This window comes from Lysobacter sp. Soil_C_59, from assembly GCF_057656415.1.
Map to the genome: position 1 here is coordinate 1 of NZ_JBDGKK010000014.1, position 56,715 is coordinate 56,715.

Sequence of the window (56,715 nt, forward strand, 5' to 3'; positions counted from 1 at the left end):
CGCCGCGACTGTCTCGCAAATTCAGTCTGGCACCCACCGGGTGCCAAGGTGAGGAGGAGTCCATCCCATTGCTATCGCCGAGAAGCGGACCTTAGCACTGGCTGCTAATCGGCCGACACGACCTTACCGGCACGGTCAACGTAGATCGTGAACCAGCGCACCCGAGAATCCATGGGTTGATTCGGGTCGGACAAGTCAAACGTTCGCAGAAGAATGATCGTGCGATCACCCTCACAGCCAACGTCAAGCTGCTCAATGTTCCTACCCTTGATCCCGTCAGCGATCCGCGGATCGTCCTGCAGATAGTTTCCATTGACCCAAAGCTTCAACTCAGACGTCTGCTTGGACCCGAAGTCCTTCATGTAGCTAACGTGGCCGCTTGCCCCAGATGGACACGTAAACGAGTACGTGAGTTGAGAGTGCGTCGGCGCCTTCATCCCTGTTGCCTGGGCAGAACCAGTGGCGGCTAAGAATGCAATAGCGACGACAGTTCTACTTGCGGGCATATCGGCTCTCCATGCTGATGGTCAGAACGAGGTTTCCCAGCGTCCGCTTTGGGTCGAAAGCGGACGTTAACATTGGCCGCGGCGCCAAGAACGAGTTCTGGGAGTAACTGGCCTGCACGTGCCAGCCGCGCTTTGGCACCAGATCGTCCGCCTAGACTGCAGCCTTCGGCGGATGCAATGAAGGGCGTCCCGCCTCGCTGCGCTGGGTCAGGACGAGTACGGCAGGCTCCCACGCACAGCCGTTCTGAGCCTGAATGCGGACCCCACATCCTTGCCAGAATTTCCCTTGGTATAGTCCCGGTTGCGGCAACACGTCGCATGCCCACATCTGCGGACGACCATGGATCCTATTTCGCTCGAAGACCTCGCATTATTGGAGGTGTTAACAAGGATCTCCCAGCACTCCGCTCTGACCGATGATGACTCCGTCGTTCGAGACCGAATGATCGAGAGTGGGTTGGTGGTTGAGGACGAAGAAGGACTGGCATTGACTTCGGCCGGGATTGAGATGTGCAAGTCCCTGCAGCATCGGGCTGCCGCCGACGCACAGGTGGCCAAGATTCTCCAGCAGCGCCAGAACAGCGACGAAGCGTCGGCGGGTTAGAGGTGCTTTGGCCGACTTGATGCGGCCTGGAAGCGCAGGATCTCGCGCAGTGCCTGAATCGTTGCCGGTTTGACCAGGTGATGGTCGAATCCAGCCTCCAGGGCGCGGTTGCGATCCTCTTCCTGGCCGTATCCGGTCAACGCGATCAGCAACGGCCTGCGACTTGCGCCGGTGCGTAGACGACGCGCGACTTCGTAACCATCCATGCCGGGCATCGCGATGTCGATGAAAGCGATCTCTGGCTCGAAGGCATCGTACGCTTCCAACGCTGCTGCGCCGTCGTAGGCGACATGCGGGCGCTGTCCAAGCGATTCGAGCATCAGCGCGAGGGTGTCGGCGGACGATGTCAGATCGTCGACGACCAGGATGCGATGCGACGGGAGCAGAAGTGCTCCTGCAAGCGGCTGCGCCACTGCAGCATGCGATGTCTCGCTGGGAATCGCGGGCAGGCGCACCTCGAACTCGCTGCCGTGGCCCAGGCCCTCACTGCGCGCCTCTATGCTGCCGCCGTGCAGTTCGACGAGACTCTTTGCCAGCGTCAGGCCGATACCCATCCCACCATGCGCACGCCCCAGTGACTGATCCACCTGCGCGAACATCTCGAACACTTCCGTGAGCATGCCCACCGGAATGCCCAATCCGTTGTCGCGGATCATCACGATTGCCGCATCGCGTTCCTGCCTTGCGACAATGCGGATCTCTCCACCCGGCGCGGTGTACTTGGCCGCGTTGTGCAGCAGGTTTCCGAAGACTTGTACAAGGCGGCCGATGTCAGCCTGGATGTACACCGACTCCTCGGGCAGTTCGACGACGAGTCGGTGTGCATTGGAATCGATGAAGGGTTTGAGTGCCTCGACGGCCTCCTGGACCGCAAGCGACAGGTCAAGGCGCGATCGCCGCAAGTCGATGCGACCGCGTGTGATACGCGATACATCAAGCAGGTCGTCGATGAGCCGCGCCATCTGCCGAACCTGCCGTTCCATCACCCCGCGCAGCCGGCTGGATTCCTCGGGTTTGCCTTCGATGTGCGGCCAAACCTGCAGTGCATTGGAAATCGGCGTCAGCGGATTGCGCAGCTCATGCGCGAGAGTCGCGAGGAACTGGTCCTTGCGACGGCTGGCTTCTTCGACTGCCTCTTCCGCGCGGCGGCGCGCGTCGATATCGAACACCACGCCCACCATGCCCGCGTACTCACCGGTTTCGGAGTACCACGGACGGCCCAGGTCAACCGCCCATCGATAGGACCCATCTGCGGTTCGGAGGCGGTACTCGGTCTGGAACCGCTGGCGCTTTTCGTTCGCATCAAGGAACGCGTTGCGCACCTGCTCCTGATCGTCCGGATGCGTCGCAGTGGTCCACCCCAGGCCAAGCGCCTGGGCTTCCGTCTGACCGGTCAGCTCATACCACTGGCTGGACAGGAAGGTGCAGTAACCGTCGGGATCAGTCAGCCAGAGCGCGGCCGGCGAGGCGTTCGCCATCAGCCGGAAGCGCGCCTCGTCCTCGCGCAGAACTTCCTCCGCCATGCGTCGCTCGGTGATGTCGGCGACGGTGCCAGCGTAACTAGTCAACACGCGGGATGCGCCGCTGCCCTCGAAATTCGGAATGCCGCGCGCCTCCAGCCAACGGGTGGCACCGTCGGGACGATGGATGCGGTACTCGATCGCATAAGGTTCCGGTTTGGACGGCTTGATCACGGCCTCGGCTGCGGCCCGTAGTCGGGGGGCATCTTCCTCGTACACAAGGCGACGGATCTCATCGACGTGGCGCGGCGACGATCCGCCCAGTCCGTAGATCTGCCCATAACGCTCGTCGTGCGTGACCGTGCCGGTCGCGGTGTCGTACTGCCACCATCCCAGCTGGGCGGCGTCGAGCGCAAGCTGGCGCTGCTCGGCCAGGGATGCGAGCCGCTGCGTCTGCGCTTCGCGCGCGGCCTCCAGCAGCACACCGGGCGTGGTCTCGGTGCATACGCAGTACATGCCCGCGATCCGGCCTTCGTCGCCGGTGACGGGCGAATAGGAGAACGTGAACCAGGTCTGCTCGTCGTAGCCCTTGCGACTCATCAGCAACGGCATGTTCTCGACGTAGCTGGCCTCGCCCTGGAGCGCACGGTGCGCCAATGGCCCCACCTCGCTCCAGATCTCGGACCAGATCTCCTCGAACGGCCGCCCCAGTGAGGACGGATGCTTCGCGCCGAGGATCTCCGCGTAAGGGTCGTTGTACACGAAGCCCAGCTGCGGTCCCCAGGCGACGAACATCGGGAACTTTGACCACAGCAAAAGGCTCACGACACTTCGCAGCGATTGCGGCCACTGTGCCGGCGGGCCCAAAGGCGAGCCGCTCCAGTCATGGCTGCGCATCATCGCAGCGACCTTTCCCGGTGCGTCAAGGAACTCAAGGTTGGCGCTCGCTGGCATGGTCGGGCACGGCATGAGGGCAGGCGGCGAGTATCGCAGAAGATCCGCAGGCACCGCGACAGCGTCAGTTCCTTCTTCGGCGGTGGCAGCGACGCATCGGCATCCCGGCCTGCGTAGTTCTACTGATCCGCCTTCAGTGCTGCGACGCAGGCGCGCGATGCCAACAATGCGGTTCCATCTTCACGTCCTGGAATGGAGCACGGACATGCGAAACCTCGCCTTGCTGGCCGCTCATGCCGTCGCGCCGATCTGCGGCGCATCGCGATTCCAGAGCCACCCGCATTGCCACGGGCACGATACGCTCGCTATCCCCAGGCGTCGTCTTGCTTGTCCGCCTGCGACGCGATGCCGGCCACACGCGCAATGACACGGGTTCCACCGTGCAGGCCGCTGACCAGTCGAAGCTCGCCGCCGATCTCGCGCGCCCGTTCGCGCATGCTGAGCAGGCCCAGTCCGCGCGGTGCATCGTGCCGATGATCGTCGAGGCCGATGCCGTCGTCCCCGATCTCCAGCTGGATGTCGGCGCCCACGCGGTTGAGACGCACGACGACCTGACTGGCGTTGGCGTGCTTCTCGACGTTGCGCAGCGATTCCTGCGCGATGCGGTACAGCGCGGTGGCGACGTTGAGCGGAAGCTCGGGCAACTCCTCCAGTTCCGCGTGCACGTGGAGGCTGTCGGGCTGCGCCTGGCAGAGCGAACGCAGTGCCATCGTCAGGCCCGTGTAGTGCAGAAGGCTGGGGTGCAGCTCGTGCGAGAGCCTGCGCACGTCCTCGGACACATCGGTCACGGCAGCCTGCAGTTCGCCAAGCAACTCGCGTTCGGCCCCCTGCGCATGCTGCCTGGCGATGCTCAGGCGGATTGCGATCGAGGCGATGGATTGGTTGATGCCGTCGTGCAGGTCGCGCGCGATGCGGCTGCGTTCGTCCTCCTGCGCACGCATCAGTTGCACGGTCATCGTCTGCAATCGTTGGTGTGCGTGTTGCAGCGCCTGCGTGCGCGTGGCGCGTTGCTCGACGACCACCGTCATGTAGAGCAGAGCCACGGTGAGCGAGGCGGTCCACAGCTGTACGGCGATGGTCGTCGTCGCCAGGTCGTCGCGGATGAATGGCCCCACGCCGGCGATGCTGAAATGCATCGCGAGCAACCCTGTGGCCAGCATCGCCAGCGAGGCGCCGACGGCGCGGAAGCTCACCATTGCCCAGATCAGGAACGGCACCGGTGCGACCACCAGGGCGGGCTGGAGGCGTTGCATCGGCAGGTGCCAGGTCCACAACAGGCACAAGGTCACCAGCAATCCGACGCCGACGGCAATGCTGGCGACATCTGTTTCCAGCGGCACTGCGTTGCGTCGACGCATCGCCGTCCATACGACGGCCGGCACCAGCATCAGGTTGCCCAGGCTCTGCGCGAGCGCGACGTTGGGCCAGTCCGACAGATACGGTTCCAGCACGGTGCCACGGATCGCGAAGGCGATCCAGGCGGCACTAAGCATGGGAAGCGCCAGTCCCCCCAGTACCACGAAGGCGGTGAGCAGGCGGAAGTCCTCCAGAGGCGATTGCAGGCGGCTGCGCAGCGACTCCAGCGCCATCGCGACCGCCGGCGTGAGCACCAGCGACCCCAGCATTGCGACCGTGACCGGCAGCGGCGGAACGCCGAGGACGCCGAATGCGGCGGCCTCGCCGACGGCGGTGCCGAGCATGCAGGCCCACCAGTGCCGGCGTGGCTGCAACAGCAGCGCGCCCAGCAGAACTGCGCCGGGGAACCACACCATGTGGCTGCGCGGGTTCGGCATCCACAGCAGCATCGACGCCCACTGCGAACACGCCACCGACACCGCCACGATGCTGGCAACCGCAAGCGGATGGCCCATCGCGCGGCGCGTGTTCATGAAATCCTCCTGCGACAGACCTGCCTGGGGGTGGTGGAGTACCCTCGTAACGGAGCCACCCTGCTCCGCCGCCCTATACCACGGTAACGATGATGCCTGAGATCCCCGCCGATCGACCACGCGTCGTGCTCGCCGACGACCACCGCCTGGTGGCCGAAGGCTTGCAGCGCCTGCTGGAGGACGAATGCGAACTGGTGGCGTGCGTGTCCAGCGGAACCGCGCTGCTCGAGGCCGTAAGGCAGTACGAGCCCGACCTCGTCGTGACCGACCTGAGCATGCCCGATCGCAACGGCCTGAGCGTCATGCGCGAGCTGCGCGCGGCCGGCGTGCAGGTTCCATTCCTCTTCCTGACCATGCATGCCGACCCCGCGCTCGCCGAGCAGGCGCTGCGCGCCGGAGCATCGGCGTACGTGCTGAAGAGCTCCGCTGGCGAGGAGCTGCTCAGGGCGATCCATGTGGTCCGCGGCGGCCGCACGTACATCACGCCCACGCTGGGCGCGCGCGTCATCGCCGCGCCCGGCCGTGGGCAGAAGCAGGAGCTCACCGACAAGCAGATGCAGGTGCTCAAACTGGTGTCGGCAGGCCTTAGGTCGAAGCAGATCGCCGCCGAACTGGGGGTGTCCGTGCGCACGGTCGAGTCGCACAAGTACGCGATCATGCAGGCGCTCAACGTGCACAGCACGCTGGAACTGGTGCGCAAGGCCGATGAGTACGGCCTCACGCCCGGGCTTCACGTGATCCCCCCAGTGCCCTAGAAGTCCCACCGCAACGCCAGCGTTACCGGGACGGAAATGCGCCGGCCCGTGTCGTTGATCCGCGACAGACCCAGCGGCCCGATCGCGCTGTCGTCGCCTTCCAGGTCGTCGACATAACGCACGCCGGTCTCGGCGACGAAACTGGCGCGTTCGGACAGCGGCACGTTCACGCCCACGTCCAGACCCGCGCTGAGCGCCCATTTCTTCTCGTAGAACGGCGCGTTGGGGATGAGGATGTCGGCGTCGGGGATCCCGAAGGTCGCGTCTATGTCGTCCGTCTCCGTACCTCCGAGGCGCGCGGCCACGTACGGACGGGCAAAGCCGGGCTCCATGAAGTACCAGCGCACACCCACTTCCGCGCTCCACGCCTCATAGGGCGAGAACCGACCATACACCGGTAGCGCGACATCGAGCGCGGGCACGTAGGCCTCGCCGACCTGCACACTCCCCGCCGAGGCGTGCGTCTCCCGGAGTTCGCCGAATACCTCCATGCGGTCGCTCATGCCCCACGCCATGCGCAGCCCGTACGTGGAGGCCATGTCGTAGACGCGGTCGTGGGTGCGTGAACCGATGCGCAGCTGCGCACCGACGCCGGCCAGCGCCGGGTTGAGCGGCCCAAGATCAGGAACGTCGACCGTCGCGCTGTCGTGCACGTCGCCGTTGACGGGAACATCGCCACCGCCCAGCAGGGTCAGTGAGAGCCGCCCGGGTTCGGGCCCTGCGGCGTGCGCCGACGTGCAGGCCAGGAACGCGATAGTCGCGATCGTCATCGCTTTCATGAGCATCTCCATCGAGGGAAGGAATGGTCGTGGGCGCAGCGCGCCCGCAGAGCACGCATCGCTGCGCGAACTCGACGTTAGCGCCGCTGCGATCGCTTGCCTTCGGTACAACTACGCAACTTCGTGCGACGTGCGCCGGCATTTCCCGAAAGGACCGCCGGTCTACGCAAATCTACGGATGTGGCGGCTGGACACTGCATGCCATAACACGTCCTGGATCCTTCCTCCCGACCCAATGTCCGCTCCTGCCCCCCTACCCTCGCGCTTGCACGCGCTCGCCTCGGTCCGTCGGTGGTTCGACGCCGGCGCCACCCACGCGCCCGGCGATATCGACCACGGCGACAGACTCGACCTCGTCCGCGTCGTGCCCTTCGTCGCGATGCACCTGGCGTGCCTCGGCGTGTTGTGGGTCGGCGTGTCGGCCACGGCGATCGTGGTCGCCGCGGCCCTCTACGCGGTGCGATTGTTTGCGATCACCGCGTTCTACCATCGCTATTTCTCGCATCGCACGTTCCGCGCGTCGCGCCAGGTGCAGTTCGCCTTCGCCTTGATCGGCGCCTCTTGCGTGCAGCGGGGGCCGCTGTGGTGGGCGGCGCATCATCGCCACCACCACGCGAACGCCGATTCGCCATTGGACCTCCACTCACCCGGCGTCCACGGATTCTGGCGCAGCCACATCGGCTGGTTCCTCACGCGCCGCGCCTTCGACACTGACCTGTCGCGCGTGCCGGATCTCGCGCGGTACCCGGAACTTCGCTGGCTGGACCGGTACGACATCGCCGTTCCCGTCGCGCTGGCCCTGGCGCTGTACGGCCTGGGCGCCTTCCTGCAACACGTCGAACCCTCGCTTGGAACCAGCGGAATGCAACTGGTCGTCTGGGGATTCTTCGTTTCCACCATCGTGCTGTTCCACGTCACGGTGACGATCAACTCGCTGGCGCATCGCTTCGGCAGCCGGCGCTTCGAGACGCGCGACGACAGCCGCAACAATGCCCTGCTCGCCCTGCTCACCTTCGGCGAGGGCTGGCACAACAACCATCACTTCTTCCCGGGAACGGCGCGCCAGGGCTTCCGCTGGTGGGAGATCGACCTGACCTGGTACGGCCTGAAGTTGCTGGCGTCCGTCGGTCTCGTGCGCGACCTCAAGCCCGTGCCGGCCTGGGTCCTGGCGCGGGCGAGGCACTGACAGATGCGCATCGCGATCATCGGCTCGGGCATCGCGGGGCTTGGCGCCGCGTGGCTGCTGTCGCGCCAACACGAAGTCGTGCTGTTCGAGGCCAACGACTACCTCGGCGGGCACACCCACACGCATGAGGTGAGCGTGGATGGTGTCACCCTCGCCGTCGACACCGGCTTCATCGTCCACAACCCCGTCCACTATCCCCTGCTCACGCAGCTGTTCGGCGAACTGGGCGTGACCACCCAGGACACTACGATGAGTTTCTCGGTGCACAACGAACGTACCGGGCTGGAGTACAACGCGACCTCGCTCGGGGCGCTGTTCTGCCAGCGGCGGAACCTGCTGTCGCCGCGCTTTCTTCGCATGGTTGCCGACCTGCTGCGCTTCTACCGCATCGCGCCACGACTGCTCGCAGGCAGCGAGCCCGGCCCGGCGCTGGGCGATTACCTGCGGGAACAAGGCTTCGGGGCCGCGTTTCGAGACGATCACCTGGTCCCGATGGCCTCCGCCCTGTGGTCCGCGCCACCCGATCGGATCCTGCACTTTCCTGCCCGGCACCTGGTGCAGTTCATGGCCAACCATCAGATGCTGCAGCTCGCCGGGCGATCCCAGTGGAAGGTCGTGCGCGGGGGCTCGTGGCGCTACGTGGAAGCGCTTCGGCAACGGTGCTCGGCGTCCCTGCGCCTCTCCACGCCGGTGCATGCCGTCCGAAGGCTGGAGCAAGGCGTCGCACTGACGACCGCCGACGGGGAGGAAACCTTCGACCAGGTCGTGCTGGCCTGCCACAGCGACCAGGCGCTTTCCCTCCTGTCCGACGCGGACGATCGCGAACGCGACGTGCTCGGTGCGATCACCTACCAGCCCAATGACGTCGTCCTCCACACCGACGGCCGTCTGCTGCCGCGCAACCGCAAGGCGTGGGCGGCCTGGAACGCGCACATCGGCGCCGATGCGGCGCAGGCGTGCACGGTGAGTTACTGCATGAACCTGCTGCAAGGACTGCCGGTCTCGACGCCAGTCGTGGTAACGCTCAATCGCAGCGACGCGATCGATCCGGTCCACATCCTCAAGCGCGTGCGCTACCACCATCCGGTATTCACGCGCGAGGCGGTCGCCGCGCAGGCGCGCCGGCACGAGATACAAGGCCGTCGCGGAACCTGGTTCGCAGGCGCGTACTGGGGCTGGGGATTCCACGAGGACGGGCTTCGCAGCGCCGTCGAGGTCGCACGATCGTTCGGGGTCGCGTGGCCCGGGATCGCGCCGGAGCCGCGCGCAGTGGATGAGGCTGCGCCCGGAGAACTCGCATGGGGCCGCGCATGAGTGACGGCGGCGAACGCATGCGACCACGCAGCAGCGCACTGTACGAAGGCACGGTGCGGCACCGCCGCTTCGCGCCGCGTCGACACGCCTTCGACTACCGGATGGCGCAGCTGTTCCTCGACCTGGACGAAGTGGATGCGATCCTTGACGGGCATCCGCTCTGGTCAACGCGCAGCCGCAATCTTGGCGAGTTCCGCCGCAGCGATTACCTGGGCCCGCCCGATGTGCCCTTGGCACAGGCCGTGCGTCAGCGGATCGCGACGGCCACCGGTGCCAGGTCCATCGGGCCCATCCGCCTGCTCACGCACGCCCGCTACTTCGGCTACGTGTTCAATCCGGTGACCTTCTACTACTGCTACGGGCCCGACCACAGCACGCTCGAGCACGTCGTGGCCGAGATCACGAACACGCCATGGGGCGAACGGCACGCGTACGTGTTGCCGGTCGCGGACGCGGAACCACGCGGACGCGCGTTCCACTGGCAGTTCGACAAGGCCTTCCATGTCTCGCCGTTCATGCCGATGCAACGCCGCTACGCATGGACGTTCACGCCACCCGGCGACACATTGCACGTGCACATGAGCGTTTGCGACGACCAGCGGCGCGAGTTCGACGCCACGCTTTCGCTCCAGCGCCGCCCGCTCGACGCGTCGGCGCTGTCGCGCGTGCTGTGGCGATATCCCGCGATGACGCTGCAGGTCGTCGGCGGCATCCACTGGCAGGCACTCCAGCTGTGGCTCAAGCGCACGCCGGTCCATGACCATCCCGCGAAGGGTTCCGCACCATGAGCAACACCGCACAGCGCACCCTCCCGCTGCCTTGCGCCAGTGCCATCGATCGGCTCCTGCGCGATCGGGTGGTCGCACAGCTTCGCGCGTTGCGGTCCGGCGCCGTCACGCTGCACGACCCGTGGGAGTCGATCACGCTGGGCGAGACCACCGGCCACGTCCCGGTACCGACATTGCGCGTGGACGACGCCCGCTTCTATCGCGCCATAGCGCTTGGGGGCAGCGTCGGGGCCGCCGAGGCGTACATGGACGGCGCCTGGACGTGCGATGACCTGGTCGGGCTGGTGCGACTGCTCGTGCGCAACCGCGACCTGCTGGACGACGTCGAGCGCGGTCCGGCGCGCGTGGCCGGCTGGGCACTCTGGCTGGCCCATGCGCTGCGCAGGAACACTGCCTCTGGCGCTCGCCGCAACATCGCGGCGCACTACGACCTGGGCAATACCTTCTTCCGGCTGTTCCTCTCCGAAGACCTGATGTACTCGTCGGCGTTGTTTGAACGCGAAGACGACACGCTGGAGGCGGCCTCCACGCGCAAGCTCGAGGCGATCTGCCGCAAGCTGCAACTGCGCGAAGGCGATCGCGTGCTGGAGATCGGCACGGGCTGGGGTGGGTTCGCGCTGCACGTCGCCCGCGAGCACCGGTGCCATGTCACCACCACCACGCTTTCGCGCGAGCAGTACGAACTCGCGCGAGAACGCGTCGCCCAGGCCGGATTGCAGGACCGCGTCACCGTCCTCATGCGCGACTTCCGCGAGCTCGACGGCACTTACGACAAGCTCGCCTCGATCGAGATGGTGGAAGCCATCGGGCCAGAGAACCTTCGCCGCTACTTCGCCTGCATCGGCGAGCGGCTCACGCCGCAGGGGCTGGCGCTGGTCCAGGCCATCACCATCGAGGACCACCGCTACGAGCAGGCAGTGCGATCGGTCGATTTCATCAAGCGTCACGTGTTTCCAGGCTCGTTCATTCCGTCCATCGCGGCGATGATCTCGGCGAAGACCGCGGCCAGCGATCTTTCGCTGCTGGACCTGGAAGACATGGGGCTCTCGTACGCGCGGACATTGCAGGCGTGGCGGGAGCGCTTCCTGGACCGCCTGCCGCAGGTGCGGGCACTGGGTTTCGACGAACGGTTCATCCGCATGTGGGAGTTCTACCTCGCCTACTGCGAAGGCGGCTTTCGCGAGCGTTCGATCGGTGTCGCACAGATGCTCTTCGCGCGGCCGGGGTACCGACCGAACGCGCAGACTGCAGGGACTCCGGAGGCATGATGCACTCGTTGGCGAACTTCGCCGGTTTCCAGATCGCGTGGTGGGCGTGCGTGCTCGGTGCGGCCCATGGCGCGCCGTGGCTGGGTGTCGTCGCGTGCCTGGCGTTCGTCGCGCTGCAGTGGCTCGCCTCGTCGTGCCGACGGGTGGACGCGTGGCTGGTGGTCTGTGCAGCATTGACGGGCCTGGCGCTCGACGGGCTTCTCGCGCAACTTGGCTGGATCGAATACCGCGGCAGCGCCAGCGCTCTTCCCGCGCCCGCGTGGATCGTCGCGCTGTGGGCCGCGTTCGCGATGACGATCAACCACTCGCTCAGATGGCTGCGTCCTGGGATGGCAATCGTGCTTGGTGCCGTGGGCGGACCGATGGCCTATCTCGGTGCCGAACGGCTGGGGGCCGTTGAGTTGATCGCCTCCGCGCAGGCGACGATCGCACTTGCTATCGGGTGGGCGATCGCGACGTGCGCGCTCACGCTCGTCGCGCGACATGGGCGTGGCGGTGGCGTGCCCCGCCCCCTCTCCATAGGTGGCTCGCAATGAGCACCGGCAGTTCGCTGCTGCTCGTCTGGGGGCTCGCGGCGCTCGCGCAGACACTTGCGTGGTGGTGGCAGCAACGCCACCGCAACGCGGGGCTGGTCGATGTTGTGTGGGCGGGCGGCGTCGCAGCGGCAGCCGTGTTGCTGGCGGCGCTCGGAGATGGCGCCACGACGCCGCGCCTGCTGCTCGCGTTGCTCGGCGGACTCTGGGGCCTTCGCCTCGCGTGGCACCTCTGGCGGCGCGTGGGCGGCGAACACGAGGATGGCCGCTACGCTGCCTTGCGCGGAGGCTGGGGCGATGCACCGCTGCTATGGTTTGCGCTTTTCCAGGCGCAGGCGCTGCTGGTGGTGCTTTTTGCGCTGCCCTTTGCGGCGGTGGCTCGCAATCCGATGGAATCCACCGGATTCCAGTGGGCCGCCGTGCTTGTGTGGACGCTGTGCGTCACGGGCGAATCGGTCGCCGACGCGCAGCTCGCCCGCTTCCGCTCACGTCCCGACAGCCGCGGCAGGACGATGCGCACCGGCCTGTGGCGCTACAGCCGGCATCCCAACTACTTCTTCGAGTGGCTGCACTGGCTCGCCTACGTTCTGCTCGCCGTGGGATCGCCGATCGCCTGGCTGGCCTGGTCCGGCCCACTGACGATGTACGTGTTCCTCCGCTGGCTCAGCGGCGTTCCGCATACCGAGCGCCAGGCGCTGCGCACGCGCGGCGACGACTACCGCCGTTACCAGCGATCCACCCCGATGCTGTTCCCCTGGTTTCCGAAGGAAGATCGATGAGCACCGTGATGCGTGCGGCCCCTGACCTGACCAACTCCGATCTGCCCAGCCCTGGCCTGCTCGGCCTGGCCGAGCGCGGTTTGCTGCCCGATGCAGTCGTCCGTTTCGGCATCCGCCGCCTGTGCGCGCACCGTCTGCAGGAAGAGCGTGCCGGTGGGACCGAGGTACAGTCGCAACGCACGACGCAGCGGTTGTCGATGCTGCGCCACAGCCCGCTCGCACTGCATACCGATGCGGCGAACCGCCAGCACTACGAGCTGCCGGCTGCTTTCTTCCAGGCCTGCCTGGGCGCACGGCTCAAGTACTCGTGCTGTTATTACCCGACCGGCCGCGAGACGCTCGATGAAGCCGAAGAGGCCATGCTCGAGCTCTACTGCGAGCGCGCGCGACTGGCCGACGGCCTGGACATCCTCGAACTCGGGTGCGGCTGGGGTTCGCTCACGCTGTGGATGGCGCAGAGGTACCGTCGCTCGCGCATCACGGCCGTGTCGAACTCGCATGGGCAGCGCGAGCACATCCTGGCCCGATGCCGCGAGCTGGGCCTGGACAACGTTCGTGTCATCACCTGCGACGTCAATCAGCTCGAGCTCGACCGCACCTCGTTCGATCGCTGCGTGTCCGTGGAGATGTTCGAGCACATGCGCAACTACGACGTGCTGATGCGGCGTATCTCACAGTGGTTGCGTCCCGGCGGCAGCCTGTTCGTCCACGTCTTCTGCCACCGGACCCTGCTCTACCCGTTCGAGGTCGACGGCAAGGACGACTGGATGAGCCGCCATTTCTTCACCGGCGGGCTCATGCCCGCCGCCGACACGCTGCTGCATTTCCAGCAGTCGTTGCGGCTGGACGAACGCTGGATGATGGGCGGCGAGCACTATGCACGCACCGCCAACCACTGGCTGGCCAACCACGATGCGCGACGCGATGCGATCATGGTCCATCTGCGCCAGGCGTATGGCGATGCCGCGGGACTGTGGAACCAGCGCTGGCGCATGTTCTGGATGGCCTGTGCGGAATTGTTCGGTTACCGCGACGGCGAAGAATGGCAGGTAGCACACTACCGTTTCCTGCGTGAGGATTGACATGAAACTTCCATCCGCAGTCGTCGCCGGCGTGCTCGCATTGTGCGGTTGCGCCCATACGGCGCCGACCGTGCCCACGGCCACGGAGGTCGACATCCGGCGCTTCATGGGCGACTGGTACGTGATCGCCCACATCCCTTCGTTCCCCGAGCGCGAGGCATACAACGCAATCGAGTCGTACTCGATGCGCGAAGACGGCCGCATACAGACGCATTTCCGCTACCGGCGTGGAAGCTTCGATGCGCCGGTACGCACGATGGAACCCATCGGCACCGTCCGCGCGGGCACGGGCAACGCGGTATGGGGCATGCAGTTCGTCTGGCCAATCCAGGCCGAGTATGTCATCTCCCACCTGGACCCGGATTACATGCTCACCATCGTCGCCCGCAGCAAGCGCGATTACGCCTGGATCATGGCGCGCACACCCACGATCTCCGATGCGGCGTACACCGATGCCGTACAGCGATTGCGTGACATGGGCTACCGGATTGACGAACTGCGCAAGGTGCCGCAACGCTGGCCGGAATCCACCGGCGGCGGCGACATCGGACAATGATCCGTGCGTGCAGATCCTCACTTGGCTGGTGAAAATGAACGACTCAGTGGCAGGCCACGAACGCACCCCTGGCCAGCCGCCAACACCCCGTTGCAGCCGGCCGCGACCGTGTATGACGCATGCTTGCTCACGATCCTGCTGTTGGCCAGCGGCCAGGCCGGCGGAGCCACCATCGAACGGTCGACAGGGCGCGCGACGGACCTGCGCACCGGCCACCTGCTGTACGAGGAGCATCATTGGATCCGGACCAGCGGGAGCGAACGCAGTCGCCTGGTCGTGTACAGATGCCCCGATGGACGCGCGTTCGCGCGCAAGCGCGTGATCGACACCGCGTTACCGGGCGCGCCGGTCTTTCAGTTCGACGATGCCCGCGACGGCTACCGGGAAGGCGTGGAAGGCGCGTCGGGCACGCGTCGCGCGTACTGGCGTGCGTCGGCGTTCTCGCCCCTGCGCGAGCGGACAGTGGTCGTCGGACCCGACACGGTGATCGACGCGGGCTTCGACGATTGGGTGCGCGAGCGCTGGAACGCACTCGCAGGTGGTTCGACGTCGCGAGCGCAGTTTGTCGTACCCAGCCGCGGCGCGCCGGTGCCCATACGCGTGCAGCGCGTGGATGCACCTTCGGCCGGCCTCGTACGTTTCCGGCTCAGCCTCGATAGCTGGCTCGACTTCGTCGCGCCCAGCATGCAGATCACCTACGACGCCAGCACGCGACGCCTCCGCACGTTTGAGGGCATCGGGACGATACGGGGACCCAACGGCGCTCCGCTGAAGGTGCGTATAGATTTCCCGAAAGCCCCGCAACTCGCTGATTCGTCCACGAGCGCCTACGAAGTAGCGTTGAAGATGCCTCTGGCGGCGCAGTGCGAATGATGGCAACCCGAGCTAGACCACACGCGTCGCCGCATCGGTGATTGCACTGACATACCCATCGACCGACGTCGAACCGCTGAGCACGAGATGCCCATTCACGAGGTAGCTCGGCACGCCGCTGATGTCCAGGGCGCGCGAGTTGCTCTCCAGCCGAGACACTTCGGCCGCGTACGATCGGGCCCGTGCGACGGCGCCAGGCGGCATGCCGGCGTCGACGGCGACGCGCTCGAGCAGCTCGCTGTCGCCGATGTCTTCGCCGTGGGTGAAATAGGCGGTGAAAAGCAGATCGACGAGGCGATCCTGGAGCGAAGCCCCTCCTTCGTGCCACGCCAGCCGGGACAGGCTATGAGCCACAAAGGTGTTCGGAGTCCGCGATTGGCGATCATAGCGGAACTCCGCGCCAACTCGACCGCCGGCCTCTACGGCGCGGGCGTCCATCGCCAGGGCGTTTTCCCAGCCGAAGCGTTGGGTACGGAACTGCTTGCGGTCCATGCCGCCCGGCGGCATGGAGGGATTGAGCTGGTAGGGCAGCCATTCGACCTCAACCGCGATACCGTCCCTCGCAAGCACCGCGAGCGCGCGATCCAGGCCGCGCTTGCCAATGAAGCACCACGGACAGATCAGGTCAGCGACGACTTGCACGTGCAGGTGTTTATCCAATTGCGTGTTCATGGGTAACCTTTGAGTGTGTCGTTTTTGCGAAACGCCCGTACCCAATGGCAGTGCTGACACAGTGGGTCGGTGATTCGCAGGTGGACTCAATCTAGGAGCGCAAAGCCGGTTTGCGAATCCCTACGCTCCGGCAGACACTCTTCCGCCCTGTGCAACAATGCTGCCTTGCGCCCGACCGACCTCTTCGATGCGCGCCTCGCCTTCGCGCAATGCCGCGTCCGTGGTGTGCACCGAGTAATTACCCAACACCAGTCGATGCGGGTGCGGAACAGCCGATCCGAGCACGAACTCGACGTCTGACTTGGCAACGAACCCGATGTCCTCATTTCCAGGCGCAAACACGATCATTTCGCCTGCCCGCGCTGTCACGGGCAGCTCGAGTTCTCCTGCGCTGACGGCGGCCCATGCGACCGTGTGGCCTGAGGGTGGCGTGTACGTCCAGCGCTCGCCCGCACGCAGGCGGACTGAGAGGTAATTGATCGGTGACGGCGGGATGATCACGCTCCTGCCAGCTCCTTGCTGGCCCAGCAGGACGGTCACCGGCCCTGACGTCGGGATCTCATGCGGCGCCAGGTAAGTGCTGATCGCCTCCGACAGCTCCAGTTCCGGTGGCAGCGCGATCCACAGCTGGAAGCCGCGGACCCGGCCATCGCCGTCGCCGAAGTTGCCCCCATGCCACGCGCCACCCCCCGCCCGCATCCATTCGACGTGTCCGCCCGAGATCTGCCCGCGCCGACCAGTGGTGTCCTGGTAGTTCACATCGCCTTCGTAGAGCCACGTCAGCGTCGCGATACCGGAGTGTGGATGCAAGCCGTAATCGCTCGCGCGTGGCTTGGGCTGGTCCCGGGTGTCGATGAAGTCCAGGAACACGAATGGCTTCAATAGCTCACCCAGGTCGCCGGGGCTCATCAGCCGCACGATCGGTCCGCCGCCCCGGCCGCGCGTTGTGTGTATCACGCGACGCGTGAGAACGTCCGCGGTAGCGCGGACAGGTTGAGTCTGAGCATTCATGGGGCATCCTCCAATTCGGTCACCGAGTGATTGGGCTCGAATCTAAGGGCAAGGACGCGCAACGATTAGCCGAGCCTGCTAGATTTCATTCGTCCACAATTCGAAGCAATAGCCCTGTGATGGCCGACTTGAACGACATATCCCTGTTCGTGCAGGTGGTGCGCGCCGGCAGCTTTGCTGCTGCCGGTCGCCGGCTGGGGATGCCGCCGAATACCGTCAGCCGCCGGATTCAAACGCTTGAGGCGCAGATCGGCGTGCGCTTGCTACAGCGCAGTACCCGCCAGCTCACGTTGACACCAGCCGGCACGACGCTGTTTCAGGGGAGTGCCGAGCAGATCGACGCGGTCGAAGCGGTCGCGCGCGAAACCGCGGACGGCGGCGAACACGCCGTCGGCAAGGTGCGGGTGGCCGCTGCTGCGGATTTTTTCCGCTGGTTCGACGTGGCCTGGGTTGGCGACTTCCTGGCCGCACACCCCAGAGTTCGCCTGGAATTCGTGCTCGGCGACGAGAAGGTGGACATCATCGAACAGGGCATCGACGTGGCGATCCGCAGTGGCGTCGATCGCGACTCGAGCCTGGTCGCCAGGCAGGTCGGGACCACCCGCGCGACCTTGGTTGCAAGCCCAGCCTATATTGCATCACACGGCCGACCCGACTCCCTGCTGGCGTTGGCAGGCCACGATTGCATTGCCGCGCCCACCCCGTCCGGCCATACCGAGTGGCGTCTCATCGGTCCCGACGGCACTGTGGCAGTGACAGTGGCCGGACGCTTCCATGCCAACGCGCTTCGTGTGCAGCTGGATGCGGCACTTGCAGGGCTCGGCATTGCCCTGCTCCCCACCCTTGTGACCGCCGAGCACTTGCGTGCAGGGCAATTGCTCGAAGTATTGCCGCACCACGGCACTCCTGGCGTCGGGGTCTACGTGGTCTATGCCAGTCGCCGTCAATCCCCCAAAGCCGTGACAGCCTTCATCGATTTCGTGATGACCCGGATGGTCGAGGCAAGGCTGTTGGATCCGCTGCCCACGGCAGGCGATGGCGCCTGACGCGATGCCGTTTGCGGGTCCATGTTTACAGGACCTCGTGGACGTCATAACGCGGTCCATCGGGAAGACGCTGCCCGGTTCCCACGGCGACAATACGGTTGAGCCATTCGTAGCGCGGGTCCGAGGTGGCGAAGATGGGCGCGATGCGGAAGTAGTAGCTTCCAATGTCGACATGCTCGCCACGCGTGAGTCGCGCCATCACGTCAGGTGGTCCATGACGAATCCCGGTATAGGTCACCGCGATCAGCACGTCATCATGGGTCTTCAACACCACTCGTGCGTCAAGCAGCACTGCACCATCACCACGAAGCGTCTGCCAATCGGATCCCTCGGAAAGTACGACTCCGCGCATCCGTTCGCCGTCAAACGTGCCGCCGGAAACGTTGGCGATCCGACGGGCGCCTCCCTGCGGGCCACCGACATTCAGGAATGCACCGACCGCAAGCTCCATGGTGAACAGCGGTCGAGAACGCAGGGGCATCACGCCGGTCATGCCTGAGCCTCCGCAAGCTCCCGTGCCAGCGTCTGCACCAAACCCGCGGTGGGGAGCGACCGCGCGAGTGGCGCCCCCTGCCCTGCCCATTGCGCGCCGAACCCATGGATCCCGCGTGCCTTGGCGGCAGCGTTGAGCGCCTTCCCCAAGTCATACGCGACCGGGTAATCCGGGACCGCCTCGTCGGGGATGTGCGAACCCATCGCTGTGAATCGATTGGCCAGGCACCGCGCAGGTCGCCCCGAGATGACGCGCGTCATCACCGTACCGGCAGGCGCGAAGAGCGCTTCTCGATACCCGCCGTCTGCAAGACTCTCGTCGCAGCCGACGAAGGCCGTGCCCAGTTGCGCAGCGACGGCTCCCAGTTTGAGGGCTGCGGCGATACCGGCGCCGTCCATGATGCCGCCGGCAGCTATGATCGGTAAGCGTGTCTTCTGTGCGAGTAGTCGAGTGAGCGCCATGGTGCCGAGTGCTTCGTCGGGAGCTTCCGGGTCGAAGCAGCCGCGATGCCCGCCCGCCTCCCATCCCTGGGCGACGATTGCGTCGAGCTCGATCGCTTCAATCGCGCGAGCCTCGGCCAGATTGGTCGCTGTGGCGATCAGCGTGATACCAGCCTCCCTGAGCGCGCGGATGGAAGCAAGCGAGGGCAAGCCGAAATGGAAGCTCACGACGGGCGGCCGTTCTTCGAGCAGCATTGAAAGCATGTCTTCATCGACGACGAAGCTTCGGTAGATCTCGGTCAGGCGCTCGGGCGCCTTCGCGCCAAGGGCAGCAAACTCTGGCTGCAGCCGATGGACCCACTCGCGCTCCGCATCCGGCCTGGACCGGGCCGGCGTGTGGCAGAACAGGTTGACGTTGAACGAGGCAGAGGTCGCCGCACGCACCGCTTCAACCATCGTGCGCGCACCCCGCGCGTCGAGCGCACCGACGCCAATTGAACCCAGCGCACCGGCATTGCTTGCCGCCGCCGCCATCGAGGGCGACGAGACGCCGGCCATCGGTGCCTGCACAATGGGCAGTTCGATGCCAAGCAAGTCGAGTAGCCTGGAGCGCTGCATGATAGTGCCGTCGGGCTACCGTGCTACCAGTCCGGAGCTCACGGGTTCGACAATGGGATCATCGACCGCGCGCCCGCCACACCGCCCTCGTCCGGCGCAACCTCCCGAACCACAACCCGAGTCCGACACGTAGCGGTCCTTCGATCGGGATGCGCCGCGGTACGCACCTGCCCCGGCGCCCTTGCTGTTGAGTTGGACAGTGCGAGACATGGCGCTTCTCCTCCGGTTCGGGTGCCCGCTACCACGCAAGGTGCTGGCCTGCTCGCAGGATGCCCTATCGCACCAGCCCAGCGGAATCAGACGATGGTGTCTAACCCGGTGCTACGGCCCGTGCTTGACTACCAACACCAATGGTCAATGGCGTGGCGCATCGGACGAATCCAGACTTGTGGCTGCGCTATTCCTGTGCACGATTCGAGGAGACCGAAGTGGACGCCCTGCTCCAGAACGTTCTGAATGCACATGGTGGCATCGACCGTTGGCGCAGTCTGAAGCGGGTCGATGCCACGATCGTCAGTGGGGGCGGCTTCTTTGGACTGAAGGGCATCATCCAGGACGCGGACCCGAGGCAAGTGACGGCCTGGCTTCATGAACAGGATATGTCGCTGCTACCTTACGGCGCCCCTGACCAGCGCTCGGTATTCACGGCAGACCGTGTGGCGGTCGAAAGGCTGGACGGCAGCGTCCTCGCAGAGCGACTTGCACCCAGGGATTCTTTCGCCGGGCATCAGATGAACACGCCCTGGGACCCGCTGCACCGCGCCTACTTCAATGGCGAAGCGCTATGGACATACCTCGCGACTCCGTTCCTGCTTGCCATGCAGGGAGTGACGGTCGAGGAGATCGAACCATGGCAAGAGGGCGAGGAGCACTGGCGCGTACTGCGCGCGCGCTTCCCCGGCTCGATCGAGACCCACAGCTCTACCCAGGACTTCTTCTTCGATGAGTCATTGATGCTGCGTCGCCACGACTACCAGGTGAACATCGCCGGCGGCTTTGCGGCCGCACAGCTGACCTCGGGGCACGTAAGTCGCGATGGAATCTCACTGCCGACGCGACGTCGCGCCTACACGCGCGGACCGGATGGTCGCCCGAACCTTGACATGTTGATGGTCTGGATTGACCTGAGCGATATCAGCTACTCCTGAGAAGCCATCGCGGATACTCCCAGGTGCTCAGCGAAGCTAAGTTCCGCTCCGCGCTGCGCGGGCGTCCTTTAGGGCGAGCGTCCACCAGAGCAGCTCGTCCAGCATGGTCACCGCGTTCTGCTCGATATAGGGAATGTCGGATAGCGGCTTGCCATCGCGAAGCGCCTCGAAGAAGTCGCGCCCCTGGATGTGCACTCCGCTTCGCGTCGGCGCCATCTGCAACTCGATGCAGTTCAACCGCAGCTGCTCAATCGCGCGGGCGCCGCCGACGCTGCCATAGCCGACGCACGCGCACGGCTTCCGGTTCCATTCGGGATAGGCATAGTCGAGTGCATTCTTGAGAACGGCCGGGATACCACGGTTGTACTCGGCCGTGACGAAAATGTAGCCATCGAAGCTGGCCACCCTGCTCTGCCAGATCTGCGCCATGCCGTTGCTGGACGGCACCCAGGCATTGGATGCCGGCTCGTCGAAGAACGGCATCGGGAAATCGCGCAGATCGACCAGCTCGACCTCCATGTCGCCGCGAGCGAGGGCCAGCCCTGAGATCCAGGCGGCAGGTACATCGGCGAACCGCGAGGCGCGCGTCGTGCTCATGACGACAGCAATTCTGGGTATGGACATGATCTCAAACTCCTTCGGGGTTACCAACTTGTCGTGCCGCCATCCACCGGAATGTTCGCGCCAGTGATGTACGAGGCCCGGTCGGAGGCAAGGAACGCGGCGACCTCTACGATCTCGGCGGGGTTGCCCCAGCGTTTGAGGAGAGTGCGATTGGCAATGGCCTCCCGCTGAGCAGGGTCAAGGTCTGCTTCGCGCGTCACGATCGCGCCTGGGCTGATGTTGACCACACGGATGCCGACCGGCGCGCCCTCGACGGCCAGTTGGCGCGTCAAGCCGATCAACCCAGCGTTTGCGGCAGCGTGCGCCGCCATCGGCGGGGCAGCAAATCCGATCATGCCTGCCATGGACGCAACGTTGATGATTGCACCACCACCACGCGCAACGAGATGCGGCCAGGCATAACGAGTAACGAAATAGGTCGAGTCGAGTTCGCCAGCGATCGTCGCACGCCAGTCACCGATCGACATCGCTGCGACCGGGCCGAAGCGCGCCGCCCCGGCATTGTTGTAAACCACGTCTATGCCACCATAGACCTGCACTGCAGCGGCGACAAAGCGTTCGACCTGCTCGGGAGCAGTCAGGTCGACAGGCGCGAAGCCGGTCATCTCGCCTCCGGCGTCGAGCACGCCACGCACCGTTTCCTCATTCTCGGCCACGCGGATGTCGCAGCCGATGACCTTTGCGCCCTCACGCGCGAAAACACCGCAAGCGGCCCTGCCCTGGCCTCGGGCTGTTCCGGTGATCAGTGCAACTTTGCCGTCGAGCAACGCCATGGAACTGTGCTCCATCGGGACCAGGACCGCGCCACTCGTTGGTGGCGTCGTATCCATGATCGGCTCGGAGCGCGGATCCGTCGATTGGACCTAGGTATTCAAAAGCGCCAGGCGCACGACTATCCGTGTTCCTCTGAAACGTATGCCGAACTACTGGCTCGTGGCGGGTAAGGCGCTGGGCTCCAGTGGAAGGGAGAACGAGAAAGTGAGGCCATGATCGTCGTTCGAATCTGCCCAGAGGCGCCCTTGGTGACGCTCGATGACGGACCGGCTGATGAACAGGCCAATGCCCATCCCGCTTCCCTTGGTGGAGTAGAACGCGTCGAAGAGCCTCTCGAGATCCTCCGCGGGCAGCCCGACGCCGGCATCCCGTACCGCGACGCGGATGCCCCCGCTTGCCTCGCGCTCGGTTCGGATCCGAAGTCGACGAGGGCGGTCTTGGACGCTCGCCATCGCGTCGGATGCATTGCGCAGCAGATTGAGGATCACCTGCTGGAGCTGGATGCGATCTCCCTTTATGCATGGAAGGTCGTCGGCGAATTCCTGGCGAATCTGGACGCCGTGCTTTTCCAGGTCGCTGCGTGCCATGGCCACGACCTCGCGCGCGGCTTCGTTGAGATCAATCACCTCCAGCACGTGATCCTTCCTGCTGAACATTGATCGCAACCGCCTGATCACCTCTGCCGCACGGTTGCCGTCCCGGATGATGCGCTGCGCCGCATCATGAACACCTGCAATGTTCGGCGGTTCGACATCGAGCATGCGCAGAGCCGTGGTGGCATTCGTGATCACACCCGACAGCGGTTGATTGACCTCGTGAGCGATCATGGCGGACAGGTAGCCAACACTCGCCACACGGTTCGCATCGGCCAGTCGTCTCTCCATGTCGTGGTATCGGCGATCGCTGTCCCGAGCCGCCTGCTCCGCCCGCCTGCGATCGGTAAGGTCGAGGACAAACGCCACGCCTTCCCCCGGTCTGACGTCAAACAGTGCGGCGCCAATGAGAACCGGAACGCGAGAGCCGTCTTTGCGGATGTAATCCGCCTCGAACGGCGTCGCAACTCCGGTAGCCAGCATGTCGCTCATGATCCTGTCGTCCGACGGATCCCACTCCGGCGGCATCAGGTCTTTCCACTTTCGCAGGCCGGAAACGAGCTCGGCGCTGTCATAGCCGACGATCGTTGCGAAGGCCTCGTTCGCTTCGAGAATGCGACCGTCCAGGTTCCAGGTGAAGATCCCGATGATGTTCGCATTGAACAACCGGCGCACCCTGGACTCACGCTCCTGCAGGTCGCTGTAAAGGCGACCGATCTCGCGACGCGAAGCTGTTTCCGACGCAAGCATCCGAGAGAGGTGATCAACGCGACGCCGGTAGAAGGCGAACAGTGCAAGTGCGAACAGCACCGCTGCGGCGATCTGCAGATCCGTCCTTTGCCACCATGCAGGTTCGATCGTGATCTCCAGCGCGTCACCCACCGGGTTCCATACGCCGCTATCGTTTGCTGCCGTGACATGGAAGCGGTATCGCCCTGGCGAAAGATCCGTATAGAAGGCCTGGCGTCGGTTGCCCGCATCCTGCCAATCGGCGTCCCATCCATCGAGCTTGTAACGGAACCGGGTCCTGTCCAATGCCCTGAAGCTGAGCCCGGTGTAATCGACCCTGAGGTTCCGCGGACGCGGTGGAATGCGCATCTCGGCTGCCGGAGCAAATGTGCGGCCATCGCTGGTCACCTTCTGGATGTCGACGGGCGGAGGCACCAGGTTGACCGGGATGCGCTGCGGATCGATGGTGACGATATCGTCGCCGCTCGCTGCCCATACCCGACCGTCCGCGGTCTGCGCCATCTTGGGCGCAAACACATATGGAATGGTCGTGTAACCGATCATCCCGGGGCCAAGTTCCCGCGAGACGCCATCCCACGGCTCGAGCAGCCGAAATTGCGCGCTTTGCTTGCTTCCTCTCGGTGCCGCCGAAACTCGCGCATCGAGGTCTACGCGGTCGCTCCAGGCCACGCCACAGCGCGTTGAGATCCAGACGCGCCGCGCATCGGCGACCGACCACAGCGGCCCGTCGCATGGAGGTCCCAGTCCTGTAACCAGATGAACTACATGGCCGTCCTTGATTCGGCTGAACGCATGCCGCGTAGATGCCCATACCGAGCCGTCTGCATCGACGCGGACATGGTTGATGCGTGCACGGGGCTGGCGTGGCGCGATGAGATCGAAGCGCGCGCGGCGCTGGCCGTCGAGCACATTCTCGACTTCGCCCGTCCACAGGCCCAGCCACAGCGAACCATCGGAGGGGTCGGTGGCCATCGTCGAGATTCGATCGGCCGAGAACCTGTAACGGTCCGTCACGACTTCGGCAGCAGCTCCGTGCGGACGCAGGCGCATCAGCCCGGCGGAACGATGTGCGATCCACAAGTTGCCCATCGCGTCCTCGGTCACGGCTTCGACCGGGCCTGGGGGCACGCCAGGCGCCGTTCCGATGCGTCCCTTCGAGAGCGACTGCAGCCCTGCGGCACTGGGTGACGCCGACCACAGCGTGCCCCGGCTGTCCTCGAACAGACCACCCATCCGCGGCCATCGAAGTTCCCATCGTTGCCGTGCCGCGTCCAGTTGGAACACGCCGGTAGTAGTACCCGCCCAAAGCGAGCCGTCATGTGCGGCGAGCAGCGAGCGGCCGCGACCGGTGAGGCCGTTGGCATTGGCATGGCGTGCAACCGCCACCGATCGGAACTGATCCAGCCCGCGGGATGTCGCAACCCAGACGTTTCCCTCGTGATCCTCGAACAAATCGAGGATGTGGTTGCCGGAAAGTCCATCCGACGCAGTGAATGCATCCACGCGCCCTTTGAAGAGTCGAATCAGCCCGGCGTCGGCCGCACCCAGCCAGACAGCGCCGTCGCGATCCTGCATCGCCTTGATGTAAACGAGGTCCTTCGCCCACGCCGGCAGCTCGACGGCTTCCACCTTGCCCTGGCCGACCTTCGCCACCCCGCGCAGGTAGCCCCTGCCCACCACTACAGTTCCGGGTGTTATCTCGGTCATGGCACGACGCGCCTGCGAGACGGAGGGAGGGCTGACGGTAAAAGGCTCCTCCGGCGCGTTCATCCAATTCCACACGCGATTGCCGCCGTTGACCCACAGTGCGTTCAGGCTGTCGCGATGAAGCGCGCTGATCTCCTCCCCGAGCGATCCGTCACGACCATGACATTCGATATCCGTGCCACGTATCGAGCAAAGCAAGGCGTGCTTTCCCTCCGATCCGCCGACCCAGATGGTTCCGTCCACGTTCTCTTCGATGTCATTGATGGTCCGTCCCACGAAAGCCGGATGGACGACGAGCCTGTCGTTCGCGAGGCTCACAAGCCCTTTCGTCGTGCCGATCCACAACGTTCCGTCACGCGAACCAAGCAACGCACGGATGCTGTCGGCCGCGAGAACGGCCCTGGCCTGCGGCGGCCAAGGGACGCTGCTGACTCCATCGAAGCGTTGCAAACCATTGGGCGTGGCCAGCCATAGGTAGCCGTCCGTGGTCTGCGCTATGGCGGTGATGGGACCGGCGCCCAGACCCTCGAAGCCGCGCCACGAGCGGTGTCCGTAGTTCGAGATCGTGAGCTCGGGATCAAGCGCCCAAGCCGGCGCTGCTGCCGTGGCAATCAATACAACGATGCCGTGGAAAAGGGCCACGAATACGCGTGAACGCACAGGACCACCTCGCTGGACTGAAACCGTACCATTGCCACACCGATCAGCCCATCGAACCAGACTCGCTGGTGCGGCGGGGCCGCATGCCCGGTTACATCGCATCAGGAAGATCGCCGCAATCGCAAGGTCGCCTCCGACCAGCGCGGTCTTGGCTACTCTGCCTCAGTCAACTATCGAGCGAAAGCATGACGACCCGCCCCCCTGGGGGACAACGGCCAGCCGGGCCTGGCTCCCAACGCAATGACGACTGCGCTCCCGGGCCCCGCCTCAAGGAGGGTGATCCAGGATCGGCAAGACGCGACATCGCAACACACCATCGGCCCCACGTGATCGGCTACTTCAAGTGCCTGCTCAGGAAGGACAGCACCAGCAAGGCGACCTCGTCCACTTTTTCGTCGAGGACGAAGTGCCCTGCGTCGAGCAAATGAACCTCCCCGCCTGGCAAGTCGCGCCTGTACGCCTGCGCGCCTGCGGCAACGAACGACGGATCGTTCTTCCCCCATATCACCAGGGCAGGTGGTTGGCGTTCACGTAACCAGGCCTGCCATACAGGGTAGGAAGCAACGTTTGTCCGGTAATCCCAAAGAAGCAGGCTCTGGATCTCCCGCTGGCCGGGCTTGGACAGGTGCACAGACTCGTCTGTCCACGCGTCCGGGTTGTAACGCTCGGGATGGGCGGCGCCGAGCGTATGGCGCTGTTGCGTGCTCTCGTCAGAGGAAGGCGTCGACCACCTCCTGGTGCACCGCAGGGGCCTCCCAGAACTTGCCGATTCCCGCCCATTTCTCCCCAAGCCCTTCCTCGTAGGCGTTGGCGTTCTGGACGATCAGTGCCTGCAGTCGATCGGGTTGAGCGAGGATCACGCGCAAGCCAATCGGGCCGCCGTAGTCATGCAGATAGAAACTGCATCGCTCGATCCCGACCTTATCCAGGAAGCGATGCATGGTCTGCGAAAGCCGGTCGAACGTGTACTCGTAGCGGGATGGCGATGGAGCGTCGCTGTGTCCGAAGCCTGGATAGTCCGGCGCGATCACATGGTAGTAAGGCGCCAGCAGCGGGATCAAGGCGTCGTACTGACGCGATGACGACGGGAACCCGTGCAGGAGCACCAGTGTCGGTGCATCGCGTGGACCCGCCTCGCGGTAGAAGATGCCGACGCCATCCACGGTGACGCGCTTGTACGTAGTGGTCCCGGAGTTCGATATGGGAAGCATCGGCATGTGTCCCTGCTCATCGAAGAGGGGTTTGCCGCATCGCAATCGAGAACGCATGCTCGCTCACAACCGGATGCATCGCGGCCTGGCTAATGCGAGCGCGGATCGTCGCGGGGATCTACGTAGTCGATGCCTAGCGGTCCCACGCCGGTCACTTGCGTGACGTACTCGCCGGATCGGGCTCGATGGAAGTGCGGTGTATTGGCGGGTAGCACCACGACGCTTCCAGGCGCGTAGGCAACGAGCTTCGATTCGTCGAACTTCCGGCCCAGGCCGATATAGAACACCCCGGAAATGACCGTATAGATCCGGTCTTCCGGATGGGTGTGCGGCATCAGCGTCACGCCCGCAGGAACTTTCACCCGCACCAGATAGGGGCCGGGCTTCGCCGGTTCGCCTACAAGTACCGCGAGCCGTGCCTGCTCGGGAAACGCAGGAAACGGCGCCCACTGGATATCTTCCTGCAGGATGGAGCCAAACGCCTTGGTCGGCAATCCAGCGCCCTGTGCCACGCACGCCGTGCAGGCGATGAGCCCGACGGTGGCGCGCAGGAAGGTCATGGGAGAGATCATGGCAAAGGCCCCTGGTTGGTGTCCTGCGAATCACCTGACGCCATGCGATTCGATCGCGGCATCGACGATCGCGACGTCCTGATCGGTCGTGCCGCCACTCACGCCAACACCGGCGAACACCCTGCCTTCATGTTTCAGCGGGACACCTCCCGCCATGGCCGTGTAGCGACCGCCTGCCATGGCCAGTAACGCATACAGGGACTGGCCCGGCTGCACGAGGGGGCCCAGCTCGGCAGTACGCACGCCGACGATCGCGGAGGTATACGCCTTGCGCTCCGAGATCTCCATCGAGAAGGCGGGCGCCTCGTTCATCCGATGCTGCAGCACGAGATTGCCGTGAACGTCCACGATGGTGACAGCGACAGGAACCTGCGCCTTCGCTGCCTCCGCTTCTACACGGTCGGCGAGCGACTTGGCTGCCATGAGTAGATCCATGAGTACGCACTCCTCTGGTGAGACCTCGAGACAAACCCTGCGTGCCGCGACTGGCGCGAGCTACTTCATCAAACTGAGCAGCGTCTGCGCCGTGATCGTGGAAGAGGCCGGATTCTGGCCCGTGATCAGGCGACCATCGACGACGCAGAATGGATACCAGTTGTCGGTCTTCTGGTATACGCCGCCCAGGCGCTTGAGCTCGTCCTCCACGAGGAAGGGCACCACGTTCGTCAGCTGGACCTCGGCTTCTTCCGTGTTGGTGAACCCGGAGACGCGCTTGCCCTTCACTATCGGCTCTCCCTTGTGCCTGACATGACGCAGCACGCCGGGCGCATGGCAGACCGCCGCTACCGGCTTGCCGCTGTCGTAGAACGACTCGATCAACCTGATGGAGTGCGCATCTTCCGCAAGGTCCCACATGGGGCCGTGCCCGCCCGGATAGAACACGGTGTCGAAGTCGTCTGCCGACACGGAGTCCAGGCGTAGCGTGCTTGCCAGTACACCCATCGCATTGCGATCGGCCTTGAAGCGCGTTTGCGCCTCCGTCTGGTTGTCGGGGTCGTCGCTCTTGGGGTCGATGGGAGGTTGCCCTCCCTTCGGCGACACCACCGTTACCGATACTCCCGCATCGGTGAAGACGTAATAGGGGGACGCGAACTCTTCCAGCCAGAACCCTGTCTTGCGTCCGGTGTTTCCAAGAGTGTCGTGCGATGTCAGCACCATGAGGATGCGCATGTTTTCTCTCCGCAGGCTAGGCGCCACGGGTGGATGGGCTGGGCAAGGGCAGAATGCGGCTGGGTTATCACAACGCATCTGCACCGCGCTCTTTGCTCGAATCTCCACCATTGGAGGTGGTTTCGGTGATGTCGCCTGCTGCAATCAGCGCAGTAGCAGAATCGCCTTCTTGATCACGAGTTTCCGTGACTTGATTCGACGAGTGCAGCGTGCACCGACGACAGGCCGGCGTCTATCCAGCTTTGGTATCGGTTTCGATCGCACGCATGCCATTCTGTCGCAAAGCTCGCAGCACCCGGAGGCAGGAGCTAGGCTCGAGTCGCGAGTCCGAGCGGTTCTGGCTCTACCGCGACAGCGCAATCGCCTGCGGGCCTCGTCGACGGACGGATGTGATTGCATGCGCGCTGTTCGGGGTGTCGTTCGAAGTACGCCTGATGTTCCGCCTCGGCTTCCCAGAACGTGCGCGCAGGCTCAACCGAAGTAACAATCCGGCCGGGCATCAGGCCAGAACCATCAAGCTCGCGGATCGTGGCTTCTGCGATGCGCCGCTGCGTCTGGCTCGCATAGAAGATCGCCGACCTGTAGCGGGTGCCGATATCGGCACCCTGGCGATTGGGCGTGGTCGGGTCGTGGATACGGAAGAAGAACTCCAGGATCTGCCTGTAGGAGAGCAGCTCCGGGACGAAGACGATCTCGATCGCCTCGGCATGCGTGCCGTGGCTGTGGTAGGTGGGATGGGAAACATCTCCGCCTGTATACCCAACGCGCGTAGACACGACCGCGGGTATGCGGCAAAGCAGATCCTGCATTCCCCAGAAACAGCCGCCGGCCAGGATCGCGGCCTCGGTTTTGACGATCTTCACCACGCATCCCCAACCGACGACAACCGGCTGGGACATTAGCACCCTCGAGTGCCGATGCGCGCCCCACCCCGCCCTCGTGGATGCAGCCGGCGCCGCGCCCGCTCCCAGCAGTCATTTCACTTCGGCGCGACGCCTGCGCAGTTCGGGCACCGGCATGCCATACCAGCCCCAGTTCTCCAGCGGCACCTCCTCGATTACGACGAAAGTCGAATCCAGCGGCTTGTTGAGCACGTCGAGCAGCAGCTGGCTTACACCACGTATCAGCGCGGCCTTCTCCTCGGCCGTCGCGGCGTCGCGTCCCGGGCCAGACCCCTCGCGGGTGATCTGTATGTTGACGATAGGCATTGCCTTGCTCCTGTTGAAGAAGGGGGCGAGGGTTTCCTCGCCCCGCTGGTAGAAATCAGTGACCGGCGCTCTGGCCGCCGTCGACGTGCAGGATCTCGCCTGTGACGAAGCCCGCCGATTCCAGGAAGAGCACGGCCTGCGTGACGTCGGAGATCTCGCCCAGACGGGCGACCGGGTGCAGTGCGGCCAGCCATTCATGCGTTTCCGGCGCGTGCATCGGCGTGCGGATCACGCCTGGCGATACCGCGTTCACGCGGATTCCGCGCTTGGCGTACTCGATGGCCAGCGACTTCGTCGCTGCATTGAGTCCACCCTTGGTCAACGAGGCCAGGACGGACGGCACACCGTCGATCGCGTGGTCGGTCAGGCTCGTGGTGATGGTGACCACGTGGCCGGCGCCCTGCTTCTCCATCTGCTCAATGGCGAGCTGTGTGATGTGGAAGAAGCCCGTCAGGTTGATCGCGACGTTGTTCGCGTAGTCGTCGGCGTCGAACTGGGTGAAAGGTTTGGCGGTGAAGATGCCGGCGTTGTTCACCAGCGTGTCGATGCGGCCGAAACGCGCGAGACCTTCCTCGACGATACGCTGCGCAACGGCTCGGTCGGAAATATCGCCGGCGACGGCGAGCACGTCGGGATCGGTGGACGGCCTGATTGAACGGGAATTGGCGATCACACGGAAATCGCGATCGCGGAACGCCTGTACCAGGCCTGCACCGATGCCCTGCGAGGCACCGGTGATGATGACGGTCTTGCGGGAACTGCTCATGGTATTGCTCCGGATTGGTGGGGGTTCGGTTCGGCCGCGTGACGCGACGTGTTTCCGACGAAGCTCAATCTAAGGGCGTAACCCAGTGGTGCGAATCCACGCATTCCGGCAGACATTCTTCCGCAAAACGATGGAATCGCCTCTTGCGATCGCATCGTGACGATCGAGTGGCGCGCCAGATCGCCTGGTGAGGAGCCGGGCCTGCCAGAGCCCAGGACCATGCGTCCGCTCAGCCGCCGGCGCCGTAACGTGGTGCGGGCGTCGTCCGCGAGAGGCCTGGCAGCAATGCTCGACGCGTCCGGTCAAATGCGTTCCAGTCGTCGATGTCGGGCAGCGACGGGAACGTGGCGAACTCGCCCAGCTTCAGCCCGGCCAGCGCGGCATCGACCGCGTCATCGGCGCTCATGACGATGCTGGATGGCAGCGCCTCGACGGGTGTGCCGGAAAGCTCCCAGAAATCGGTCGCCGTCGCGCCTGGCAGCACGACCTGCACGCGGACGCCCTTGTCGCCGAACTCGTGCAGCAGCGATTGCGAGAACGCCAGCACGTACGCCTTGGTGCCACCGTAGACGCCGCCGCTCAGCACCTCCGGCGCCACTGCGAGGATCGAGCCCATGTTGACGATCGTGCCCCCTCCCCTCGCCACGAACGCGCTGGCAGCTGCTCGCGCCAGGCGCGTGAGCGCGGTCACGTTCAGGGCGATCATTCGCTCGATGCTCGCGTAATCGAGGTCCTGCAGGTGTGCCGTGGACCCCGCGCCGGCGTTGTTCACCAGCATCGTGATTCGCGCATCCGTGGCCAGGGCTTCCTCGACCCACTCCAGATCCTGTGTGTGGGTGAGGTCGGCGGCGATGGTACGGACCGCGCAGCCAGTCGCATCCGATATCCGCTTCGCGAGCTGCTCGAGCCTGTCTGCGCTGCGTGCAACGAGCACGAGGTCGTAGCCTTCACGGGCGAGCCGGTCGGCGTAGATGGCGCCGATGCCCGACGAAGCGCCGGTAATCAGCGCGGTGCCTTTGTCCTGAGTGGTCATGGGGTCGCCTCCTGTGTTCTCACGTGCGGGCCGCGTCGATCACCGCCTTCGCGAACTCCTTCGGCGACTCCTGCGGCGGGTTGTGGCCGATGCCACCGGTGAACAGGCGATGCTCGTACGGACCGGTGAAGCGCTTTGCGTAGCTTTCAGGCGCCGGATGGGGTGCGCCGTTGGCGTCGCCCTCTATGGTGATCGTCGGCACGGAGATCGACGGCGCCGCCGCCAGCTTCCGCTCGATGTCGTCGTATCGCGCCTCGCCCTGCGCCAGCGCGAGCCGCCAGCGGTAGTTGTGGATGACGATCGCGACGTGGTCCGGGTTCTCCAGTGAGGCTGCGGTGCGCTCGAAGGTGGTGTCGTCGAACGCCCACTGCGGCGAGGCGAGCTTCCAGATGAGACGCGCGAAGTCCCGGCGGTTCTGTTCATAACCCGCACGACCGCGTTCCGTCGCGAAGTAGAACTGGTACCACCACTGCAGCTCCGCGCTCGGTGGCAGAGGTGTCAGTGCGGCCTGCTGGCTTCCGATCAGGTATCCGCTGACGGACACCAGCGCGCTCACGCGATCGGGCCACAGCGCCGCGACGATGGCAGCCGAGCGTGCGCCCCAATCGAAACCGGCCAGCAGGGCCTTGCGGATATGCAATGCGTCCATCAGCTGGACCACGTCGTCGGCGAGCGCCGCCGGCTGTCCGTTGCGTGTCGCGTCGGCGGAGGTGAACCGTGTTTCCCCGTAACCGCGAAGGTGCGGAACGATCACGCGGTGCCCCGCCGCCACCAGCAGCGGAACCACCTCCTCGTAACTGTGGATGTCGTACGGCCACCCGTGGAGCAGGAGTACCGGCGGGCCGTCAGGCGGACCGCGGTCGACATACGCCACGTCCAGGACGCCGGCACGCACGTGCTTGAGCGGGCCCAGCGAGTCGGCGGCCACGCTCTGGCTGCCAGCTTTCGGCGATGCCGCCTGGGCACGCGCACTTGCGCTCGACACCATGACGAAGGGCGCGGTGATCGCGCCGAGGGCGGCAACGCCCACGATCAGGCGGCGGTCCTCATCGATGCTGCCGGCATTGCTGTTTCTGTGACTGTCCATGACGATCTCCGTAGCAGGTTCGAATGGCTTCATGCGACGCCCGGCGTCGCTGTCTAGAACATCGCACTCAACTTCAGGCCCCAGACGAGCGCGTCGTCGTTGTCGTCGCGCCCGCCCGGGTTGCCTACGCGCTGGACGCTCGGCATCAGCCAGAGCCCGCGCGCGACGGCAAACTGGTAGTTCACTTCCACCGGTGTTTCCTCGCGCGGCAGCGCGCCGTTGGTGCCGTTCGCGGAGTTCGACAGGCGCTCGGACTCGCGTGCCTGCGCGCCCACACGGTTATGGCCAACGGCGAAGCCGAGGCGATCGCCGGGGCGGCCGGCGAACGGACCGTGCAGCCAGAGCCCGAGTGACGCGACCTGGTCCACACGATCCACGTCGGGGTCGGACCTCGAAAGGTTGGCGAACAAGGTCAGCGAGCGGCCCGTGTCGTTCGCCCATACCGTCTGCTGCGCCATGACATACCAGCCGTGGGAGCTCGTGCGTACCAGCGGGTCGCCGCCAGTTCGCGGCATCGGTTGCCGTTGCGCGTCGAGCAAGAGGTCTGGCTGGTTCGTGCTGTTGCGCCAGAGACCGACGCGATACGCGCCGTCCAGTCGGCTCGCGAGTACCGGAAGCCACCCCGCCTCGACGTTGGCCAGCACGCCATCGTTGTCGTCGCGCGGGGTACGCAGGCGTAGCCCCTGGTCGCCGTCGAGGTTGCGTGGATTCACATCATTGGCGCCGACCTTCAGGTAGGTCCGTGCCGTCGGCCGGAGGGTCGCATTGGCGAAGTACTGGCCGATCGGCCATGTGTACCAGCCGTTGCTGTGGTAGCCGGGCAAGGCGCCGCAGAAGCTGATGTTGATGAAGTCGCACGACAGCGGGAAGAAGTCGACGTCGCTTCGGCCAAGCTTCAGCACAAAGCGGTCGTCGAACAGCGCCTGCTGCAGGTAGAACCGCGTCAGTCGCGTGTAGTGACCGCGGCCGTAGATCTCATGCGTCTCCAGCAGCGTGCCAAGCCCCGCCCTGGCGTCCAGTTGCGGGCCATTGCGGTTGGTGACCAGGACGTGGAATGACGCGCCGCGCCATCCGAGCATGGTGTCCAGGTCGGCATCGAGCGCCAGCGCGAACTGGTCCGCATACGCCGTCGCGTCGCGTTCTCCACCTGACGTGTTGTGCAGCCATTCGTTGATGTAGGTCAGCGACACGTCCAGTCCTCGTTGCGACAGCTGCGTCCGGGAGCCGCCCCAGTCGCCGCTGATGCGGTTATCGAACCTGGCGTCCATGAGGCCTTCCGCGGCTACGCTGTTCGTCCATGACAGCGCCGCCGCGAGGACCATCGGCAGGAGCGGCTTGGTCGAGGTGTCCATCTCCGCCCTGCCCCGCCGGTTCAATCCGCGGTGCCGCCGAGCTTGCCCGTGTACTCGGGCAGACGCTTCTCGACGTCCGGCTTCTGCTGGAGGCCCAGCTCCATCAACTCCTTGATGCGCTGCTGTGCGGCGGGTCGCTGGACCGACTGGATGAAGCCAGCCCATTCGGCGCCGATCTGTTCGTTGGATGGCAGGCTGCTGTCGTCCACGATCCGCTTGATGTCTGCGATGGCCTGCTTGTCGAAACGGGAGATGCGGCGCGCCATCGTGTCGACGAACGCGTCGAGTTCGGCGTCGGGCAGTGCGCGGTTGACGTATCCATAGCGTTCCGCGGTTGGGCCGTCGATGTCGTTGCCGGTAAGCAGGACCTCGAGCGCACGGCCGCGCCCGACCAGGCGCGGCAGCCGCGCCATCGGACCACCGCCCGGCACCAGCCCGGCCGCGACCTCCCATTGCGAGAGCACCGCCTTCTCGCGACTGGCGAAGCGCATGTCACTTGCCAGTGCCAGCTCGCTGCCCACACCGGTCGCGCGGCCGCGGATGGAAGCGATCGACACCACCGGCGCCTTGCTGATACGCACCAGCATGTCGGGGAGGGGCGGCAGTCCGGTGGTGCCGTTGGGCAAACCGGTGGTGTCGGTCAGGGGCGGCACGAAGTCGTAATGCGTCAGGAAGAAGTCCGGCACGTCGCTGTCGAACACCACCACGCGAACGCGTGGGTCGGTCTCCAGCGCAGTGACAACCTCGTTCAACTGCGGCATCGTCTTCGGGCCGTAGATGTTGTATGGCGGGTTGTGGAACGTGACTCGCCAGTACTCGGGCGTGACGCGAGTTAGCCGGACCTGGTCCTTTGCGTCGGTGGCCGACTTGGCAGCGACACCCGATCCGGATGCCTTCTGTGCCCAGGCGGGTGCGGCGAGCGCGATGCTGGCGGCAAGGATCGCTGCGACGAGTGGGTGTAGATTCATGTCATGGCTCCTGTTGGGACGGACCTGGTGTCAGCGCAGCGGGCGGAAGGTCGCGCGCAGTTCATCCACGAACGCGACCGGTTGTTCCCAGGCGGCGAAATGCCCGCCCTTTGCGAGCCGGTTGTAGTGGATGAGCTTCGGATAGGCGCGCTCGGTCCAGCTCTTCGGAGCCTGGTACAGCTCGTCGGGGAAGGCGCTCACGCCCACCGGAATCGACACGCCCTTCGGCGCGAAGAACGCGAGCTTGCTTTCCCAGTACAGCCGCGCGGAAGAGACCGCGGTATTGCTCAGCCAGTAGAGCGTCACGTTGTCGAGCACGTCGTCGCGCGACAAGCCCTCGGGCTGTCCGTCGAACACACGCGTGATGAGCGCCAGGCTCGTCGCATCGTGGTCGAGCATCCACGCCGCCAGGCCGACCGGGGAATCGGCGATGGCGTACAGGGTCTGCGGGCGCCCCGCCATTTCCTGCGCGTAGCCAAGGCCATGGCGATAGAAATAGTCGAGCTGGTCGTAGGCGCGCTTCTCATCAGCGGACAATCCCGCCGGCGCGGGCTGGCGCGCCTGTAGCGCCGCCTCGATGTCCGCCGGCACGGTTGCAGGCATGTTCGTGTGGATGCCGATCAGTTCCGGCGCCTTCAGCAGGGCCATCTGTTCGGTGACGGCATTGCCCCAGTCGCCGCCCTGCGCCACGAACCGGTTGTAGCCCAGCCGCTTCATCAGCACGACCCAGGCCCGGGCAATCCGGATAGGATCCCATCCGGTTTCCGTCGGCTTGCCGGAGAAACCGTAACCGGGAAGCGAGGGAATCACCACGTCGAACGCATCACTTGCCTTGCCGCCATGCGCCGTCGGATCGGTCAGTGGTCCGATGATCTTCATCTGCTCGGCGATCGACCCCGGCCAGCCGTGCGTGACGATCACCGGCAATGCCCCCGCATCCTTGGAACGCACATGGATGAAGTGGATATCGACGCCGTCGATGTTGGTGACGAACTGTGGCAGCGCCTGGAGCCTCGCTTCGAATGGACGCCAGTCATACTCATTGCCCCAGTAGTCGGCGAGCTTGCGCAGTGTCGCCAGCTGTACGCCCTGCGACTGGTCGCCGACGGTTTCCTTGTCCGGCCACTTCGTTGCCTTGACTCGCCGGCGAAGATCGTCGAGCTGCTCTTGCGTCGCATGAAACTTGAACGGGCGGATGGACTGGTCCTGGGAGACGGCGCTCGTGGCGGCTGACGCGGTCGCGGTTGCTGCGGTCGTGGTGTTCATGGCGGACTCTTCTGAGGGAGAGGCGACTGCAACGCGGCAGGCAAGCAACGCCGCGATCGGAAACGCCAACAGGCAAAAACGGGTCGACAAGTCCCGGACGCTGGTCGAGGAGCTCTGCAACCGCGGCGCGGACATCGCGCCGCGTCGCAACGCGTGCGTGAAGGGTCTGGCGATCATGGCGATTCCTCGGTGGGGAGAGGTGCGCCGGCCGAAGCCGGCGCCAAGGTCTTCCATGCACAATGCGCGTGGAAGATCACACCAGAGAGGGGACGCGGGGTCGATTACACGAAGGTGTCGTCCAATACCTTTGTATGCGACACGCAAGGTGTCATCCCTTCGCGCGCGATCGCACGCGTGGCAACGTTCGCAACGCCGGGACGAACGCGAAGGGTGCCGAAGCTGTCAGCCGTCGTTCGAATCGCGGCGGATACGCACGGGAACGGACTTGTACGACGGCGTGCCGCTCGCCCGGTCGATATGGTCCAGCGGAACCAGGCAATTGCCTTCGGGGTAATAGGTGGCCACCGAGCCGCGCGCGATGGGGTACGCCACCGCGATCACGTCGCGCAGGACGCGCTCTCCGGGCCCGCCGAACGCCGTCTCGACGACGATGCGGTCGCCATGCGCGATGTCATGCGACGCGAGGTCGTCCTCGTTCATGAACACCACGTCGCGTCGCCCGAAGACGCCGCGATAGCGGTCGTCGAACCCATAGATCGTGGTGTTGTACTGGTCGTGGCTACGGACGGTCGTCAGCGTGAGGACGGAGGCATCGCCGGCGGCAGAGTCTTCCAGCAGTCCTGCGAAGACCAGGAACTCCGCGCGTCCCGAAGGCGTCTTCCAGATCCGCTGCGTCGGTGGCAGCGGAAGCCTGAATCCGCCCGGCTCGCGGATCCTTGCATTGTAATGGTCGAACCCCGGGATCACCGCTTCGATCGCGTCACGGATGCGGTCGTAATCGGCCACCAGCTCGGCCCAGGGCACCTGGCTGCGTGGCAGCGTCGCCGAGGCGATGCCGGCGACGATCGCAGGCTCCGACTTCAGCAGGCCAGACGCGGGCGACAGGCGCCCACGAGAGGCATGCACCATCGACATCGAGTCCTCGACCGTGACGGCCTGCGGCCCGCTCGACTGCTCGTCCAGCTCGGTACGCCCGAGGCACGGCAGCAAGAACGCATGGCGACCGACCAGCAGGTGCGTGCGATTCAGCTTCGTGGCGACGTGCACGGCGAGTTCAAGACGACGCATCGCCGGGAGGCAGACTTCGGGATCCGGCAATGCGACCGCGAGGTTGCCGCCCATGCACACCAGCGCCTTCGATCGTCCGTCGACGATGGCCTTCATCGCGGCGACTGCGTCATGCCCGTGGGTCGCAGGCGGAACAAACCCGAACCGCCGCTCGATCCCTGCAAGCATTTCCGCGCCCGGCTTCTCCGTGATCCCGACCGTGCGATCTCCCTGGACATTCGAATGACCGCGCAGCGGACAAATCCCGGCGCCCGGCTTGCCGAAGTTCCCGCGCAGGAGCAGCAGGTTCGCGACCTGCTGGACGTTGTGCGTTCCGGTGCTGTGCTGGGTCAACCCCATCCCGTAGGTGACGATCGTCGCGTCGGATGCGGCGTACGCACGCGCGACGTCGCGCAATCGAGCCTCGGTGAGACCCGACGCGGTTTCTATATCGACCCAGCGTCTCACGCGAAGATCCGACGCCAACGCTTCGAAACCGTTGGTATGCGCAGCGATGAACACATGATCGAGCACGCCAGCCTGCGGGCCAGCCTCGTCGTCCATTTCGATCAACGCCTTCATGATCCCCTGAAGCGCGGCCGCGTCGCCGCCGACTTTCGGCTGCAAGTAGCTTGACGCGATATCCGTCGCGCCCAGCGTCGCCATCTCCAGCGGATCCTGCGGGTCAGCGAAGCGCTCCAGCGCCAGCTCCCGCAATGGGTTGATCGCGATGATCGGCGCACCGCGACGTGCCACTTCATGCAGCGTGCCCATCATGCGCGGATGGTTCGTGCCAGGGTTGTGGCCCATCGCGATGATCAGCTCGCAGTGGTCGAAATCCTCCAGCGATACCGTCCCCTTGCCAATTCCGATGGACATCGGCAGGCCGACACTGGTTGCTTCGTGGCACATGTTCGAGCAGTCCGGGAAGTTGTTGCTCCCGTACTCGCGCGCGAAGATCTGGTACAGGAATGCCGCTTCGTTCGAAGTGCGTCCGGACGTGTAGAACTCGACCGCATCTGGCTCGAACCCGCGCAGCAACGTGCCTATGCGCGAGAAGGCCTCCTCCCAACCGACTGCTTCGTAGATGTCCTTGTCCGGGTTGTAAGCCATCGGCTCGGTAAGTCGGCCGAGGTCCTCCAACGCGTGGTCGTTCCACTCCAGCAACGACTGAACCGTGTGCTCGGCGAAGAATGACGCCGGCACCCGCTTCTTCGTCGCCTCCCAGGTAACGGCCTTCGCGCCGTTCTCGCAGAACTGGAAGCTAGAATGGTGCCGACTGTCGGGCCAGGCGCAGCCGGGGCAATCGAAACCGTCGGGCTTGTTCGTACGCAGGAGCGTCGCAGCCGCATCTGGCGCGTCCATCTGCTCGCGTACCGTCCTGGCCGTCGCGCGCAACGCGCCCCAGCCACCGGCGGGATATGAATAGCGGCGAATGCCGCGCGGCTCGCTCTCGGCCATGACGCACCTCTTGAAGGAGGACGGCGTAGCCCGGCACGGCTGCGCGGGCACATGGCAATCGTACGCCGACCCGGCCGCCGCGTCCCGACACCTTCGTATGATGGCCGGCGTTGGTACGCGCACGTGACGTCTGCGCAGGTCATGTCGGCAGACGCACCGGTATCAACAGTCACCGCGAGCCATGACGTCCGTTTCCATGTGGATGCTGGTGCTCGCATCGGCGATTCTCGCCTACTGCGTCGCGGCCGACACTTCGCTGCTGCGCGTTCGTCCCGGCGACGACATGGGTTGGGCAAATCGACACCATCGTACGATTTTCGGCGCGCACCGGCCGGCGTAGCGTGACCACACCGCCACTCCCCACAACGAGGTGACCAAGATGGACGAGCAAATCATCGTCGACTCGAGCTTCACGGCGATCATCAACGCGCCAATCGATTCCATCGACATTCCTGCGTGGGCGTTCAGCCTGCCCGACAAGGAGTACCAGGGCTGCTCGCCGTGCCACTTCGCCGCGGGCGCGACCACGTCCGAGGACGGCCGCCGCATGTCGATCAACGTGGAAGTGATCGGCGGCGTACCCATGGTGCAGCACTACGTCGAGCAGGTCGCCGAACCCCACCACCTCGTCCTGGACTCGGTGTCCGACCTGTTCACGACGTCGGGCCGCACGAGCATGAAGGTCATGTGGGAGCTGAAGGTGGAGCCGCTGGATGATGGTCGCTGTACGTTCACCAACCACGTGCGTACCCGCCCCACCGAGGCGTTCGTCGACTACCTCGCGCGCCAGGGCATTCCATTCGAACTGTTCCGCGAACAGCGCAAGCCGGTGAGTACGGCGCACAACAAGCAGGAGACGCCGTTCTTCGCCGCCAGCATCGAGCGCTTCGCATTGCGCGGGAAGAAGAGCAGCTGAGCCGAACGCGTGCGCCCGGAGCCGGATCATGTCAACTACCCGATACGAACAGGCCACCACGGCATTGCTGCTCGTGGATCCCTACAACGATTTCCTGTCCGACGGAGGCATCGCCTGGCCGCGGCTCAAGGACGTCGCCGAGGCCGTGGGCTTGCTGGACAACCTGCGTGCGATCCACGCCGCCGCTCGCGCGGGCGGGATCCGCATCTTCATCGTGCCGCACCATCAGTGGGAACCGGGCGACTACGACGGCTGGCGCCACGTCAACCCGACGCAGCAGGCGATCATGAAGCGCCACAGCTTTGCCAAGGGCACGTGGGGCGGCGAGTTCCATCCGGACTTCGTGCCGCGCGATGGCGACCTCGTCATCCAGCAGCACTGGGGACAGAGCGGCTTCGCGAATACCGACCTGGACATGCGGCTCAAGCAGCACGGGATCAGCCACGTGGTCATCGTCGGGTTGCTGGCGAACTCCTGCATCGAGTCCACCGGGCGCTTCGCGATGGAGCTTGGCTACCACGTCACACTCGTGCGGGACGCGACCGCTGCGTACTCGCACGAGTTGATGCACGCAGCACACGAGCTCAACGGACCGACGTACGCGCACGCGATCCTCGACACGGCCGCGCTGCTCGATGCACTTCCCCGCTGAACGTCAGGTCGTTTCCTGGATGTCGAGCGGAATCACCAGGGAGAACGTGGCGCCACCGTCCTCGTTCGACTCCGCATGGAGACGGCCGTGGTGGCGTTCGACGATGGAGCGGCTGACGGACAAGCCGACCCCCATCCCCTCGGCCTTGGTGGTGTAGAACGCCTCGAAGTAGCGCTCCAGCATCTCCGGGTCCAGGCCTATGCCGGTGTCGCGTACGCTCAGGCAGACGTTGCCGCCCCCGTGCCACGTGCGGATGAGCAGATGCCTTGGGCGCCCGGGTTCGAGTGCGCCCATCGCGTCGGACGCATTGGTCAGCAGATTGAGGATGACCTGCTGCAACTGCACGCGGTCACCCATCACCTGCGGCAGGTCGGTCGCGAAGTCGCACTGCAGCGTCACGCGATTGCGCACCAGCGCGTTGGTGGCCAGTGCCACGACCTCGCCCGCCGCTTCGTTCAGATCGACGCGTTCGTTGCTGGCCTGCTTCCGGCTGAACAGCGAACGCAGGCGCTTGATGACCTCCGAAGCGCGGTTTGCATCGCGAATGGTGCGGCGCGCGGTCTCGACGGCACCGTCCACCGCCGGCGGATCGACGGCCAGCATGCGAAGGCACGTCGAGGCGTTGGTCATGATCCCGGACAGGGGCTGGTTCAACTCGTGGGCAATCGATGCCGACAGCTGGCCAATGCTCGCGACGCGGTTGGCATCGGCCAGGCGCAGCTGCGCGTCATGGTAGCGGCGAAGGCTCTCCTTGGCGGAGGCTTCGGCGGCGACGCGATCGGACAAGTCCAGCACGAAGGAGACGCCCTCCGTTGGCGTACCTTCGAACAACGCGGCGCCAATGAGTACCGGGACGCGACCGCCGTCCTTGCGCATGTAGGCGCCTTCGAACGGCGGCGCCACGCCAGTGGCCAACATGGCCTCCATGATGCTGTCGTCCTCAGGATCCCATTCCGGCGGAAGCAGCGCCTTCCAGCCCATGCGACCCTCGGCCAGGTCTGTCGCGTCGTAACCGACGATCCGCAGGAACGCTTCGTTGCCGTCCAGTATCCGGCCGTCGAGGTTCCAGGTGAAGATGCCAATGATGTTCGAGTTGAACAGACGCCGCACCCTCGCTTCGCGCTCCTGGAGCTCCTCGTAGAGGCGCGCGTTCTCCAGCGAGATGGCGGCCTCCGACGCCAGCAGCGTCAAGACGGCCAGGCGCGATGGCGTGAAGACATTGGCAACAAGATGGTTCTCCAGGTACAGCACGCCGGTCAGGCGTGCCTGCTTGAGCAATGGTAGACAAAGGACCGACCGGCTGGCGTTATCGGCGAAGTACGGCTCCGCGTCGGGCGTGCCCTGGGCGCCCGCATCGTTCAACAGCAACGATTCCCTGGTCCGCACGACGTACTGGAACACCGACATCGGAAGCCGCTGTGGCGACAGCTCGGCCCGCTGCAGCGAAACCTCGACCGCGTCACTATGGGTGATCGCCTCGGCCTCGATGCGGAAGCCCGCGCCCGCCGGCAGGATCAGCACGCCACGTTCCGCGCCGGCGTGCTCGATGGCGACGCGCATGACCATGTCGATGAGTCGATCGAGTTCGATTTCCGACGAAACGGCCTGCGAGATCCGCATGACCGTTGCCAGGTCCAGCTGGTCTACGGGGGCGAGCAGCGTGTTCGCCGCATCAGGGCCGCTGCCAGCAGCCTCCAGCCAAGGATGCAAGCGCGCCAGCTGGCGCACCTTGCCGTCCGCACCCCAACGACGGTAGCAGTCCTGCGCATCGCGCAGCCAGCCGCGCGCGGCGCGCTCCTGCCCCCGCGCGAGGAATGCACGACCCGCGCATTCGCAGGCGACCGCTTCGTTGTGTACGTAGCCGTTCACGCTCGCCGAGCGGACGGCCAGTTCGTACAGTTCTTCTGCCTGCGGCCATCTTCCCTCGATCCGTGCGATCTCCGCCGCGATCAACGCGGCACGGTTCTCGAAGTTCTGCGCCGAGCAGTCGTCGCGCCAGATTTCCAGTTGCCGGTGATAGCGCACGACGATGTCCAGGTGCCGCTGCCGCTGTTCGACAGGAGCGCGATGCCACTGCGCGGCATGCGCGAGCGCCCCGTAGAAGAAGAAATCCGCCGTTTCCAGCTGCGAGGGCGACGTCCACAGCAGGCGATCGGCGTTCTCGCAAGCAAGGACCGCTTCATCGATATCGCCGCTGAACCAGCGACCCTGGAGTTTCCGCGTCCAGTAGAAGAACGTCGCCAGGGCCAGCACGGGACTGCCAGTGAGATGCGCTTCGGCTTGCGCCTCGTCGTAGTCCGCATCGTCGAAGCTTCCGAATGTCGGCGTGATCCCGCGGAGCATGCGGATAAGGCCCACCTGCGCGGCGCAGAGGTCGACCACCATGCCGAAGCCGATCTTCTGCGCGAAGGCCAGTCCGTTCTCGGCATCGGTCTGGATGCCTGAGAGCTCGTCGCCGGCGGACAGGCAGTTGGTGATCAGCGCGTCCCAGCTGTAGGCGGCGAATGTCAGGTCGCCCATGTTGAACGCCGTGTCGAACGCCCGACGGATAAGGTCGCGCCCGCTGGCAAACGGCTTGAACCACGGCACGACCATGTTGCCGAACACGATGTACGTGCGCGCCTGGTAACGCTTCAGGCCGCGCTTCTCCACCAGGTCGTACCCGAGGCGGCCGAAACGGTATCCATCGCGGTAGTTGCCGAACCTCGGCCCGGCGAACGTCGCGAAGAACACGAATCCGAAGCACGAGCCATCGCACGGACCGTGCTCCAGGCTGAGGTTGACCATCCTGCACAGCACGAGCGACGACAGGTTCTCGTCGAAGAAGAACGCCGGCGTCACGATTTCTGTGAACACGTCCAGCATGTCCAGCACGTCCGGGTCCGTCGCCAGCGGAAGGTCCGCCAGCTCCTCGATCGACCGGTCGCCGAGCAGCGCCCAGATGCGGTCGTACTCGCGCATCACATCTTCGCGCGAGGGTCGTGCCGGCCAATCGGTACCGTTGCGGCGCAAGTAGTCGAGGAACACTTCCACGCACAGGTCGCCGCGCGAGCGCGTCGTGAACAGCGTCAGCCGCAGCCGCGTCACCACCGCGAAGTCGTGGCGCGTCCGTGCGTGGCCTGCAAGCGTCTCCAGGCGGCCCTCGGCCGCAGCGAGCTCGGCCGTCATCAGCTCGCATTCGGCCATCAGCGATTCGAGCGAGAAGACCAATGAGTACTCCCGCTGCCAATCTTCCTCCTCGAGCAACGCGCGCCCGGCGCGCAGATGGTTCAGCGCGGACGCGTACGCGGTCGACGCTCGCGCACGCCGCGCCGCGATGAGGTTGAAGCGGGCCAGCTGGACGCGTTCGCCATGCGAATCGAGCAGGTGCGTCGCGCGATTGAGCTGGTTCACGATCTCGAAAATCGCGTCGTCCAGACGCTCCGGCGGCGTGTGCTTCGTCAGGAGCCGACCGATGCGCAAGTGCGCCGCGGCACGCTCGTGCGGCGGCACCTGGGAGTACGCGGCTTCCTGCACCCGGTCATGTGCGAAGCGGTACGTCCCGTCGTGGCGGAAGACGAGTTCCTGACGAAGCGCCTCCCAGAGGTCCGCTTCGACCTCTTGTGCGGCGGCCTCGTTGATCACGCAGAGCGTTTCGAGACGGGTCGCGTTGCCGAGGCAGGCGAAACCCTGCAATGCCCTGCGCGTTCGCGGTGGAAGTCGCGACAGCTTGCGCACCATCAGATCGACGATGTTGTCCGAGTAGCCCTTGGCGAGCGTCAGCTCGCGGTTCCACGACCAGTGGCTCGTCGCGTGGTCGAACGCGAGCAGGCCCTCTTCTGCCAGGGCTTGGAGGAACTGGATCGCGAAGAACGGGTTGCCCGCGGTCTTCGCATGCACGAGCCCGGCCAGCGGCCCGGCGTGTGCCGGGTCCTCGTGTAGCGACTCCGCGACCAGCTGTTGCAGATGGCGCTGCCCCAGGGGCGGCAGAGTCACAGTAGTGACCTTCGCGCCCTCCTGCACCAGGGCTTCGAGCTTGCGCGCCAGCGGATGCAACGCCGTCACTTCGTTGTCGCGGTAGGCGCCGATGAGCAGCACATGGCGAAGGTCGCCCGCGGTGAGCAGGTCGCCGAGCAGGTCGAGCGTCGCCGAGTCGAGCCATTGCAGGTCATCGAGGAACAGGGCCAGCGGATGTTCGGGTCGTGCGAACACCGAGATGAAGCGCCGCACTATCGTCTGGAACCTGCGCTGTGCCTCCTGCGCCGGCAGCTCGACGACGGGCGGCTGCGCCCCGATGATCGGCGCGAGCTCGGGCACCAGCTCGAGCACCAGCGCACCGTTGTCGCCCAGCGCCTCGGCGAATGCGTCGCGCCAGCGCACCAGCTCCTCCTCCGGCTTGCCGAGTAGCGGCCTGACCAGCTGCTGGAACGCCTGCGCGAACGTCGCGTACGGAATGTCGGCCTTGTACTGGTCGAACTTGCCCGAGGCGAACAGACCGCGCGGCGGTACCAGCACCTTGTGCAGTTCGTTCACCACCGAAGACTTTCCGATACCGGAGTAGCCTGCGACCAGCACCAGCGCCGGCGTGCCATCGCACACGACATCGTTGAATGCGTGGACCAGCCGGTCGATCTCGTGTTCGCGACCGTAGAGTTTCTCCGGAATCAGCAGGTAGTCAGGATGGTCGTGTTGGCCTAGCGGGATCGCGTCCGCTTCTTCGCCGCGCTCGAGCAGGTCGAGGCAGTGCCGCAGGTCGTGCGCTACGCCCTTGGCCGTGCGGTACCGGCTCTCCGGCGTCTTGGCCAGCAGGCGCATCACGATATCGGAGATCGAGGACGGCACTTCCGCCACGCGATCGCACGGCGGCACAGGTGCGCGTGCGATGTGGCTGTGCACCCATTCCATCGGATCGGACGCCGTGAACGGCAACACGCCCGTCACCATCCGGTAGAGCACCACTCCCAGCGAGTAGAGGTCGCTGCGCGAGTCGACGGACCGGTTCATGCGGCCGGTCTGTTCGGGCGCCATGTAGGCGAGCGTTCCGGCGATGAGCTCCGGAGGAGCCGGCGACTGGCGCTCGCGCGGCAGAAGGGAGGCAATGCCGAATCCGATCAGCCGCACGCGCCCTTCCCTTTCGGACACCAGGATGTTCGAGGGTTTGATGTCGCGATGGACCAGGCCGGTCGCGTGCAGGCGACTGATGGCGTCAGCCAGCCAGACCGCAATCGCGAGGAAGCGCGGCAGCGGCATCGGCCGGCCATCCAGCAGGCGTTCCAGGGGCACGCCTTCCTGGTGCTCCAGCAGGAGCACCATGCGCCCGCCTTCCCGCACCAGGTCGAGCGGACGTAGCGCCCACTCGCCATCGAGCTTCGCCTTCAACGCATGTTCGTTGTTGAGCCGCTCGATGACCGAGGCGGACGGCCGCTCATTGAGCGGAATCACCGCGATGCAATGCCGCACGCTGCCGTCCTCGGCCTCGTGGCGGCGACGATGGAAACCCCGCTCCCCGTCGTCCCACAGCAGGTCGCCATCGGCGTCCTCGTGGTCAGCGTCGAGCAGGGTCGTCTGGGTCATCAAGGACCTCCGGCCACCGAATCGCCGCATCCACGGGAGTGGGCGACGTGCCACTGGACCTTACCCGTCGCCTCGTATCGATGGCAATCCACGCATCGCACCCGATCGTTCGCGTTCGATGCGTTCCCGACAGCTCGCAATAGTCATGCCACCGCGGAGTGACCGCGCGCGGTGGCGATCACACGACGTGGATGGTCACGTCGATACTGCCCTTGAGCGCCTTCGAGTACGGACACGTCTCATGACCCGCGTCAGCCAGCGCCTGCGCCACGTCCCGATCCAGCCCTGGCAGCGTGATGTTCAGGCGCGCTGCGAGCGAATAGCCGTCGTCGCCCTGCCGAAGGTCCACTTCGGCGTCGATCGCAGTGTCGGAGGGCAAGGTGACCCGCATTTTGCGGGCCGCAATGCCCATCGCGCCGATGAAGCACGCGGACCAGCCGGCCGCGAGCAGCTGTTCGGGGTTGGTGCCCGTGCCGTGGGCGCCCGGCGTGGAGAAACCGACCTCGAGGGCGCCATCGGAACTCTTCGCGTGCCCACCGTCGCGGCCGCCGACCGTGTGGGTGCGGCCGGTGTAAAGAAGCTTCCTCTCCTGCTCGTTCACGTCGCTCACCATGGGGGCGTGGGGGGCCTTGATGAAACAGCAGGCGCGCGACGCAGGCGATAGCACCTTGGTATCGGGAGCTGCCGGGACCCCGCCGTGGCCGGCCCGACCCCGGGAACCGACACCTAAGTACCATGTGAATCCGCCATCGGAGTGGTGCATGCTTGCGCCCAGGAGCACATTCCGGAGGATCCGGCATGAAGATCGGTCAGACCCGCGGGGGCCTCGTGCACGACGCGGTTGGCCTTTGATGACCGTCCGGCCGCTTGTCTCGGTCGTGGACGATGACCAATCGGTCCGCGAATCCCTTCCGGATCTGCTGCGGACCGGCGGATACGACACAGACGTGTTCGCGAGCGCCGAGGCGTTCCTCGCGATCGCCGCCTCCAGTCGGATTGACTGCCTTGTGCTCGACGTCTACATGCCCGGCATGTCGGGGCCGGCGCTGCAGGAAGAACTGTCCCGCCGCCGCATCCCCATCCCCATCGTGTTCATGAGCGCGCAGATCGACGCCGACATTCGCCGCGAACTGATCGCGCGCGGTGCCGTCGACTGCCTGTTCAAGCCGTTCGGTGGCGAGGCACTGCTGGAGGCGGTGGAACTGGCTATACAGGGGCGATGAACCGTCTGGCTGTTGCATCGGTTTGCCGGAAGGATTATTCAACCGGTACGAGACGCATGACTCCAAAGAGGTGGCTTTCGTGAACGGTGCCTTCCCCATCGTGTTCATCGTGGACGACGACATCTCGGTCCGGGAGTCACTGGAATCGCTGGTGCGATTCGCCGGCTGGACGCCCAGGACTTTCGCCAGCGCCGAGGAGTTCCTGGCGAATCCCAGGGAACTGGTGCCGTCATGCCTGGTGCTGGACGTGACCCTGCCCGACATCAACGGCCTGGACCTGCAGGCGCTGATCGCCGCGGACCGCGCGGACATGCCGATCATATTCATCTCTGGCTATGGCGACATTCCCATGACCGTGCGCGCGATGCGAGCCGGTGCCATCGAGTTTCTGACCAAGCCTATCGACGACGACAAACTGCTCGACGGCATCCGCGGAGCCATCGAACGCAGCGCCGCGTCGCTGGACGATCTGAGACGAATCCAGTCGCTGCAGCAAGCTCACGCGTCGCTCACCCGCCGTGAGCGCGAGGTGATGGCGCTGGTGGTGTCGGGCCTGCTCAACAAGCAGATCGGCGGCCACCTTGGCATCAGCGAGATCACTGTGAAGGCGCATCGCGGGCGGGTCATGCAGAAGATGCGTGCGAGGTCGGTGCCTGACCTGGTGAAGATGGCGGCGGTACTGGACCCGGGCGCTCAGCCTGCGGGCCGCTGATCACGACCAGGCTGCCTGGTGGAACGTCCGGCGTGGCGCGCCACCGGTATGCACCGGTCTGTCTTCGGCCCTCGCCGCGCGCGGACGTGTGAATCTTCAATCGATGCGCAGCGCCTGCTCCATTGAGTAGCACTGGTCCCATATGTAGACGTCGTAGCCGGCGAGGCGGGATTGCCACTTCGGTGTCAGCGTATCGACGCACTGCACCACGACGCGATCGATGTAGTCGTCGAAGACTGCCCAGGGATTGCCAAGGTCCTGCGGGTTGACGCCCTCTCCCGGCTTCGTCGTGGACAGCGCCTTGCCGGCGGCGGCCTTCAGGTCGCGGTAGAACTCAGCCTGCGCGGCTACGTCGGCATGCGTACCCGTACGCGTGACGTGTCCGCCGACGAACGTGTCCCATTCCATTGAGCCGATCGTGTCGACCTGCGCAATCGATCCGAACACGTCCTGCGCGACGGCGAACCTGCGCCACGGCATCCATCCCGGGAACACCACGTCCACCACCATCAGCACTTTCTGCTTCGGGGCGCTGATGAAAATGTTGCCTGGCTCATGCCCGTTGCCGTGGTATGACAGCTCGAGCTTCTTCCCACCCACGTCCAGCGTGTAGGCATCTTTGAACGTCACTGTTGGCAACGGTCGATTCGGATCGTTGTCACGCTTGAGCAGCCGCAGGGTTTCCTCCTGCGCGATTATGACCGGCTTGCCACCCAGGGCGTTCATTCCCCCGATGTGGTCCGTGTGTGAATGGCTGTACACGACGTGGGTGATCGGGTTCTTCGTGACCTCCGCGATCGCGGCGGGCAACTTTGCTGCGTAGGTCGGCGGCGCATCGACGACGACCACGCCCTTGTCGTAGACCAGGAACATCGACTGGTAGGCGCCTTCGGTGACCATGTACAGGCCATCGCCGAGGTCCTGCAATCGATAGCCCTTCGCTGCGTCGATCGCGGGACCGCGCGCGGATTCGGGGACGTCCAGATGCTTGTCGATACGGACGCCGATCGGCGCGATCTTCGGCATGTTGGCGTACGGAACCACGGCGGGCGTGCCCGGCGCGGAAGTCTCCGCCGCAGGTGCCTGCGGCGCCGAGGCGGACGTGACGGCGGGCGGAACGGACTCGTGGCGGCCGCAGGCGGCGAGCATCGAGACCAGCATCAGCGGCAACACGCGAACGGTGGGCATGGCAGTGCTCCTCAACGCTTCTGGTACGGATGGAAGATGTAGTCCTTCGAGCTGACCTTCACGTGGCACGCCTGACCGCAATCGGCCGGCGCCGGATCGGCGACGAACGTGTCCGATGGCGCGTCGTAATTGAACAGCGCGTACCCCCAACCACCGGTCTTCGGGAACCGCTTGCTGTCCTTCTCCATCACGAAGGCCTGGGTAAACACGTCCGGAACATCCACGGCGAACGGGGCGTCGGTGCTCTTCTTCGGCTTCCACTGGAGCTTCACGATCTTCGAGCCTTCCGGGAAATGCTGTCCGTTCTTCGGAACACCGGCCTTGTAGGCCTTGATCATCGTGGGATTGGCCACGATCACCTTCAGCACTTCGTCGGTGCGGGCCGAAGACACGACGGCCCAATCCTCGTACCCCTTGAAGTCGGCGAACGCGATGCCGCCTGGCGATTTCAGTGAGTACTTGTCCTGCGCGGAGAATGCCGCGCCGCCCAGGATCGCGAGCATTCCTGTGGCAACTGCTATGGAGATCCTCTTCGTGCGTTTCATGGCTGATCCTCAGTAGATGGCTACTTTCCGGGAGCGTCGAAGGTGATGCTTTGCGATGTGAGCAGTCCGCCTTCCGGATCAACTGCTTCGATCAGGACCTTGTGCCGGCCTCGCGGCAGGTTGACCAGGATGATCGTGTCGCTGGCGCCGTAATCGGCCCATTGCCACGGAAGGTCGTCCACCGTGATGTGCAGGTGCCCGACGCGCGGCGACAGTTCGCGTGCGGGCGCGCCACCAACGGGCAGGATGCGAAGGTTCTCGACGCGGTACGGAATGAACGCGACGCCCTTGGCAAGCGGCCCTGGAAGCGGCGGATCGATGGTGAGCTTCGGTGGCGGTTCGCTTTCGTAAGGCACGACCAGCGATCGCGCTGGTTGCGCGAGCGCATCCATCGCAAACATCAACGCGATCACGGCGACCGCATGCGCTCTGGCAGGGTTCTTCATGGTCCGGCATCCCGTCGTGTACGGAAGGTATGGCCATCTGAACAGTGAGGCGGGCAACCGTCGATTGCACCAAGGTGTCGACCGATACCATCGTGCAATGCGCCGCATTCATGCGCGAACCGATACCTTCGTGCGCTTCCGTCGAGCGCCAGGCTCCGTACGCTGTGTGCATCCGCCGCTTCACGACGGCAGAGTGAGGTTTCCCATGCGCGAGCAGATTCGAATCACGCAGCCTGCACCGGGCTACTTGCGTGCGGAGTTCTCCAACCCCCCGATCAACCTGATCGATCTGGATACCATCGCGCAGCTGTCCGACCTCATCTCGTCGCTGGAGCAGGATCCTTCGGTCAAGGTGGTCGTATTCGCGAGCGCGGATCCCGACTTCTTCCTGGCCCACTATGACGTGCTCATCGACAAGGCGCGCACGGCCGCGATGCCGCAGGGCCCGACCGGCATGCACCCATGGCTCGACGTGCTGGTGCGCCTGAGCCGCGTCCCGGTCGTCACGATCGCCTCTATCCGTGGCCGTGCCCGCGGCGCCGGCAGCGAGTTCGTGCTCGCGTGCGACATGCGGTTCGCCAGCGCGGAGAAGGCCTTCCTTGGACAGTTCGAAGTGGGCGTCGGTGCGGTCCCGGGCGGCAATCCGATGGCCCGGCTCGCCGGCCTCATTGGGCGCGGGCGCACGTTGGAAGTGATCCTCGCAGCCGACGATTTCCGCGGCGACCTGGCCGAGCGCTACGGCTACGTCAATCGTGCGCTACCGGACGGCGAGCTGGACGAGTTCGTCGACGCGCTCGCACGGCGCATCTCGGGATTCGAGAAGGAAGCGCTGGCAGCCGCGAAACGTTTCGTCGATGAGGTCTCGCTTCCAGGCGATGCGTTGTTCCCCCCTGCCCTCGACGAGTTCTTCCGTTCCGTCGCGCGACCGGGAACGAAAGCGCGAATGACCAGGCTCTTGGCTGCGGGTCTTCAGACAAGGTCCGAGGCCGAGTTCGACCTGGGCAGGCACGTCGCCCTGCCTCTGGACGCCCACGAAACGTGATCCGTCCAGCGCGGTTGCAATCCGGTGGGCAGGTTCGCGCCCGTTGGGCGGGCTGCGACCTCAACATTCCGGAATGAGCGCCGTCGCCAACGGTGTCACCGCGGTCCAGCCCGATCTTTCATAGAGCCTGCGGCCGTCATCCGTCGCGACCAGCGGCTGCTGGCTTGCGCTGGACGCTCTCGCTGATGGCCTTGGATGTACGGGTTCGCCGGGGCGGCCCCGGGCACCGTTTCGGTGGTGCGGCCTCATGCTAGTGTCGGCTCGGAAGGGATGGGAGGTACTTCATGAGTCAGGTGAATTCGATCCGGGACGGCTGCCTGTATCCCGTCGCCGCGTGTTGCATGCGCACATTCCTTAACGCGTCACCGGGGCGATTCGTTCCCTGCGCGGGCCGGCAGCGCAATGCCGGCAGTGCGTCGTGAGCGATACCGTCGGCTGCGATGAACGGGAGCTGGAGATCGCTGGGCTACGCGCCTGTATCGGTGACCTGCTGGGTCTGCTTGCACGCTCCGCTCCATGGTCGGGACGCCAGGCACCGGAGATCGGCGGCTCGCTGGCCGAAACCCTCCTGTCCCTACTCCAGCTCGACTTCGCATTAGTCGAGTTGGACGACGAACTCCATGGTGCCGGCGACAAGACCAAAGGATTCTCCGATCCGACAGCGGTGAACGAAGAACTCCGCCGATCGCTCGGGGATGATCCGCGCCGAAGGCCAGCGGCCACCCGTGCCAGCCTCTTCGGCAAGCCGGTTTCGATAGCCACGTTTCCCATCGACCTTCCGAATGGATCCGGAATGCTCATAGCGGCCTCCTCGCGGGATGGTTTTCCTACCGAGACAGAGCTTCTCGTTCTCACGGTTGCCTGCAATCAGGCGCTGGTCGCATTGCGGGATTCAAGGCTTCGAAGCGAGGAGCGCCTTCAGGCCATGCAGCTCGGCGCCGTCTCGCTGATCGAAGGGCTGCCTGGACTCGTAGCGATCCTCGGGCCCGACGGGCGCGTCGAACAGGTGAACGCGAAGATCCTGGAATACTGCGGAAAGACGATCGAGGAACTGCGCGACTGGGGCACCAACGGCACGGTCCACCCCGAGGACATGCCCCATGTCGCCGAGGCCTTCGGCGGGTCCATCGCGTCGGGCAAGCCCTACGTGATCGAGCAGCGCTTGCGGCGCTTCGACGGGGAGTACCGCTGGTTCGACAATCGCGGACAACCGCTGCTCGACGGGAGCGGCGCGATCCTCGCCTGGTACGTGCTGTTGATCGATATCGACGACCGCAAGCACGCCGAGCAGGCCGTTCGCGCGAACGAGCGGAACCTGCATCATCAGGTCGAGACGTTCCCGCAGATGCTGTGGAGCGCCACGGCGGAGGGCAATATCGACTATTGCAACGAACGCCTGCTGGCCTACAGCGGCCTCACCGCCGAGACGGTGATGAACGAAAAGTGGGTGAACCTGCTCCATCCGGACGATCGCGCACCCACCGCCGAGATCTGGCGCGGCTGCATTGCGACCGGCGCACCCTATTCGGTAGAAGTGCGCCACTTCCATGTCGCCGACCAGACGTATCGCTGGATCCTGACGCTGGCGCTTCCCTTGCGCGACGGCGAGGGGCAGATCGTCAAGTGGTACGGCTCGTGCGTCGACATCCACGATCGCAAGCTTGCCGAGGAAGCACTGCGGGCGAGCGAACGTCGCCTCGCCCAGACGATCGACACCATTCCCGCGAATGTGTTCTCGGCGGGAACGGACGGGTCCGTCAATTACCTGAACGCACGACTGCGCGAGTGGTTCGGGCGCGCAGACGAGAAGATCATGGCATCGGAATGGGTGCACCTGACCCATCCCGACGATCGTGACGGAACGGTCATGGCCTGGATGGACACTATCGCAGCGGGAACGCCGTATCGTCGAAAGGTCCGCTTCCTTCACAACAGCGGGGAATACCGTTGGTGCGATAACCAGGCGCGACCGCTTCGCGACGCCGAGGGAGCGATCATCGCCTGGCACGGCGTCGTCAACGACATCCACGACCGCACGCTTGCCGAAGATGCGCTCCTGGCCAGCGAACGCAATCTACGGTTGACCATCGACACGATCCCCACGCTCGCCTGGTCGGCGCGCGCGGATGGCGGCGCGGACTTCTTCAACCGCCATTACCTGGAGTACGTTGGCCTCCACGAGGAGGAGTTGTGCGACTGGCAATGGATGCGCGTGATCCACCCCGACGATCTCGCTGCGATCTCGGCCACCTGGGAGCAACTCGGCGCCAGCGGGACGGGCGGCGAGCTGGAAGCGCGCATGCGGCGGCACGACGGCGCGTATCGCTGGTTCAGTTTCCGCGCCCATCCTTTGCGCAATGACCAGGGCGATGTCATCAAATGGTACGGCGCGAACGTCGACATTGACGAGGAGAAGCGCGCCACCATGATGCTGGCGGACGAGCGCCAGCTGCTTGAGCTGATCGCTTCCGGCAGGCTCCTCCACGACATACTCGGGACACTGTGTAGCGTGACCGAAAGTGCCTTGCCCGGGTGCGTATGCGAGGCGCACCTGCTGGAAGGAACTGGCACGGTTTTCGAGTTCAGCGTGTTTCCTTCGCGCCCGGCCTCGCTTGATGACCTGATTACCGGGCGACAAGTCGATGCTGCCTTGGCACCCTGCGCGCTGGCCGTGGCGGGCAGCATCCAGGTGATCGTGGACGACCTGGAAACCGATCAACGCTGGCTGGACTCACCGCATTGCGCGCAGCTGCTTGAGCACGGCTTGCGAGCCGTATGGAGCACGCCGATCCGCTCAAGAGCAGGCGGCATCCTGGGAACGCTGTGCATCTACCATCGCCATCCCGCTGCCATGCAAACGCACGAGCAGGAAGTCATCGAGCGCGCTGTCCACATCGCGAGCATCGCGATCGAGCGATCCCGAGCCGAGGACGAGCTCAGGCGACGCGAGTATCTTCTGCGCACCTCTGAACGGATCAGCGAAACGGGTTCCTTCTCGTGGGACCTGGGCAACAACAAGCTCGTCTGGTCTGAGCAGATGTTCCGGATCTGGGAAGTAGAACCGACCACGGATCTCGGCCCGCCGGCGCTCCTGCCGATCGTCCACCCTGACGATCGCCCCATCGTCGAGGAAAAGATCGCGCGCATCTTCAGGGGTGAGGAAAACGCCGAAAACATCGAGCGAATCATCATGCCGGACGGCCGGATCAAGTATCTGAGCCAATCCACGGTCTTGTTCAACTATGACGACGGACGCCGGGAGTGCATCGGGGTTTCGCAGGACATCACGCGCCGCCGCCGGGCGGAGGACGCGGTCGAGAAACTTCGATCCGAGCTGGCCCATGCGACTCGTGTAATGACCCTTGGCGAACTGGCTGCCTCCATCGCGCACGAGGTCAACCAGCCGCTTTCCGGGATCCTTGCCAATGCCAGTACCTGCCTGCGCATGCTTGCGGCCGATGAGCCGGATATCGAAGGCGCTGTCCGGACAGCCCAGCGCAGTATCCGGGACGCGAACCGGGCTTCCGAGGTGATCAGCCGTCTTCGCGGGCTTTACCGGAAGCACGACTTCGCTCCCGAACTGTTCAACTTCAACGAAGCTGCACAAGAGGTGCTTTCCATCTGCGCGCACGACCTGCAACGGCGCGGCATTGTGCTGAGGTCCAGTTTCGACGAGCGCCTGCCACCGCTCATGGGCGACCGCATCCAGTTGCAGCAGGTAATCCTCAATCTCGTGCTCAACGCCGCGGACGCACTTGCGCACACCGAAAAGGGCGCGCGCATGATCTTCGCTGAGTCCTCCGCGATGTCAGCCGGCATCCTGAAGTTCGCAGTCCGGGACACCGGGTCTGGCATCGCTGCCGAAAACCTCGGGAGGATATTCGAAGCCTTCTTCACCACCAAGCCGCATGGCATGGGCATGGGCCTGTCGGTGAGCAAGACAATCCTGGACAGGCACGAGGGCAAGCTCTGGGCGACCTCCAACGAGGGAGGGGGATCTACTTTCGCCTTCTCGATCCCTTACGCGACTGCCCGCAATGCAGCCGCCACAGACTCCATGGCTTCACCGCTTGAGGACGGGTGAGCAAGGAAGGCCGAACAGGGCCGGTCGCCACGCCGTTGCGATGCCCTGGCGAATGGCTCCTTTGGGTAGAAATCGGACACTAGCGTCGCTCCTGAGTCCAGATGTGCCTGTACCAGTAGTGCAGCATCGATACGGACTGGAGGATGATGAGCTCCCGGATCCACTGCGCGCGCGCTTGTCTTTCGAGCCGCGGGTTATGCAGCACCTGAATGACGTAGAAGACAAGTGCGCCCAACTGCAGGGCAACGACGGGCCATATTGCCGTGCTCTCGTTCAGCTCAGGTGTAGGTCCTTCCAGCCAGATCCTGAGCAAGAGCCAGGCAACGATTGCAGGCGGCAACACAGCAATTGGAAGCGCGAGGTACTGCAATCGCAGCTTACCCTTCCCTCGAGGGGATTCCTGGCGATTGGTCACGCGAGCCACCTCGGCATCCACCGCCGCCGTTTCAGCGCCATGAGCCCGCCGGTTCGGTCAGGCGAAGCGGCGGCGCGGCGACATTCGGGGACTGACCCACTTCAACCAGCGCCGCCGAGGATCGATGCGTATCAGTGGAACTGCTGATTGACAGGCGGCTTGGCGCCTTTCCACAGAGTGACGTCAGCCAGAACGTGATCGAGTACCGTCCTTCAGCATCCGTCCGCCCCAGTGCGGGCCCTGCCGGAAGTTTGCCTTCGGCCCAGGAAACGCCGACCAGCACGTACGGCGCCGGCTTGCCCCCGGCATCCACGACGCTACCTTCGACAGCATAGAGTCCAGGACCACACTTCTTCGCTTGCACGTCATGCGTAGCCATCGACGCACCAAGAAGGATGACCATACCCTTCGATACCCGCGAGGCGATCATGCGAAGCCCTTGAATGTCTGCTTTGGGTCGGAAGCGGACGTTATCACCGGTCCAGACGCTCAGGTAGCCCCGACGGCCGCTATCGGCCATAAGCGGACGCTTGCCTAGGATGATCCCCATACATCCCCTTTCCCGCAGTCGCCAGAACGCCCAAAGCGCTCCGGGCGGAAGGATCGCGCATATGCCATAGATGATCGAATTCCTTCCTTGCGCGCGGGCAGCCCTGGCCACAAGAAACCGCCACCCAAAGCGGACACCACGGGCGACGACTCAGCGCCAGTTCGTCGGCGATCCGGGTGATTCATCGGCGGCTTCCGTGGCTTGGT

52 protein-coding genes are annotated in these 56,715 nt (G+C 65.0%); 20 read left to right on the top strand and 32 right to left on the bottom strand.

What is annotated here, in order from left to right; translation table 11 throughout:
• Positions 1-104: 104 nt before the first annotated feature.
• Complete coding sequence (locus AC3A3Q_RS17930; RefSeq protein ID WP_487587519.1) at positions 105-362, bottom strand: hypothetical protein; 258 nt, start codon at positions 360-362, stop codon at positions 105-107.
• A gap of 484 nt (positions 363-846) precedes the next feature.
• Between AC3A3Q_RS17930 and AC3A3Q_RS17935 the strand changes: the two genes are divergently transcribed.
• The gene (locus AC3A3Q_RS17935; RefSeq protein ID WP_487587520.1) at positions 847-1,110 is read left to right on the top strand and encodes a hypothetical protein; all 264 of its coding nucleotides are present in this window, start codon (positions 847-849) and stop codon (positions 1,108-1,110) included.
• Here the strand turns inward: AC3A3Q_RS17935 and AC3A3Q_RS17940 are convergent.
• Both AC3A3Q_RS17940 and AC3A3Q_RS17945 read right to left on the bottom strand, forming a co-directional pair.
• Positions 1,107-3,524, bottom strand: a complete 2,418-nt coding sequence (locus tag AC3A3Q_RS17940; protein ID WP_487587521.1) for a hybrid sensor histidine kinase/response regulator — start codon at positions 3,522-3,524, stop codon at positions 1,107-1,109. The genes AC3A3Q_RS17935 and AC3A3Q_RS17940 overlap by 4 nt on opposite strands.
• A 305-nt stretch (positions 3,525-3,829) precedes the next feature.
• The gene (locus AC3A3Q_RS17945; protein WP_487587522.1) at positions 3,830-5,413 is read right to left on the bottom strand and encodes a sensor histidine kinase; all 1,584 of its coding nucleotides are present in this window, start codon (positions 5,411-5,413) and stop codon (positions 3,830-3,832) included.
• A 92-nt stretch (positions 5,414-5,505) separates the two neighbouring features.
• Between AC3A3Q_RS17945 and AC3A3Q_RS17950 the strand changes: the two genes are divergently transcribed.
• Positions 5,506-6,168, top strand: a complete 663-nt coding sequence (locus AC3A3Q_RS17950) for a response regulator (protein WP_487587523.1) — start codon at positions 5,506-5,508, stop codon at positions 6,166-6,168.
• On the opposite strand, the gene AC3A3Q_RS17955 is transcribed toward AC3A3Q_RS17950, so the two are convergent.
• Positions 6,165-6,947 carry a hypothetical protein gene (locus tag AC3A3Q_RS17955; RefSeq protein WP_487587524.1) on the bottom strand — a complete coding sequence of 261 codons (783 nt, stop codon included), beginning with the start codon at positions 6,945-6,947 and terminating at the stop codon, positions 6,165-6,167. The two genes, AC3A3Q_RS17950 and AC3A3Q_RS17955, sit on opposite strands and share 4 nt — an antisense overlap.
• A gap of 235 nt (positions 6,948-7,182) precedes the next feature.
• Here AC3A3Q_RS17955 and AC3A3Q_RS17960 point away from each other — a divergent pair, with 235 nt between their 5' ends.
• The 9 genes from AC3A3Q_RS17960 (at position 7,183) to AC3A3Q_RS18000 (ending at position 15,326) form a co-directional block, all read left to right on the top strand.
• Positions 7,183-8,133, top strand: coding sequence for an acyl-CoA desaturase (locus tag AC3A3Q_RS17960; protein ID WP_487587525.1), 951 nt, complete (start codon positions 7,183-7,185; stop codon positions 8,131-8,133).
• A gap of 3 nt (positions 8,134-8,136) precedes the next feature.
• Positions 8,137-9,447, top strand: coding sequence for an NAD(P)/FAD-dependent oxidoreductase (locus tag AC3A3Q_RS17965; protein WP_487587526.1), 1,311 nt, complete (start codon positions 8,137-8,139; stop codon positions 9,445-9,447).
• Positions 9,444-10,235: a DUF1365 domain-containing protein gene (locus AC3A3Q_RS17970; RefSeq protein ID WP_487587527.1), complete on the top strand. Its 792-nt coding sequence runs from the start codon at positions 9,444-9,446 to the stop codon at positions 10,233-10,235. The genes AC3A3Q_RS17965 and AC3A3Q_RS17970 overlap by 4 nt, the downstream gene beginning before the upstream one ends.
• Complete coding sequence (locus AC3A3Q_RS17975; protein ID WP_487587528.1) at positions 10,232-11,503, top strand: class I SAM-dependent methyltransferase; 1,272 nt, start codon at positions 10,232-10,234, stop codon at positions 11,501-11,503. The genes AC3A3Q_RS17970 and AC3A3Q_RS17975 overlap by 4 nt, the downstream gene beginning before the upstream one ends.
• A complete protein-coding gene (locus AC3A3Q_RS17980; RefSeq protein ID WP_487587529.1) occupies positions 11,500-12,039 on the top strand; it encodes a DUF2878 domain-containing protein in 540 nt (179 codons plus the stop codon). The genes AC3A3Q_RS17975 and AC3A3Q_RS17980 overlap by 4 nt, the downstream gene beginning before the upstream one ends.
• Complete coding sequence (locus AC3A3Q_RS17985; RefSeq protein ID WP_487587530.1) at positions 12,036-12,815, top strand: DUF1295 domain-containing protein; 780 nt, start codon at positions 12,036-12,038, stop codon at positions 12,813-12,815. Before AC3A3Q_RS17980 ends, AC3A3Q_RS17985 begins: the two co-directional genes overlap by 4 nt.
• A gap of 8 nt (positions 12,816-12,823) precedes the next feature.
• Complete coding sequence (locus AC3A3Q_RS17990; RefSeq protein WP_487587571.1) at positions 12,824-13,897, top strand: SAM-dependent methyltransferase; 1,074 nt, start codon at positions 12,824-12,826, stop codon at positions 13,895-13,897.
• 1 nt (position 13,898) lies between these two features.
• Positions 13,899-14,453: a lipocalin family protein gene (locus AC3A3Q_RS17995; RefSeq protein WP_487587531.1), complete on the top strand. Its 555-nt coding sequence runs from the start codon at positions 13,899-13,901 to the stop codon at positions 14,451-14,453.
• Between the two features lie 123 nt (positions 14,454-14,576).
• A complete protein-coding gene (locus tag AC3A3Q_RS18000; protein WP_487587532.1) occupies positions 14,577-15,326 on the top strand; it encodes a hypothetical protein in 750 nt (249 codons plus the stop codon).
• A gap of 12 nt (positions 15,327-15,338) precedes the next feature.
• Here the strand turns inward: AC3A3Q_RS18000 and AC3A3Q_RS18005 are convergent, their stop codons facing one another.
• Both AC3A3Q_RS18005 and AC3A3Q_RS18010 read right to left on the bottom strand, forming a co-directional pair.
• The gene (locus tag AC3A3Q_RS18005) at positions 15,339-15,998 is read right to left on the bottom strand and encodes a DsbA family oxidoreductase (RefSeq protein WP_487587533.1); all 660 of its coding nucleotides are present in this window, start codon (positions 15,996-15,998) and stop codon (positions 15,339-15,341) included.
• 120 nt (positions 15,999-16,118) lie between these two features.
• A complete protein-coding gene (locus AC3A3Q_RS18010; RefSeq protein ID WP_487587534.1) occupies positions 16,119-17,009 on the bottom strand; it encodes a pirin family protein in 891 nt (296 codons plus the stop codon).
• Between the two features lie 119 nt (positions 17,010-17,128).
• Between AC3A3Q_RS18010 and AC3A3Q_RS18015 the strand changes: the two genes are divergently transcribed.
• Positions 17,129-18,055, top strand: a complete 927-nt coding sequence (locus AC3A3Q_RS18015) for a LysR family transcriptional regulator (protein WP_487587535.1) — start codon at positions 17,129-17,131, stop codon at positions 18,053-18,055.
• 25 nt (positions 18,056-18,080) lie between these two features.
• On the opposite strand, the gene AC3A3Q_RS18020 is transcribed toward AC3A3Q_RS18015, so the two are convergent.
• Positions 18,081-18,548 carry a DUF3237 domain-containing protein gene (locus AC3A3Q_RS18020; RefSeq protein ID WP_487587536.1) on the bottom strand — a complete coding sequence of 156 codons (468 nt, stop codon included), beginning with the start codon at positions 18,546-18,548 and terminating at the stop codon, positions 18,081-18,083.
• Positions 18,545-19,606, bottom strand: coding sequence for an NAD(P)H-dependent flavin oxidoreductase (locus tag AC3A3Q_RS18025; protein WP_487587537.1), 1,062 nt, complete (start codon positions 19,604-19,606; stop codon positions 18,545-18,547). Before AC3A3Q_RS18025 ends, AC3A3Q_RS18020 begins: the two co-directional genes overlap by 4 nt.
• 428 nt (positions 19,607-20,034) lie before the next feature.
• On the opposite strand from AC3A3Q_RS18025, the gene AC3A3Q_RS18030 reads away from it, so the two are divergent.
• A complete protein-coding gene (locus AC3A3Q_RS18030) occupies positions 20,035-20,754 on the top strand; it encodes a hypothetical protein (RefSeq protein ID WP_487587538.1) in 720 nt (239 codons plus the stop codon).
• 36 nt (positions 20,755-20,790) lie between these two features.
• Here AC3A3Q_RS18030 and AC3A3Q_RS18035 read toward each other — a convergent pair whose 3' ends face one another.
• The 17 genes from AC3A3Q_RS18035 to AC3A3Q_RS18115 form a co-directional block, all read right to left on the bottom strand.
• On the bottom strand, positions 20,791-21,378 hold the full coding sequence (locus tag AC3A3Q_RS18035; protein ID WP_487587539.1) for an NADPH-dependent FMN reductase: 588 nt from the start codon (positions 21,376-21,378) through the stop codon (positions 20,791-20,793).
• A gap of 20 nt (positions 21,379-21,398) precedes the next feature.
• A complete protein-coding gene (locus tag AC3A3Q_RS18040; protein ID WP_487587540.1) occupies positions 21,399-22,151 on the bottom strand; it encodes an SDR family NAD(P)-dependent oxidoreductase in 753 nt (250 codons plus the stop codon).
• Between the two features lie 150 nt (positions 22,152-22,301).
• Positions 22,302-25,862 carry a two-component regulator propeller domain-containing protein gene (locus tag AC3A3Q_RS18045; protein ID WP_487587541.1) on the bottom strand — a complete coding sequence of 1,187 codons (3,561 nt, stop codon included), beginning with the start codon at positions 25,860-25,862 and terminating at the stop codon, positions 22,302-22,304.
• Positions 25,863-26,196: 334 nt separating this feature from the next.
• Positions 26,197-26,652, bottom strand: coding sequence for an alpha/beta fold hydrolase (locus tag AC3A3Q_RS18050; RefSeq protein WP_487587542.1), 456 nt, complete (start codon positions 26,650-26,652; stop codon positions 26,197-26,199).
• A complete protein-coding gene (locus tag AC3A3Q_RS18055; RefSeq protein ID WP_487587543.1) occupies positions 26,573-27,079 on the bottom strand; it encodes an alpha/beta fold hydrolase in 507 nt (168 codons plus the stop codon). Before AC3A3Q_RS18055 ends, AC3A3Q_RS18050 begins: the two co-directional genes overlap by 80 nt.
• Before the next feature lie 83 nt (positions 27,080-27,162).
• Positions 27,163-27,633, bottom strand: a complete 471-nt coding sequence (locus AC3A3Q_RS18060; protein ID WP_487587544.1) for a cupin domain-containing protein — start codon at positions 27,631-27,633, stop codon at positions 27,163-27,165.
• A 42-nt stretch (positions 27,634-27,675) separates the two neighbouring features.
• Positions 27,676-28,080 carry a GlcG/HbpS family heme-binding protein gene (locus AC3A3Q_RS18065; RefSeq protein WP_487587545.1) on the bottom strand — a complete coding sequence of 135 codons (405 nt, stop codon included), beginning with the start codon at positions 28,078-28,080 and terminating at the stop codon, positions 27,676-27,678.
• Between the two features lie 60 nt (positions 28,081-28,140).
• A complete protein-coding gene (locus AC3A3Q_RS18070; protein ID WP_487587546.1) occupies positions 28,141-28,815 on the bottom strand; it encodes a type 1 glutamine amidotransferase domain-containing protein in 675 nt (224 codons plus the stop codon).
• Between the two features lie 308 nt (positions 28,816-29,123).
• Positions 29,124-29,678 (bottom strand): peptide-methionine (S)-S-oxide reductase MsrA, encoded by a 555-nt coding sequence (gene msrA / locus AC3A3Q_RS18075; RefSeq protein ID WP_487587547.1) that lies wholly within the window; start codon positions 29,676-29,678, stop codon positions 29,124-29,126.
• Positions 29,679-29,789: 111 nt separating this feature from the next.
• Positions 29,790-30,023, bottom strand: coding sequence for a tautomerase family protein (locus AC3A3Q_RS18080; RefSeq protein WP_487587548.1), 234 nt, complete (start codon positions 30,021-30,023; stop codon positions 29,790-29,792).
• A 55-nt stretch (positions 30,024-30,078) separates the two neighbouring features.
• Entirely contained in the window at positions 30,079-30,789 is a 711-nt protein-coding gene (locus AC3A3Q_RS18085) for an SDR family NAD(P)-dependent oxidoreductase (RefSeq protein ID WP_487587549.1), read from the bottom strand.
• A 229-nt stretch (positions 30,790-31,018) separates the two neighbouring features.
• Positions 31,019-31,822 (bottom strand): SDR family NAD(P)-dependent oxidoreductase, encoded by an 804-nt coding sequence (locus tag AC3A3Q_RS18090; protein ID WP_487587550.1) that lies wholly within the window; start codon positions 31,820-31,822, stop codon positions 31,019-31,021.
• A 19-nt stretch (positions 31,823-31,841) separates the two neighbouring features.
• Positions 31,842-32,909, bottom strand: a complete 1,068-nt coding sequence (locus AC3A3Q_RS18095; RefSeq protein ID WP_487587551.1) for an alpha/beta fold hydrolase — start codon at positions 32,907-32,909, stop codon at positions 31,842-31,844.
• A 53-nt stretch (positions 32,910-32,962) separates the two neighbouring features.
• A complete protein-coding gene (locus AC3A3Q_RS18100; RefSeq protein ID WP_487587552.1) occupies positions 32,963-34,261 on the bottom strand; it encodes a carbohydrate porin in 1,299 nt (432 codons plus the stop codon).
• A gap of 20 nt (positions 34,262-34,281) precedes the next feature.
• The gene (locus tag AC3A3Q_RS18105; protein WP_487587553.1) at positions 34,282-35,229 is read right to left on the bottom strand and encodes an enoyl-CoA hydratase/isomerase family protein; all 948 of its coding nucleotides are present in this window, start codon (positions 35,227-35,229) and stop codon (positions 34,282-34,284) included.
• 30 nt (positions 35,230-35,259) lie between these two features.
• On the bottom strand, positions 35,260-36,729 hold the full coding sequence (locus tag AC3A3Q_RS18110; RefSeq protein ID WP_487587554.1) for an epoxide hydrolase family protein: 1,470 nt from the start codon (positions 36,727-36,729) through the stop codon (positions 35,260-35,262).
• A gap of 168 nt (positions 36,730-36,897) precedes the next feature.
• Positions 36,898-39,183 carry an FdhF/YdeP family oxidoreductase gene (locus AC3A3Q_RS18115; protein ID WP_487587555.1) on the bottom strand — a complete coding sequence of 762 codons (2,286 nt, stop codon included), beginning with the start codon at positions 39,181-39,183 and terminating at the stop codon, positions 36,898-36,900.
• A gap of 181 nt (positions 39,184-39,364) precedes the next feature.
• Between AC3A3Q_RS18115 and AC3A3Q_RS18120 the strand changes: the two genes are divergently transcribed.
• From AC3A3Q_RS18120 to AC3A3Q_RS18130, 3 genes are read left to right on the top strand one after another with little or no spacing between them, the layout of a single operon-like run.
• The gene (locus AC3A3Q_RS18120; protein WP_487587556.1) at positions 39,365-39,523 is read left to right on the top strand and encodes a hypothetical protein; all 159 of its coding nucleotides are present in this window, start codon (positions 39,365-39,367) and stop codon (positions 39,521-39,523) included.
• Between the two features lie 39 nt (positions 39,524-39,562).
• Positions 39,563-40,099, top strand: a complete 537-nt coding sequence (locus AC3A3Q_RS18125; RefSeq protein ID WP_487587557.1) for a hypothetical protein — start codon at positions 39,563-39,565, stop codon at positions 40,097-40,099.
• Positions 40,100-40,127: 28 nt separating this feature from the next.
• A complete protein-coding gene (locus AC3A3Q_RS18130) occupies positions 40,128-40,751 on the top strand; it encodes a cysteine hydrolase family protein (RefSeq protein ID WP_487587558.1) in 624 nt (207 codons plus the stop codon).
• Positions 40,752-40,754: 3 nt separating this feature from the next.
• Here the strand turns inward: AC3A3Q_RS18130 and AC3A3Q_RS18135 are convergent, their stop codons facing one another.
• Both AC3A3Q_RS18135 and AC3A3Q_RS18140 read right to left on the bottom strand, forming a co-directional pair.
• A complete protein-coding gene (locus AC3A3Q_RS18135) occupies positions 40,755-46,304 on the bottom strand; it encodes a trifunctional serine/threonine-protein kinase/ATP-binding protein/sensor histidine kinase (RefSeq protein ID WP_487587559.1) in 5,550 nt (1,849 codons plus the stop codon).
• A 178-nt stretch (positions 46,305-46,482) separates the two neighbouring features.
• Positions 46,483-46,905 (bottom strand): organic hydroperoxide resistance protein, encoded by a 423-nt coding sequence (locus AC3A3Q_RS18140; RefSeq protein ID WP_487587560.1) that lies wholly within the window; start codon positions 46,903-46,905, stop codon positions 46,483-46,485.
• 250 nt (positions 46,906-47,155) lie between these two features.
• Between AC3A3Q_RS18140 and AC3A3Q_RS18145 the strand changes: the two genes are divergently transcribed.
• Both AC3A3Q_RS18145 and AC3A3Q_RS18150 read left to right on the top strand, forming a co-directional pair.
• A complete protein-coding gene (locus AC3A3Q_RS18145; protein WP_487587561.1) occupies positions 47,156-47,527 on the top strand; it encodes a response regulator transcription factor in 372 nt (123 codons plus the stop codon).
• 79 nt (positions 47,528-47,606) lie between these two features.
• A complete protein-coding gene (locus AC3A3Q_RS18150; protein ID WP_487587562.1) occupies positions 47,607-48,239 on the top strand; it encodes a response regulator transcription factor in 633 nt (210 codons plus the stop codon).
• A 96-nt stretch (positions 48,240-48,335) separates the two neighbouring features.
• On the opposite strand, the gene AC3A3Q_RS18155 is transcribed toward AC3A3Q_RS18150, so the two are convergent.
• From AC3A3Q_RS18155 to AC3A3Q_RS18165, 3 genes are read right to left on the bottom strand one after another with little or no spacing between them, the layout of a single operon-like run.
• Positions 48,336-49,427 (bottom strand): MBL fold metallo-hydrolase, encoded by a 1,092-nt coding sequence (locus AC3A3Q_RS18155; RefSeq protein ID WP_487587563.1) that lies wholly within the window; start codon positions 49,425-49,427, stop codon positions 48,336-48,338.
• An 11-nt stretch (positions 49,428-49,438) separates the two neighbouring features.
• Entirely contained in the window at positions 49,439-49,972 is a 534-nt protein-coding gene (locus AC3A3Q_RS18160; protein WP_487587564.1) for a cytochrome P460 family protein, read from the bottom strand.
• Positions 49,973-49,992: 20 nt separating this feature from the next.
• Positions 49,993-50,418, bottom strand: a complete 426-nt coding sequence (locus tag AC3A3Q_RS18165; RefSeq protein ID WP_487587565.1) for a DUF6130 family protein — start codon at positions 50,416-50,418, stop codon at positions 49,993-49,995.
• Positions 50,419-50,515: 97 nt separating this feature from the next.
• Here AC3A3Q_RS18165 and AC3A3Q_RS18170 point away from each other — a divergent pair, with 97 nt between their 5' ends.
• Complete coding sequence (locus tag AC3A3Q_RS18170; RefSeq protein WP_487587566.1) at positions 50,516-51,460, top strand: enoyl-CoA hydratase/isomerase family protein; 945 nt, start codon at positions 50,516-50,518, stop codon at positions 51,458-51,460.
• Positions 51,461-51,878: 418 nt separating this feature from the next.
• On the top strand, positions 51,879-55,544 hold the full coding sequence (locus tag AC3A3Q_RS18175) for a PAS domain-containing protein (RefSeq protein WP_487587567.1): 3,666 nt from the start codon (positions 51,879-51,881) through the stop codon (positions 55,542-55,544).
• A 79-nt stretch (positions 55,545-55,623) separates the two neighbouring features.
• On the opposite strand, the gene AC3A3Q_RS18180 is transcribed toward AC3A3Q_RS18175, so the two are convergent.
• Together AC3A3Q_RS18180 and AC3A3Q_RS18185 are read right to left on the bottom strand one after the other, a co-directional pair.
• The gene (locus AC3A3Q_RS18180; RefSeq protein WP_487587568.1) at positions 55,624-55,959 is read right to left on the bottom strand and encodes a hypothetical protein; all 336 of its coding nucleotides are present in this window, start codon (positions 55,957-55,959) and stop codon (positions 55,624-55,626) included.
• 31 nt (positions 55,960-55,990) lie between these two features.
• On the bottom strand, positions 55,991-56,479 hold the full coding sequence (locus AC3A3Q_RS18185; RefSeq protein WP_487587569.1) for a carboxypeptidase-like regulatory domain-containing protein: 489 nt from the start codon (positions 56,477-56,479) through the stop codon (positions 55,991-55,993).
• Positions 56,480-56,715: the final 236 nt, after the last annotated feature.

Excerpts from the sequence above, each read along its gene's own strand:
- AC3A3Q_RS17930 (WP_487587519.1), bottom strand. The coding sequence starts at position 362 with ATGAAGGACTTCGGGTCCAAGCAGACGTCTGAGTTGAAGCTTTGGGTC.
- AC3A3Q_RS17935 (WP_487587520.1), top strand. The coding sequence starts at position 847 with ATGGATCCTATTTCGCTCGAAGACCTCGCATTATTGGAGGTGTTAACA.
- AC3A3Q_RS17940 (WP_487587521.1), bottom strand. The coding sequence starts at position 3,524 with ATGCCAGCGAGCGCCAACCTTGAGTTCCTTGACGCACCGGGAAAGGTC.
- AC3A3Q_RS17945 (WP_487587522.1), bottom strand. The coding sequence starts at position 5,413 with ATGAACACGCGCCGCGCGATGGGCCATCCGCTTGCGGTTGCCAGCATC.
- AC3A3Q_RS17950 (WP_487587523.1), top strand. The coding sequence starts at position 5,506 with ATGCCTGAGATCCCCGCCGATCGACCACGCGTCGTGCTCGCCGACGAC.
- AC3A3Q_RS17955 (WP_487587524.1), bottom strand. The coding sequence starts at position 6,947 with ATGAAAGCGATGACGATCGCGACTATCGCGTTCCTGGCCTGCACGTCG.
- AC3A3Q_RS17960 (WP_487587525.1), top strand. The coding sequence starts at position 7,183 with ATGTCCGCTCCTGCCCCCCTACCCTCGCGCTTGCACGCGCTCGCCTCG.
- AC3A3Q_RS17965 (WP_487587526.1), top strand. The coding sequence starts at position 8,137 with ATGCGCATCGCGATCATCGGCTCGGGCATCGCGGGGCTTGGCGCCGCG.
- AC3A3Q_RS17970 (WP_487587527.1), top strand. The coding sequence starts at position 9,444 with ATGAGTGACGGCGGCGAACGCATGCGACCACGCAGCAGCGCACTGTAC.
- AC3A3Q_RS17975 (WP_487587528.1), top strand. The coding sequence starts at position 10,232 with ATGAGCAACACCGCACAGCGCACCCTCCCGCTGCCTTGCGCCAGTGCC.
- AC3A3Q_RS17980 (WP_487587529.1), top strand. The coding sequence starts at position 11,500 with ATGATGCACTCGTTGGCGAACTTCGCCGGTTTCCAGATCGCGTGGTGG.
- AC3A3Q_RS17985 (WP_487587530.1), top strand. The coding sequence starts at position 12,036 with ATGAGCACCGGCAGTTCGCTGCTGCTCGTCTGGGGGCTCGCGGCGCTC.
- AC3A3Q_RS17990 (WP_487587571.1), top strand. The coding sequence starts at position 12,824 with ATGCGTGCGGCCCCTGACCTGACCAACTCCGATCTGCCCAGCCCTGGC.
- AC3A3Q_RS17995 (WP_487587531.1), top strand. The coding sequence starts at position 13,899 with ATGAAACTTCCATCCGCAGTCGTCGCCGGCGTGCTCGCATTGTGCGGT.
- AC3A3Q_RS18005 (WP_487587533.1), bottom strand. The coding sequence starts at position 15,998 with ATGAACACGCAATTGGATAAACACCTGCACGTGCAAGTCGTCGCTGAC.
- AC3A3Q_RS18010 (WP_487587534.1), bottom strand. The coding sequence starts at position 17,009 with ATGAATGCTCAGACTCAACCTGTCCGCGCTACCGCGGACGTTCTCACG.
- AC3A3Q_RS18015 (WP_487587535.1), top strand. The coding sequence starts at position 17,129 with ATGGCCGACTTGAACGACATATCCCTGTTCGTGCAGGTGGTGCGCGCC.
- AC3A3Q_RS18020 (WP_487587536.1), bottom strand. The coding sequence starts at position 18,548 with ATGACCGGCGTGATGCCCCTGCGTTCTCGACCGCTGTTCACCATGGAG.
- AC3A3Q_RS18025 (WP_487587537.1), bottom strand. The coding sequence starts at position 19,606 with ATGCAGCGCTCCAGGCTACTCGACTTGCTTGGCATCGAACTGCCCATT.
- AC3A3Q_RS18035 (WP_487587539.1), bottom strand. The coding sequence starts at position 21,378 with ATGTCCATACCCAGAATTGCTGTCGTCATGAGCACGACGCGCGCCTCG.
- AC3A3Q_RS18040 (WP_487587540.1), bottom strand. The coding sequence starts at position 22,151 with ATGGCGTTGCTCGACGGCAAAGTTGCACTGATCACCGGAACAGCCCGA.
- AC3A3Q_RS18055 (WP_487587543.1), bottom strand. The coding sequence starts at position 27,079 with ATGCCGATGCTTCCCATATCGAACTCCGGGACCACTACGTACAAGCGC.
- AC3A3Q_RS18060 (WP_487587544.1), bottom strand. The coding sequence starts at position 27,633 with ATGACCTTCCTGCGCGCCACCGTCGGGCTCATCGCCTGCACGGCGTGC.
- AC3A3Q_RS18065 (WP_487587545.1), bottom strand. The coding sequence starts at position 28,080 with ATGGATCTACTCATGGCAGCCAAGTCGCTCGCCGACCGTGTAGAAGCG.
- AC3A3Q_RS18070 (WP_487587546.1), bottom strand. The coding sequence starts at position 28,815 with ATGCGCATCCTCATGGTGCTGACATCGCACGACACTCTTGGAAACACC.
- AC3A3Q_RS18080 (WP_487587548.1), bottom strand. The coding sequence starts at position 30,023 with ATGCCTATCGTCAACATACAGATCACCCGCGAGGGGTCTGGCCCGGGA.
- AC3A3Q_RS18085 (WP_487587549.1), bottom strand. The coding sequence starts at position 30,789 with ATGAGCAGTTCCCGCAAGACCGTCATCATCACCGGTGCCTCGCAGGGC.
- AC3A3Q_RS18090 (WP_487587550.1), bottom strand. The coding sequence starts at position 31,822 with ATGACCACTCAGGACAAAGGCACCGCGCTGATTACCGGCGCTTCGTCG.
- AC3A3Q_RS18095 (WP_487587551.1), bottom strand. The coding sequence starts at position 32,909 with ATGGACAGTCACAGAAACAGCAATGCCGGCAGCATCGATGAGGACCGC.
- AC3A3Q_RS18100 (WP_487587552.1), bottom strand. The coding sequence starts at position 34,261 with ATGGACACCTCGACCAAGCCGCTCCTGCCGATGGTCCTCGCGGCGGCG.
- AC3A3Q_RS18105 (WP_487587553.1), bottom strand. The coding sequence starts at position 35,229 with ATGAATCTACACCCACTCGTCGCAGCGATCCTTGCCGCCAGCATCGCG.
- AC3A3Q_RS18110 (WP_487587554.1), bottom strand. The coding sequence starts at position 36,729 with ATGGAAGACCTTGGCGCCGGCTTCGGCCGGCGCACCTCTCCCCACCGA.
- AC3A3Q_RS18115 (WP_487587555.1), bottom strand. The coding sequence starts at position 39,183 with ATGGCCGAGAGCGAGCCGCGCGGCATTCGCCGCTATTCATATCCCGCC.
- AC3A3Q_RS18120 (WP_487587556.1), top strand. The coding sequence starts at position 39,365 with ATGACGTCCGTTTCCATGTGGATGCTGGTGCTCGCATCGGCGATTCTC.
- AC3A3Q_RS18125 (WP_487587557.1), top strand. The coding sequence starts at position 39,563 with ATGGACGAGCAAATCATCGTCGACTCGAGCTTCACGGCGATCATCAAC.
- AC3A3Q_RS18130 (WP_487587558.1), top strand. The coding sequence starts at position 40,128 with ATGTCAACTACCCGATACGAACAGGCCACCACGGCATTGCTGCTCGTG.
- AC3A3Q_RS18135 (WP_487587559.1), bottom strand. The coding sequence starts at position 46,304 with ATGACCCAGACGACCCTGCTCGACGCTGACCACGAGGACGCCGATGGC.
- AC3A3Q_RS18145 (WP_487587561.1), top strand. The coding sequence starts at position 47,156 with ATGACCGTCCGGCCGCTTGTCTCGGTCGTGGACGATGACCAATCGGTC.
- AC3A3Q_RS18155 (WP_487587563.1), bottom strand. The coding sequence starts at position 49,427 with ATGCCCACCGTTCGCGTGTTGCCGCTGATGCTGGTCTCGATGCTCGCC.
- AC3A3Q_RS18160 (WP_487587564.1), bottom strand. The coding sequence starts at position 49,972 with ATGAAACGCACGAAGAGGATCTCCATAGCAGTTGCCACAGGAATGCTC.
- AC3A3Q_RS18165 (WP_487587565.1), bottom strand. The coding sequence starts at position 50,418 with ATGAAGAACCCTGCCAGAGCGCATGCGGTCGCCGTGATCGCGTTGATG.
- AC3A3Q_RS18170 (WP_487587566.1), top strand. The coding sequence starts at position 50,516 with ATGCGCCGCATTCATGCGCGAACCGATACCTTCGTGCGCTTCCGTCGA.
- AC3A3Q_RS18185 (WP_487587569.1), bottom strand. The coding sequence starts at position 56,479 with ATGGCCGATAGCGGCCGTCGGGGCTACCTGAGCGTCTGGACCGGTGAT.